The organism is Lentzea sp. NPDC058450, assembly GCF_042721395.1.
Lineage (GTDB): Bacteria > Actinomycetota > Actinomycetes > Mycobacteriales > Pseudonocardiaceae > Lentzea.
Map to the genome: position 1 here is coordinate 55,701 of NZ_JBHXLO010000016.1, position 55,792 is coordinate 111,492.

Sequence of the window (55,792 nt, forward strand, 5' to 3'; positions counted from 1 at the left end):
CCGCCGCGTCGTTCCTCGGCATCGCGGGCGCCATCGCGTTGAACGGCTACGACGGCTTCCTCTACTCCATCGGCTTCCTGGTGGCGTGGCTCGTCGCGTTGCTGCTGGTCGCGGAGCTGCTGCGGAACACCGGCAAGTACACGATGGGCGACGTGCTCAGCTTCCGGATGCGTCAGCGTCCGGTCCGCGCGGCCGCCGCCACGTCGACGATGGCGGTCTCGTTCTTCTACCTGCTGGCCCAGATGGCCGGTGCGGGCGGCCTCGTCGCCCTGCTGCTCGGCATCACCGGCAGCGGTGGCCAGGCCCTGGTCATCGCCGTGGTCGGCGCCCTGATGATCGCCTACGTCCTCATCGGCGGCATGAAGGGCACCACCTGGGTGCAGATCATCAAGGCGGTCCTGCTGATCGCCGGTGCGGGCATCATGACCGTCTGGGTGCTCGGCAAGTACGGCTTCAACCTCTCGGCCCTGCTCGGTGCGGCGGTCGACGCCGCCCCGAAGGCGGGCGAGAAGCTCCTCGGCCCGGGCCTGCAGTACGGCGCGACCGGCACCAGCAGGCTGGACTTCCTGTCGCTGGCCCTCGCGCTGGTCCTCGGCACCGCGGGTCTGCCGCACATCCTGATGCGCTTCTACACCGTGCCGACGGCGAAGGAAGCCCGTCGCTCGGTCGTGTGGGCGATCTGGCTGATCGGCATCTTCTACCTGTTCACCCTGGTCTTGGGCTACGGCGCCGGCGCGCTCGTCGGCCCGGACAAGATCAACGCGGCTCCCGGCAAGGCCAACTCGGCCGCCCCGCTGCTCGCGCTGGAACTGGGTGGCCCGATCCTGCTGGGCCTCATCGCGGCGGTCGCCTTCGCGACGATCCTCGCGGTCGTGGCCGGCCTGACGATCACGGCGTCGGCGTCGTTCGCCCACGACATCTACGCCAACGTGATCAAGAAGGGCAACGGCGACGAGAGCAAGACCGACGAGGTGAAGGTCGCCCGCATCACCGCGATCGTCATCGGTCTCGTGTCCATCGGTGGCGGCATCATCGCCAACGGCCAGAACGTCGCGTTCCTCGTGGCACTGGCGTTCGCGGTCGCGGCCTCGGCGAACCTGCCGACGATCCTCTACTCGCTGTTCTGGAAGAGGTTCAACACCTCGGGCGCGTTGTGGAGCATCTACGGCGGTCTGATCGTGACGATCACCCTGATCATCTTGTCGCCCGCCGTCTCCGGCAAGCCGACCTCGATGTTCAAGAACGCCGACTTCGACCTGTTCCCGCTGTCGAACCCCGGCATCGTCTCGATCCCGGTCGCGTTCCTGCTCGGCTACGTCGGCACGATCCTCTCGAAGGACAAGGCCGACCCCGCCAAGCAGGCCGAGATGGAGGTCCGCTCCCTCACCGGTGCGGGCGCCGAGAAGGCCATCGCGCACTAGTTCGCGTTCGACGAGAACGGGCCGTCCCTCACCAGGGGCGGCCCGTTCTCGCATGTGCAACCCTGCGCGCGCTGTTCGCGTATTGCACGCGACGCAGCAAGAGCTTGGGGGACCGGAGTGCGACGAGACGAAGAGTTCTCGGAGTTCTTCCAGAACAGATTCGACTGGGCGAGGCGCACGGCGTACGCGTTGTGCGGTGACTGGTCGGAAGCGGAAGAGCTCGCACAGAACGCGTTCGTGAAGGCGTATGCGAAATGGCCGAGTGTGCGGCGGGAAAGCGCGGAGGCCTACGTGCGGACGATCCTCACCCGCCTGTTCCTGGACACCAAGCGACGGGTGCGCGGACGTGAGCACCCGGTCGCCGAGGTGCCCGAACACGGTGTCAGCGGCGGTTTCAGCGAGCACGACTCCGCACTGCACCGGGCGTTGCAGCAGGTGCCGCCCAGGCAACGGGCGGTGCTCGTGCTGCGGTACGTGCACGACCTGTCCATCGAGCAGACGGCCGCCGAGCTGGGCTGCTCGGAGGGCAACGTGAAGAGCCAGTCAGCAAGGGGGTTGTCGGCGCTCCGCGAGGCGTACGGCCGCCCGGTCGAATCGGAGAGTGCCTCATGAGGATCCAGGACGAGCTGCGCGGAGCTCTCGACGTGCCCGCGCCACCGACGGTCACCACGCTCGAGGACGTGATCAAGCGCGGCAAGCGCCAGGTCGCCGTTCGCAGGGCAGGGATCGCCGGAAGTGTGCTGGCCGTCGTCGCGGTGATCGCGGCGGGCGTGCTGATCTGGCCGTTCGGGACGGCCGGCAGGTCCGACCCGGTGAACTGGGCCCGTGCGACCGTGGCGCCGGGACACGTGCCGGACCCGCCGCGGGACAGCAGGGCCTGCCGCGACAACCCGAACCCGCCGCCGCCCATCCTCACCCCCGGCGGCGAGTCGCTGGACCGCAAGCAGACCGATGCGTGGCTGGACCTGACGCACTCGATCCTGCCGAACGAGAGGCTCGACACGACGCCCGTCGGGTACGACGACGTCCGCGTGTTCACGATCAACATCGGTGACTACAGCGCCGTGCGGTTCACCAGGGTGCGGTTCGACGGCCTCAGCCCGTCCGCCGCGGCCGATCGGGCGCTGTGGGCGTCCGGTGCGTGCACACTGCCTCGCCGCGCCACCAACGCCGACGGCACCGTGTTCCAGCTCTACGACGGCGCCCCGACCGGGCAGGCCCTCTACGTCTTCCGCGCCGACGGCCGTTCGTTGCGGATGGAGCAGGTCAGCGTCTCGTCGGTGGCGGGGTCGCTGCCGTTGTCCGAGGCGGACTTCGTGAAGCTCGGGGCCGCCGTCGCGGAGGTGCTCTGAGGGTGGACCCGTGCCGGAGGTTCACGTCCGTGCAACCTCCGGCATGGGAACATCTACGGCGTGACTGTTCCAAGCGTGGGTATCGCCGACGTTCCCGCTGAGCTGCCCGAGGGCGCCGTCCTGCTGGACGTGCGCGAGATGGACGAGTGGGAGGCCGGCCACGCTCCCGGCGCCGTGCACGTCCCCATGAGCGAGATCGGCGCCCGCCTCGAAGAGGTGCCGAACGACGTGCAGCTCTACGTCGTGTGCCGCGCCGGAGGCCGTTCCGCCCGCGTGACCCAGTACCTCAACGAGAACGGCTGGGAGGCCGTCAACGTCGAGGGCGGCATGCAGCACTGGGAGGCCGCCGGCCGTCCGCTCGAAGGCGGCACCGACGGCGCGGAACCCCAGGTCATCTGATCGTGCAGCCGCTGCAGCCGATGCGCGTGGACTGGGTGGCGACGCCGCCACCCGGTGCGTACCCGCAGCCGTCGCGCCGGTCGCAGCGGCGGTCCTACGGCGGTCCGCCGAACTACCCGGTCCCGCCGCGCTGGGGTTTCCCGCTGCTCGCGTGGCGCTGGCCGACCGCGGTGCCGGGCGCCGCGGAGACGGCGAACTCCGTCGACAACGTCCGGCGGCTGGGCAGGCTCGCGCAGAACACGTTGTTCGTGCTGGCCGTCATCGCCGTGTGGGCGGCGGGCTCCGAGATCTGGCGCTACGTGCTGGTCGCGCAGAGCCGTTTCGGCGCGTTGTCGCCCGGTGTCGTCAACACCTCGGACGCGATGGTGATCTCGTCCGGGCTGCTCTACTGGATCGTCGGGGTGTTCGCGCAGATCCCCGTCCTGCTGTGGGTGTGGCGCGCGCGGAACGTGGCCGCCGACCTGGCGGGCTACGGGCCGTCCCGCTCCGGCGTCGTCGCCCTGCTGCTGATGTACGTGCCGTTCGTGAACCTCGTCGTGCCCGGCTCGGTGCTCGCGGAGCTCGAACACGCCGTCGCCCGCCGGCCTGCCGACGAACGCCCGCGCCCGTCGAAGGTGCTGCGCTGGTGGTGGGGCCTCTGGGTCGCCGCCGGTCTGCTCTTCTGGATCACGCTGCTGTGGCGGCTGCGGGACAGCACCCAGGCCCTCGCCGACGGCGTCCTGCTGCACGCGCTCTCCGACCTGGTGCTCGCCGCCGTCGCCGTGGCGTCCCTGCTGGTGATCCGCCGCATCACGACGTTGCTGCTGCCGGTCGACGCCGCGTCCGTCCGGCTGATGCGCGTGGTCGAGGTCAAGGACGCCCCCGAGCCACCGCTGCGCGCCGTCCGCGCCTCCGGCTCGCCCCGCTGAGTTCAACCGACGTTCGCCCGCGCGGCCCTTCCGAGGCCCTCCGCGCACTGCCAGGTTGGGTAGATGCGGACACTCATCGGGGCACTGGTGATCGCAATGGCCACCCCGGGCGCGGCTGCCGCGCACCACCGGGACTTCGACCTCCAGGCACACCGCGGCGGCATCGGCCTGACCGTCGAGAGCACGCTCAAGGCGTTCGGCAAGGCCCTGGAACTGGGCGTGACCACCCTCGAACTGGACCTCCAGATCACCCGCGACGGCCGTGAGGTCATCACCCACGACCGCAAGACCAACCCGTCGAAGTGCCTCGACACCGTGCCTGCCTTTCCCGGCGACCCGGAGTTCCCGTACGCCGGCAAGTACGTGAAGGACCTGACGTTCGCCCAGGTCAGAACGCTGGACTGCGGCAGCACCCGCTGGTCCCAGTACCCCGACCAGGAACTCTCGCCGGGCGCCCGCATGCCCACCCTCGCCGAGCTCTTCGACCTGGCCCGCCGGCACCGGGCCTGGGGCATCCGCTTCAACATCGAAACGAAGGTGGAAGCCGCCGCCCCGCACGAGACGGCCCCACGCGAACAGTTCGTCCGCCGAGCCGTCCAGGAGATCCGCCGCTCGGGCTTCCTGCACAACGTGACCATCCAGTCTTTCGACTGGGCCACCCTGATGCTGATGCGCCGCACCGAACCGCGCCTTCCTTTGGTAGCCCTGACGCAGCCGGAGATGCTCCGCCCGGGCTCCCCGTGGACAGGAGGCCTGGAACTGGCCGACTTCGACGGCAGCGTCGCGCGGATGGCGAAGAGCTTCGGCGCCTCCGCCTTGTCACCGGTGCACGGCAACCCGCAGAACGGCAAGGTGGGCGACCCGGACTACGTCCCGTTCACGACCCGCGCTCTCGTGGCTGACGCACACCGGCACGGCCTCAAGGTGATCCCGTGGACCACCAACGACCCGGCCACGATGAACAAGCTGATCGACGACGGCGTGGACGGCATCATCACCGACTACCCGGACCGCTTGCGCGATCTGATGAGGGAACGCGGCTTCAAGCTCCCGAAGCGCTATCCGAAGCGTTAGTCGTTCCCGAGCGGCAGCGAGTGCAGCCCGCGGATCACGAACTCCGCCCGCCGGTTCGGCTCCTCCGCCAGCACGACCCCGGGCAGCTTCCGGTGCAACGACGACAAAGCCGCCTCCACCTCGATCCGGGCCAACGGCGCACCCAGGCAGTAGTGGATCCCCATCCCGAACCCGAGATGCGGGTTCTTCTCCCGCCCGACGTCCAACGAGTCGGGCTGCGAGAACACCAACGGATCGCGGGCCGCGGCACCCAGCAAAGCCGCGATCTTCTGACCAGGCTCGATCACGTGGCCGGCGATCTCCACCCGCTCAGTGGCCGTGCGCTCGAAGAGCTGCAACGGCGAGTCGAAACGAATGAGCTCCTCGACAGCCGTGGGCATCAGCGCAGGCGAAAGCCGCTCCCACTGCGACCGGTGCTGCATCAGCGCGTACACGCCGTTCCCGATGACGTTGACCGTCGCCTCGTGCCCAGCCATCAACAACAACACCGCGGTGGCGACCAGTTCGTCCTCGGTCAACCGAGCCCCGTCGGTGTCGGTGACGGCGACCAGGTCCGAGACGAGGTCCGCGCCCGGAGACACCCGGCGCAGCGCGACCAGTTCGCGCAGGTACGCGACGAACTCGGTGGCCGCCCGCTCGGCAAGAGCCTGCTGGTCGGCGGGCAGGCCGTACTCGTACATCTTCACGATGGCGTTCGACCACGGCTGGAGCAGGTGGCGGTCCTCGCCGGGGACGCCCAGCAGTTCGGCGATCACCTCGACCGGCAGCGGTGCGGCCACGTGGGCGAGGAGGTCGGCCTGGCCCTGGTCCTTGATCTTGGCGGCCAGGTCGTCGACGAGCTTGTCGGCCAGGTCGGCCACCCACGGGCGGAGCCGTTCCACGTGGCCTCGCCCGAAGGCGGCGGCCACCAGGCGGCGCAGGCGGGTGTGGGTCGGCGGCTCGTTCTCCAGCAGGGAGTTGCGGTGCAGGAGGTTGAACGACATGAACTGCTCGACCGGCTTCACGTCCGACCAGATGCGGCCCAGCGAGCGGTGCCGCAGGACTGCGGTGCAGGCCGCGTGCGAGACGGCGACGGCCACGTCCATCTGCTCGTGGTGATGCACCTCACCGGCTTCGCGCAGGGCGGCGAAGGCCGGGTACGGGTCTGCGATGAACGCGGGATCGCGCTGGTCGAACGTCACAAGGCGGGACGGTAAGTCGCGATCGGCGTTTCGTCCACGTCCATTTGATTGATGACTCAAATTGTTGCGGAGACCGTATCGTTCGGGGCGTGCAGCAGCCTGCCGTCGTCGCGCACCGCGGTGCGTCCACAGACCGTCCTGAGCACACCATCGGCGCGTACGAACTCGCGCTCAAGGAAGGTGCAGACGGGCTCGAATGCGACATCCGCCTGTCCAAGGACGGCGAGATCGTGTGTGTGCACGACCGCACGCTCACGAGGACGTCCAACGGTCGTGGCACCGTGAGCGCACTCACACTCGAAGAGCTGAAGAGGTACGACTACGGCAGCTGGCACCGCCACGGTCAACCAGCCGAGCTGCTGCTGCTCGACCAGCTGCTGGAACTCGTCAAGGGCACCAACGTGCAGCTCTTCGTCGAGACCAAGCACCCGGTCCGCTACCGCAACGAGGTCGAGCGCAAGCTGGTCCAGACGCTCAAGCGGCACGACCTCGACGCCCAGATCGTCATGATGTCGTTCTCGCCGACGGCCGTGAAGGCGTTCCGCGAGCAGGCGCCCGACGTCCGCACGGTGCTGCTGCTCGACCGCCTGGGCCGGTACAGATCAGGCGCGCTGCCGCCGTTCGCCGACTACACCGGGCCCGGTGTGCACCTGCTGCGCAACGACCCGGAGTACGTCGATCGGGCCAGGCGCGCGGGCCACGAGACGTACGTGTGGACGGTGGACAACGCCGAGGACGTCGCCCTGTGTCGTGACCTGGGTGTCCGCTACCTCGCGACGAACGCCCCGGCGAACACCCGCCGCCTGCTGACGGCTAACTTGACCACCTAGCAAAGCCTGAGCACGAGGAGGGCCAAGGTGGCCAAGCGGACCGCGGTCAAGGACGCACCGAAGGACGGGATCAACCCCAAGCAGCCCTGCCCGTGCGGGTCCGGCAAGCGCTACAAGGCCTGCCACGGCGCGCCCGGCGGCGCGACCGACGTGATCGTGTCCCGGCCGTTCGAGGGCCTCGCCGCCGAGTGCGAGCTGATCGCGCTGCGCGAGTTCGTGCCGTCGGCCGTGGTGAAGCTGCCGGTCAAGGACGGCCGCGAGGTCACGCTCGCCACCGTGCTGCCGATGGCCGCCGCCGGTCTCATCCGCGGCGACGACGTGCCGTTCGTGGGTCTTCAGGTGCAGACGCGCTCCGGCGACATCAGCCGCGACCTCGCGCGCGCCGTGCAGTGGGCGCAGGACGCGAAGACCGGTGACGTGCTGCCGGTCGTCGGTCCCGACAACGGCGAGAACCCCGGTCGCCTGCAGGACCTGCTGGACGTCGACGCCGACATCACGCCCGTGCTGCACACCGACTTCATCTGGTGGATGCCGGAGGGCACCGAGCCGACCGGTGACGTCGCGTTGTCGCTGGAGCGCGCGAACGCCGCGATCCTGCCGACCGAGCGCCTCGACGCCCCCGGCGTGAAGGCCGCCTACTGGGTCGACGCGGGCGACAAGGCACACCTGCGCTGGGTCCGTCCGGAGCCCGAGGAGAAGCTGCTGTCCGCGATGGCCCGCCTGGCCGCGCGCGGTGAGCTCGACCTCGGCGAGGGCTCGCGCTACGCCGGTTCGTTCCGCGCGCACGGCCTGCTCGTGCCGGTGTGGGACCTCGACCGCGAGATGCACGCCCGCGAGTGGGCCGAGCCGGCGGAGGCGCTGGGCAAGCGCCTGCTGGAGGCACTCGCGTCCGACGAGCAGCTGTCCGACGCCGAGCGCCGCGCCCGCGAGGGCCTGCGGGGACGCCAGATCACCCTGCGCTAGTCCACAGGGTTGTCCACATAGTTGTGCACAGGGAGCTGTGGATAAGTGCTGCTGCACATCATCACGACGGCCGGCTGGGCCGCTGCCCAGTCGGCCGGGGTCATCACGCCCGCCGAAGGTGACGAGTTCGTGCACTGCTCCGACCGGGGCGTCGTGCACGTGTCGGCCGGCAAGTTCTTCCACGGGCAGAGCGGCCTGCTGCTGCTCGTCATCGACCCGAAGCTGGTCGAGGTGCCGGTCAGGTGGGAACCGGTGCCGGACTCGCCGCTGTGGTTCCCGCACGTCTACGGCCCGATCCTGGTCACCGCGGTGACCGAGGTCCACGACTTCCCGAGCGAGCAGGACGGTTCGTTCGTACTGCCGGAAGCCGTTGCTGTTCTGTGATTAAGTAGGGCAACCGTCCGGTACCCCCGAGCGTGAACTCCCCGACGCAGGTTTCGCTGCTTCTGGGGGAGGGGGTGTGCCGTGACGGCAGTGCTGGGTGTGGAGTTGGCCGCCGAACGCGGCGGGGGAAGAGCGGAAACCTTGGGGGATTTCGCTGAGTTCGTGCGCATTTCCATGCCCGGACTCCTTCGTTACGGGCATGCGCTGACGGGGAACCCGCACGACTCGGCCGACCTCGTCCAGGCGGTGCTGGAGAAGGTCGGTTCCCGCTGGGTCGCGGTGCAGCGCAAGGGCGACGACCCGCTCGCGTACGTGCGCCGGGCGATGGCCAACACCCACATCAGCATCTGGCGCCGGCGCAGGCGGGAAAGCCTCGTGGCGGACTTCCCGGACGTCGGGGCCGTCGCGCCCGAGTTGAGCCGGCTGGAGAACGAACCCCTCTGGCAGGCACTGCGCGCACTTCCACCGCGGCAACGTGCCGTGATCGTGCTGCGTTACTACGAGAACCTGTCCGAAGCCGAGATCGCGGACGCGCTCGGCATCTCCTGCGGGACGGTCAAGAGTCAGAGCAGCAAGGCGATGGCGAGTCTTCGAACACGCCTGGGAAAGGACTGATCCGTGGACGACCTCGACGACGAGCTGAGGAAGCTCTTCAGCGATGATCGGCTGGACGTCCACTCCACGCCGATCGCGACAGAGGCGGTGGTGGCCGGAGCCAACCGCCGCAGGCGCCGCCGCACCGCCGTCACCGGCACGTTCGCCGTGGTGGCCGTGGTGGGAGCGATTGCCGGTGTGGTGCAACTGAACGCGCTGCAGCACGAAGACACGGTCGGCGCTCTGCTGACGACGGCGTCCACGACCGCCTCCACGACCCCGCCGCCGGTGTACGTCAGCACGTACACCTCGACGGCGACCGTGACGGTCCCGGTGCCCCCGAGCGGCAACGGCTCCGCCAACCCGGACACGCCTGGAAGCGCGAGCACCCCGAAGTCGAGCAACAAGCCGAACACGTCGACGCCGCCCACGGCGGAAGCGCAGCCGGGCCGCTACGGGACGCTCGCGCTGGGGATGTCCGAAGCGGACGCGCTGGCGACCGGATCGCTGCTCCAGGCCGGCACCGCCCCCGACGGCCGGTGCAAGACCTACGCGACCAAGTCGAACTCGGCTGACGACGCGGTGGTCATCTCGCCGGACCGGGGCATCGTGCGGATCACGCTGCCGGACTTCGCGAAGACGCCCAAGAACGTCGGCCAGGGATCGAAGGTGGCGGACGTGAAGACCGCCTACGCCAACGCGGTGCAGTCCGGCACCACGGTGACCGCGAAGATGGCGGCGACGCCGCCCTGGTCGTACGTGTTCGAAACCGACGGAACCGCGGTGACGCAGGTGAACATGCGCCTCGACGCCAACGACTGCGCTTCTGTCTGACCATCAGACCTGCCGAGGTTTCCGCTGTTCCTGGGGGTGCAGCGGAAACCTCGGCATCCGTTTTCCGGCACAGTTGAACAGCGGTCGCCGTGACTTTTCCGTGACGAATAACTTCGCAACCACCTGGTGCTGCCGACGTCTTATGGGTGTCTCGAAAGCAAGCAGTTCCATGGGGGGAACGAAATGAAGAACGCGCTCAAGATCGCAATTGTCACCGGAATCGCCGTGGCCGGAATTGCCGCCTGCACGTCGAGCCCGACGCCGGACGCCGCCCCGGTGACTCCGCTGCCGTCCGCCACGATCGCGCCGCCCACCTCCGTCGTGACCGCAATCGTGACCAGCACCGTCACCAACCAGCCGGAGCCGAACTCGGTTACGCAGGTGGTGGACAACCGCATCGGCTACGGCGCGCTCAAGCTCGGCATGACGGCGGACGAAGCGGTCGCCGCGGGCCTGACCGGCCTCGACTGGGGACAGGACACCTGCACCATTGCGGAGAACGTCGCAATCTCCAAGAAGTACGGAATCGAGCGGATCACGTTGCCCGCTGAAGCCAAGACCTCCAAGGGAATCGGTGTGGGTTCGACCGTCGGGGAGATGAAGCGCGCCTACCCGAACGCCAAGGAATTTCGTGCCGGCTTCTCGGTGGAGTTGACCGACACCGCTCACTACGTGTTCGGGACTTACGGAACCAACACTGACGACACCAAGATCGTCGAGATCAAGCTCGGATACAGCCTGGTCGACTGCGCAATGGCCTACCTGTAAACAAACAGCATCCTGGGGGAGAAAGAAATGAACCGCTCGATCGCAGCAATCACCGTTCTCGCCGGTCTGGGCCTGGCCGCGTGCACGTCCACGCCGGCGCCGGACAACGCGCCGACCACCACGACCTCCGCCACGGCGCCGTCAGCCGCCGTCAAGACCGAGGTCGTCACCGAGACCGTCACGAAGCCCGTCGCGCAGCCGCCGCCGGCCAAGCCCGTGATCGGCTCGTTCGGCTACGGCCCGCTGAAGCTCGGCATGACCCTCCAACAGGCGATGGACACCAAGCTCATCGGCCCCAACCGCCTCCCGTCAGAGGGCTGCACGTCCCACCAGATCCTGGGCACCGACCAGTGGGTGTACGTGTCTCCGACGGTCGGTGTCGCCACGATCCCGTTCACCGCGGCCATGACGGCGGACGGCGCGGGTGTCGGCGCGACCGAGGCGAAGCTCAAGGAGGAGTACACGAACCTGGAGCCCGCCGGTCCGAACTACACCTACAAGGCCAAGGCCGACGGGAACCCGAACGCGACGTTTGTCTTCACGGTCCAGGAAGGGAAGGTCACCGTCGCGTACATCTCCGTCGCCAACCAGGAGTGCCACAACTAGTCGAAAAAATCTCGGGGGACGGTGTCGAGATCCGCGTTTCGGCTCCGTCCCCGCGGTGAAAGTGACCAGGATGGGTCGCAACAGCACCGAGGGAGACACCCGAGATGGCCAAGTACCTGCTGCTCAAGCACTACCGCGGCGCGCCTGAGCCGATCAACAACGTCTCGATGGACCAGTGGTCGCAGGAAGAGATCTCCGCGCACATCAAGTACATGAACGACTTCGCGGACAAGCTCAAGGAGACCGGCGAGTTCGTCGACGGCCAGGCGCTCGAGCAGACCGGCACCTGGGTCCGCTACGACGGCGAGGGCCGCCCGCCGGTCACCGACGGACCGTTCGCGGAGACGAAGGACCTCATCGCGGGCTGGATGATCCTCGACACCGACACCTACGAGCGGGCGCTCGAGCTCGCCGGGGAGCTGTCGGCGGCTCCGGGCAAGGACGGCAAGCCGATCCACGAGTGGCTGGAGATCCGGCCGCTCTACGGCAACGCCCCGACGATCACGGAGTGACGGGTGGACGAGGCACTGCTCAGGAGCCTCACGCCGGCCGTGCTCGGCATCCTCGTGCGTCGCGGAGCGGACTTCGCGGCGGCCGAGGACGCCCTGCAGGACGCGCTGGTGGAGGCCGTCCGCGTGTGGCCGGACGACCCGCCGCGCGACCCGAAGGGCTGGCTCGTCACGGCGGCGTGGCGGAAGTTCCTCGACGCGACCAGGGCGGACACCGCGCGGCGGCGCCGTGAGGACGTCGTCACCGCCGAACCTGAGCAGGGCCCGTCCTCCGACACCGACGACACGCTCCAGCTCTACTTCCTGTGCGCGCACCCGTCGCTCACGGCGTCGTCGGCCGTCGCGCTGACGTTGCGGGCCGTCGGCGGGCTGACCACGAAGCAGATCGCCCAGGCCTACCTGGTGCCCGAGGCGACGATGGCCCAGCGCATCAGCCGGGCCAAGAAGACCGTCGGCGACGTGCGGTTCGACCAGCCCGGCGACGTCGCGACCGTGCTGCGCGTCCTCTACCTCGTGTTCAACGAGGGCTACTCCGGCGACGTCGACCTGGCGGCGGAGGCCATCCGGCTCACCCGCAGGCTCGCCACCGAGATCGACCACCCCGAGGTAGCCGGACTGCTCGCGCTCATGCTCCTGCACCACGCCCGCCGCGCGTCGCGCACGCGGGACGGCAACCTCGTGCCGCTCGCCGAGCAGGACCGTTCCCGGTGGGACACGCGGCTCATCGCGGAGGGCGTCGAGATCCTCCAGGCGGCGCTCGCGCGGGACCGGCTGGGCGAGTTCCAGGCGCAGGCGGCGATCGCGGCACTGCACGCGGACGCGCCCGTGGCCGAGGAGACCGACTGGGTGCAGATCGTCGAGTGGTACGACGAACTGCTCGCCATCACCGGCAGTCCCGTCGTGCGGCTCAACCGCGCGGTGGCCGTGGGCGAGGCGGACGGGCCGCGCGCCGGGCTGAAAGCGTTGGCGGAACTGGACGAGTCATTGCCCCGCTACTCGGCCGTGGCCGCTTACCTCCACGAACGGGACGGGGACCTCCGAACGGCCGCGCGCCTCTACGTCGAGGCCGCCGGGAAAGCGTCGAACATCGCCGAACGCGATTACCTCACCCGCCAGGCGGCCCGGCTCAACAACTGAAAAGGCCCGCCACCCGAATGGGTTAGGCGGGCCTTTGTGATCAGGCACTCAATCGTGCGGAAGGATTAAGTCAGAGTGCTCCGCCTGCGGCACTGGGGGCACCCGAGTCGGCGCCTTCGTCACCCACGTGCTCGCGGGTCAGGAACGTCTCGACGTAGAACATGTTGCCGTCGGCGCGGTCCATGATCGTGAGCAGCGTCTTCATCGAGGAGACCTCCTCGACCTGCTCCTTCAGGAACCACTGCAGGAACTGCTCGCCGATGTAGTCGCCCTCCTCGCGGGCGGCCCTGGCGAGCGCGACGATCTGGTCGGTGACCTGCTGCTCCTGGGCGAGGGCCAGCGAGACGAGGTCGCGCGGCGCCTTGAACTCGTTGATCGGCGTCTCGACGCCGGGCACGGTGATCGCGATGTCGTTGTCCATCAGGAACTGCACGATCATCATCGCGTGGTTGCGCTCTTCGAGAGCCTGCTTGTAGAAGTGCGACGCGAGGCGGGGGAGGTCCTCGTTGTCGAACCACACGGCGAGAGCGATGTACTGCTGCGAAGCGGAGAACTCGTTGCCGACCTGAGCCTGCAGGAGCTCGTGGAACTTCGACTTCTTCGTCAGGATCTTCTTCACGTTCGAGGCCATGAGGAGTACGTTAACCCAAATCGGAGATCATCGCATTCCAGGAAAAGCTAACCTTTGTTTGGAAAGGTGAACCAAACAAAGGTTAGGCGTTCCTAACGATCACACCAATGGCGCGCGGTCGATCGGGCACGACATGCAGCGGGGCCCGCCGCGGCCGGAGCCCAGTTCGGAACCGGCGATCCGCAGCACCTCGACGCCCTGGTCCTCCAGGCGCGCGTTCGTCTCCACGTTGCGTTCGTACGCCACGACGAGACCAGGCGCCACGGCGAGGGTGTTGTTGCCGTCGTCCCACTGCTCGCGTTCGGCCGTGACGACGTCGAGGCCCGTGTCGATGACCCGCAGCCGTTCGATGCCCATCGCCTCGGCCGCCGCCTCCAGGAACGGCACGGGGCCGTCCACGCGCACGCCGCCGTCGCCGTCGGACCGCAACGGGTAGGCGGTGAGGGAGTCGCTGATCGCCGGGTACATCACCACGGCGTCGCGGTCGACCATCGTGCAGACGGTGTCGAGGTGCATGGTGGCGCGTTCCTGGGCGATCGGCACCGCCAGCACCGTGTGCGCGAGCCCGTCCGCCAGGGCCGAACGCGCGAACGACTCGGCGCCCGCCGGGGTGGTGCGCTCGCCGACGCCGATCGCGATCACGCCGGGCGCGAGCAGCAGCACGTCGCCGCCCTCCAACGGCGCCGAGTGCGCGCCGTACGCGCGGCCCGTGCGGCGGAACCGCGGGTGGTAGGCGTAGATCAGGTCCGTCAGCGTCGTCTCGCGGTCGCGCGCGGGCAGCGCCAGCGACGTGATGGCCACGCGGTCGCCGACCCACACCGACGAGTCGCGGGTGAAGAGCAGGTTCGGCAGCGGGTCGACGGCGAAGTCGATCGGCAGGTGCATCTTGCGCACCAGCGACGCGCCCTCGGCGGCCGGCAACTCCTCGAACGTCATGCCGGTCATCAGCACCTGCGCGAGCTGCGGCGCGGGCAACGAGGTGAGGTGGCTGCGCAGCGCGTCGGCCAGGTCGATGCCGAGGCGGCGCTCGTTGACGGCGCTGTGGATGCCGGCGATGCGCGCGCGGTTGTCCTCCAGCGCCTGCACCAGCACGTCGGCCAGCAGCAGGACCTCGACGCCCTTCGAGGTCAGCGTCGCGGCGAACGCGTCGTGCTCCTCCTGGGCCCGCCCGACCCACGGCACGCCGTCGAACAGCAGCTGGTCGTTGTTGCGGGGCGTGAGCCGCTTGAGCTCGTTGCCCGGCCGGTGCAGCAGCACCGTGCGCAACGGGCCGACCTCGCTGTCCACGCGGGGCGCGGCGTCCGGGAGTGCTTCCGTCTCAGCGATCGTGTGCGCAGTCACCGGTCGAGCGTAACCCTGAACAGCACAAATCGCCGCTCACGGGCCTGGATTGGCAACGAATCGCATGGAATGTTGCCGCTGACCATCGAAACGTTAGGGCAACCAGCTGACTTTGCCTCGAAGTATTGTGTAACCGACGAACGCCACGACGTCGAGGATCGTGTGAGCGATCACCAACGGCCACAAGCGCTTCGTCCGTTGCCAGTAGTACCCGAACACCAGGCCCATCACGACGTTGCCGACGAACCCGCCGAAGCCCTGGTAGAGGTGGTACGACCCGCGCAGCACAGCCGCCGCGACCAGCGCCGTGTACTGCCGCCAGCCCAACTGGTTCAGCCGCGTGATCAGGTACCCGACGACGAGCACCTCCTCCGCCCAGGCGTTGCCGGCGGCGGCGAGGATCAACGCGACGCTCATCCACCACTGGTTGTCCAAAGTGGACGGCTGGACGGCGAGGTTGAGCCCCAGCGCCCACGCGGCGAAGTACAACCCCAGCCCGGGGATGCCGATGACCGCCGCGAGCCCCAGCGCGCCGAGCGAGTCGGCGAGCTTGCGCGTCCCGTCGAGTCCGATGACCCGCAGCTTGATCCCCGTGCGCCACAACAGGTACAGGCCGATGCCGCCCCACGCGGCCAGCTGCAGCACCCCCAGCAGCTGTGCCACCAGGTCGAGCAGGTCGGCCCGCGCCTGCGGGACGTTGATCGCGACGGACTGCTGGTTGAGCGGCGTCGGCTGGAGCAGGCTGTCGATCAGCCGCACCAGGCTGCGCAGCCCGGACAGCCCGAGCGTCATGCTGAAGACGATCAGCAGCTCGATCTGGTACCCGCGCTTCTCGGCGTCGGGGATCACCGCAGGTTCGATCACCTGCGCGAGGCTACCGCTGGGAGAGGAACGGGCAGCCCATCAACCGCCGCAGCTCGGCGGCGAGTTCCTGCGGCGTGCTGACCGGCTTCGAGAACGCGATCCGCACGTCGTGGTCGTCGCACTCGGCCTCGACCCGCAGCCGCAACCCGAACCGGTCGAGCCCGAGCGGCCGCACGTGCCCCGCCTGCAACTCCTCCGGCAGGTGCCGCGCGAGCTGCCCGACGACGTCCCGGTGTGCCGCCTCCAGGTGCCGCAGCCAGTGGTCCTCGTTGCGGCAGAACGGATCCGGCTGCGCGCTCGCGAACTGCTCCGGCCTGATCGACGAGGTCCCCTCGGCGTCCGCGATCACCATCGACGCCGGTGTGAGCCTCAGCACGGAAGCCCCGTGCCCGGCGTCCAGCAGCCGGTGATCGGGCCGCACGTCGGCCACGGCGAGGATCTCGTCCCGAGCCTCCTTGCCGTCCAGCGCGGTGACCCACCCGGTGAGCCACAGCAACCCGCGCACGGGCTCGCGCAACGGCACGGGTGCCTGGTCGGCGATCTCCAGCATCGCCGTCACCTCGGACCGCGGCGTCTGCCACAACTGCCCGACCAGCGGATGTTCGTCCGGCAGCAACAGGATCGTGGTGCCGCACGGGTGCACGTGGTGGAACAACGGGCTGGTGCGCGACCCGGACTGAGGAAGCAGCGCGGCGGCCCCGTGGCGCTCCGCGATCGTGCGGGCGCGCTCTGCGGCGTGCGGCGCCGGCGGGCGCTTGGTCTGGGTGTCGGTCACCGCTCCACCTCCTCGGAAGGTTAGGCAAGCCTAACTTAGCTTCGCTCATCAAGGGAAGCATCACCTGTACCTTGGTCAGGTGGTCGTGCCCAACAAGCCGTCCACCGAGGTGACGGCGCTCGACGATCGGTGGACCCGGCACTGCGTCGCCCGGGCGAGCCGCCGTGCCCTGGTGTGGACGGTGGTCGCGGGTGCGGCCTTCGGACTCCAGTTCCTGCTGGTACTGGTGTGGTCGTGGTCTTCACCGGTGGCCCTGGTGCTGCTCTTCTTCGCCGCGGCCGTGCTGTGGGTGGTGACACGCCGTCGTCCGGTGCGTTTACCGGAAGGCGAACCGTGGCATTTCGCCCATGTGCAGTGGGAAGGAGGGCGTCTGGTCGTGTTGAGCTCACCACCGCTTTTGCTGACCCTGCGCGTGGGGCCTCTCGTGCGTGGACGGATCGCGCGCCATCGGCGCGTGTGGTTCGTGCCGCCGGACGCGTCGGGGAACACCGTCGTCACGTTCCGCGGGGTGCCGCAGCTGATTCCGGCGCGTGTGCGCAGATGATCCTGGAGACCTGGAGCGACACCTGTCTCGCGCGGGCGGATCGCCGCGCCGTCGGCTACATCTTCTTCGCGCTCGCCGTGCTCGGCGGAGTGCTCTTCCTCGGCTGGCTCTGGCTGATCGTGTTGTCGGTGCCGGTGGTGATCGAGCTCGCGGCACCGGGGATCAAGCACTTCGTCACGCGCCGGGGCACGATCGCGTTGATCGAGCAGTTCCCGTGGCGCCCGGTGTCGGCGAGCTTCGTGCCCGGCCGGCGGATCGGGCGCTCGGCGTACCTGAAGGTCGACGGGTCGGAGAAGAACCTGCGGCTGCCGGAGCTCCCCGAACGGGCGCGGGTGCTGGTGCGGCACACCGGACGCGTGTGGATCGCCGGACCTGACGAACGCGGGCGCGTGGCCGTGATGACGCGTGGCCTGGCGTTCCTGACGCGCGGCCGGGTCGTGGAGCGCTAACGGCCCGTGGCGATGCCCTCGGCCTCGGCCCACTGCGTGAGGTCGTCCTTGCGCAGCGCGGCCGCCAGCAGTTCGGGGAACTTGTCGGGCGTGCAGGCGAACGCGGGTGCGCCCAGCGCGTGCAGCTTCGCGGCCAGTTCGTGGTCGTACGACGGGGTGCCGGAGTCGCTGAGCGCCAGCAGGTTCACGACCGAGACACCACTCGCGACCAGCTCGCGGACCCGGCGCTGGAGCTCGGTCTCCGACCCGCCCTCGTAGAGGTCGCTGATGATCACGACGACCGTGTCGGTCGGCCTGCGCACCTGCGTCTGCGCGTAGGCGACCGCGCGGTTGATGTCCGTGCCGCCGCCGAGCTGGGCGCTGAACAGCAGGTCCACCGGGTCGCTCAGCTGGTCGGTCAGGTCGGCGACCTCGGTGTCGAAGACGACGAGCTTCGTCGAGATCGACCGGATGCTCGCCAGCGCGGAGCCCAGCACCGCCGCGTGCACCAGGGACTCCGCCATCGACCCCGACTGGTCGACCAGCAGGATCACGTCCCGCATCGCCGCCGTCCGGCTGCGCCTGCGGTGGCCGATCAGGTCCTCGACGATCACGGTCTTGTGCCGCGGCTGGTAGTTCTTGAGGTTCGCGCGGATCGTCGTCGCCCAGTCGACGTCCGGCAGCTGCGGCCGGTGCGTGCGCTTCGAGCGGTCGACGGCACCGCGGACGGCCTCGACCAGCCGGTCCTTCAACCGTCGTTCGATGTCCTCGACCACCTTCTGCACCACGGCTTTCGCGGTGTCGCGGGTGCGGGCGGGGATCGCGCGGCTGAGCTGCAGCAACGTGCTGACGAGGTTCACGTCCGGCTCGACCGACTGCAGCAGCTCGGGTTCGAGCAGCAGCTGCTTCAGGCCCAGCTTCTCGACGGCGTCGCGTTGCATGACCTGGACGACGGACGTGGGGAAGTACTTGCGGACGTCACCGAGCCACCTGTGCAACTGCGGCGAGCTGGCGCCGAGTCCGGCACCGCGGTCACCACCGCCGCCGTACAGGCCCGTGAGCGCGCCGTCACGCCGTTGGTCGTCCTCACCGAGGTCGGACACGTCCTCAGCGCTCGGCCCCAGCAGCAAACGCCAGCGCCGCAGCCGTTCGTCGCTCATTTGAGTGCTGCCGCCACTTCTTCGGCCGCACGCACGACGTGAGGGCCGACGACGTCCGCGTCGAGCTTCTCCAGCGCCACGACACCAACGGACGCCCTGAGACCAGGCACGCCACGCACCGGCGCCGCGACGCCGTACGCGTTCGGTTGCAGCTCACCGGCCGACACGACCCACAGCTCGGACGGCTGCGAGATGGCCTTGCCGGCGGCCCCGCGGTGCACCGGGTGGCGCGAGCCGACCCGGTACGCCACGTGGAAAGCCGTCCACGACGGTTCGACGACGGCGACGGCCTGCGCCTCGCTGCCGTCCGCGACCGTCAGGTGTGCGGTGGCGCCGACCTTCTCGGCGAGCTCGCGCAGCGCCGGGTTCGCCGCCATCCGCAGCTGGGGGAGGACGTTGGAGGCGAGCCGCAGCACGCCCAGGCCGAGTCGCACCTTCGAGCCCTCGCGGCGCACGAGACCGCGCGCCTGCAACGGCACGAGCAACCGGTAGACCGCGGCCCTGGACGCGCCGATGGCCGTGGCGAGCTCCGAGATCGACGGTGCCTCGGACTCCGCCTCAGCGACCGCCTGGAGCAGCGCCAGACCCCGTTCCAGGGTCAGCGAGCTCTCCTTCGTCGCTCCGACCATCACGCACTCCGAACTGTTCCCACCACCTCGGCGAGACCGACCACGGAGCCGCCTTCACCGGGAGCGGTCGCGGTCAGCTTGACCGTGTCGCCGTCCTCCAGGAAGGACCTCGTGGAGCCGTCGTCGAGCTTGAACGGTTCCTTGCCACCCCAGCTGAGTTCGAGGAACGAGCCGCGCTCGTCCTTCTCCGGTCCCGAGACCGTGCCGGAGGCGAACAGATCACCTGGGCGCACCGTAGCGCCGTTCACCGTCATGTGCGCCAGCTGTTGCACAAACGACCACGACATTTCCCGGAACGGAGGCCGCGCGACGATCGTGTCGTTGAGCTCCACCGTGATCGTGATGTCCAGGCCCCAGGGCTGGTCGCACGTCAGGTAGTCGTGCAGCTTGTTCGGCAGCGGCGGCGTGGGCACGCGTGCAACTGAGAACGCCTCCAGCGGCGTGATCCACGCGCCGATGGACGTCGCGAACGACTTGGCGAGGAACGGGCCGAGCGGCTGGTACTCCCACGCCTGGATGTCGCGCGCGGACCAGTCGTTCACCAGCGCGACGCCGAAGACGTGCTCGGCGGCCCGGCTGGTGGACACGTTGGCCGCCTTCGGGCCACCGCAGACGAACCCGACCTCGGCCTCGATGTCGAGGCGTTCGGACGGACCGAACTTCGGGCCCTCGCTGCCGCGCTTCTGGCCGTTCGGACGGACGATCTCGGTGCCGGAGACGTACACCGTGCCCGCGCGGCCGTGGTAGCCGATCGGGAGGTGCGTCCAGTTCGGCGTGAGCGCGTCGCCGTCGGGGCGGAACATCTTGCCGACGTTCTCCGCGTGGTGCCTCGAGCTGTAGAAGTCCACGTAGTCGCCGACCGTGAACGGCAGCTTGGCCGTCTCGATCCCGACGAGCTCGGCACCCTTGGGGGCGGAGCTCGACGTGACGATCTCGCGCAGCTTGGCCCGCAGCACGCTCCAGACCGGCCTGCCGGCGGCCAGCAGCGGGTCCAGGGAGTCGCCCTGGACGTACTCGCTGCACTTGCCCAGCGCGAGGCTCTTGAGGAGCAACGCCCGGTCGCCGACGCGGACGGCCACGCCCCCGTCGACGACGCCGTAGGGCAGGGTCTGCGGTCCGAACGGCTGGTCCTCGGTGAAGTTCGGGTCGCTGATCCAGCTCACAGCAGTCCAAGCCCCTCGAGGTCGGCGACAGGTTCGGCGAGCGAGCACGAGCCGTAGCTCGCGAACACACCGCGGACGGCGTGCGCGGCCTGGTCGCTCAGCGCCTTCGCCTCGGCGGTGAGAGCCTCGGCGTCGGTGCTCGCGAGCGCCTCGCGGACGTCGCGGCCACTGAGGCTGCGAGCGGTGGCCACGAGGAGGTTCAGGAAACCGTGGTGCGTGAAGCCCTGCTCGTCGGTGTAGCGGACGGCCTTGTGCAGGCCCGCCGTCGCCTTGAACGCGACGCCGCCACCGCTGACGACGGACAGGAAGTCACCGACCTCCTCGACGCTCGGGAAGTTCTCCTGGGAGAGACCACCGCAGCGCAGCTTGGGCCAGCTGCCGTGCTCGATGACCCGGCGGACGCCGTCGAGCCACTCGGCACCGCCGCGGCGGGGTTCGACGACGCGGATGACGTCCTCGGGCACGAACTCGGACACGCGCTCGAGCCACACCTCGTCCACATCGGACGGTGCGGGCATCTCGACCATGCGCAGAGCCAGGAGCTCGCTTCGGCTCTCGACGATGGACACGGCCTTCGGCACGCCGCCGAGGCCGGTGTCGATCACGAGGCTCAGAGCGATCGGTTTGGCCGGCTTCACCTTGATCAGCTCGGTGATCAGCTCGGCAAGACGGGAGGCGGGACAGAGGAAGAGACCCATGACGCCGGACCACTCGCCGACGCGTCCGTCGAGGTGACCGCGCACCGCGTCGGGCATCGACGCGTTCCCCGGAGGGAACAGCGCGGCATCGTCCACAAGCCTCGCGAGCAGGGGCGGAGTACCGCGCGGACCGGGCGCACGGAGTTCGACAGCGCTTGACACGGCTGACACGCTAGCTGGGTATCGGTAAGTGAACAAAGATGTCCGATAATCGAACGCCCTCGGAGAGGTCATGGCTTACTACCGCCAGGTCGGGGAGATCCCCCGAAAGCGCCACACCCAGTTCCGCAAACCGGACGGTGGGCTCTACGCGGAAGAGCTCATGGGGGTCGAGGGGTTCTCGGCCGATTCGGCCCTGCTCTACCACCGCCACCTGCCGACGGCGATCGTCAACGCGGAGACCGTGAAGGACGAGCGGGGTTCTGTGGCGCCGAACCTGCCGCTGAAGCCGCGGGCGTTCAAGACGCAGGACCTGACCTGGGCTTCCGACGAGGTCGACGCCGTGACCGGCCGTCGCAAGCTGTTCGGGAACCCGGACGTGACCATTGCTTTCGTGGTCGCCTCCGTGCCCTCTCCGTTGTACCGCAACGCTTTCGGTGACGAACTGCTGTACGTGCAGAGCGGTTCGGGTGTCATCGAGACGATCTACGGGCCGTTGGAGGTGGGGGACGGCGACTACGTCGTGATCCCGACCTCGTGCACGTACCGGGTGGTGCCGGCGTCGCCGATGTCGATCCTCGTGATGGAGGCGACCGGACACGTCGGTCCGCCTCGTAGGTACCTGTCGAAAGCCGGACAGTTCCTGGAGCACTCGCCTTACTGCGAGCGCGACATCCGGGGGCCGCTTGAGCCGTTGGTGGTCGAGGGCGAGGACGTCGACGTGCTCGTGCGGCACCGCGCGGGCCTGACGCGCTTCACCTACGCGAACCACCCGTTCGACGTAGTCGGGTGGGACGGCCACCTGTACCCGTGGGTCTTCAACATCCGCGACTTCGAACCGATCACCGGCCGCGTGCACCAGCCGCCGCCCGTGCACCAGACGTTCGAGGGACCGAACTTCGTCGTGTGCTCGTTCGTGCCGCGCAAGGTGGACTACCACCCGTTGTCCGTGCCGGTGCCGTACAACCACGCGAACGTCGACTCGGACGAGTTGATGTTCTACGTGGGCGGCAACTACGAGGCGCGCAAGGGCTCCGGCATCGGCGTCGGGTCTCTTTCTCTGCACCCGTCCGGCTGCACGCACGGGCCGCAGCCGGGAGCGGTGGAAGCGTCGCTGGGCGTGGACTACTTCGACGAGACGGCGGTCATGGTCGACACCTTCCGGCCGCTCGAGTTGGGCGAGGCAGCGGAAGCCTGCGAGGACCCCGGTTACGCGTGGACGTGGGCCCGTCGCGGTCCGGCCTGATTTTCTGTCGGAGGTCCTCGCTACTTTGGTCTGGTGAGGACACGAGCCGTTCCGATGCGCTGGCAGGGCCTGGGCAAGGCCCTGCCGGTGCTGTGGGGCCTCTACGCGGGCTCCGGCTCGACGCCGTACCGCGTGTGCGTGGACCTGGCGGCGGGCTCGGCCAAGTGCACCTGCCCGTCCCGCAAGTTCCCCTGCAAGCACGCCATCAGCCTGCAGGAACTCGACCTGCCCGACTCCTCGCCGCCCGAGTGGGTGGAGGAGTGGACGTCTCGTCGCGCCGCCCGTGAGCTGGACTCGTCGCCGGAAGCCGTCGCCCGCCGCCTGCGTGCCCGCGAGAAGACGGCGGCCAACCGCGCACTGGCGATGTCGTCCGGCATCGACGGGCTGCGCGACTGGCTGCTGGACGTGGCGTCGGCCGGCATCGCGTCCCTGCCCGGCCGCCCGGCCTCGTGGTGGCAGGCGTTCACCGCGCGCATGATCGACGCCCAGGTGCCCGGCATCGCCGCGGCGGTCACGGAGATCCAGGAGATCGTCTTCCGCTCGGGCCCGCGCTGGACCTCCGACGTGGCCGACCGCCTCGGCGGCCTGCACCTGCTGTGCTTCGTGCAGCCGCGCACCCGCCTGGGCGTGACGATCCCGGAGGAGACGGTCCGCGCCACCCCCGGCGTGACCGACAGCTGGGTGGCGTTGCTGCGCATGGAGACCGACGACGGCCGCGTCCGCACGGTCCGCCAGTGGTGCTGGGGCCGTACGTCGGAGCGCTGGGTCGTGGCGATCAGGCACTCCGCGGTGGGCGCCCCGGTCCCGCTGCTGCCACACGGCCTGGAGTCCACGGCCCTGGTCCACTCCTACCCGGCGTCCGACCGCGTGGCGGTGGGGGAGCTGACGGAGTCAGTCGCCCCCGCCCACGTGCCGGCGCCCGTGTCGTGGCGCACGTCGCTGGCCTCACTGGAACCGATGCTGCTCGCCGACCCGTGGCAACGCCTGTTCCCGCTGGGATGTGCCGCCGTCCGGCTGCACGGCTCGTCCCTGGTCGACGGGTCGGGGCACGGGCTGCCGGTCCGCGACGACACGGGGCTGGACATGGCCTTGGCGTTGACGGGCGGCGTCCCGTTCGACGCCTGGGGCCTGTGGGACGGCCACGCCCTGAGGCTCGGCGCGGTGTCGATCGACGGCGTGCTGGAGGTGGTGGCGTGACCGCCCCGACCGCGCACCGCGCACTAACCGCGCCGCGCCGACCCACCGAGTCCATCCGCATGCCCCGCTCCGCCGCATCCTTGAGCCCGCACGCTCCGACGCGCCTCGCACCCCTCGTGCCGCCTGCCGCACCCCACCTCGCGTCGCCGACCGCGTCCCACCCCGCGCCGCTGGCCCCGACGCGCCCCGCACCCTTCGCGTCGCCTGCCGCGCCCCGCCTCGCGTCGCTGGCCTCGCCCCGACCCGCACCCCTTGGGTCGCCTGCCGCACCCCACCTCGCGTCGCCGACCGCGTCTCACCCCGCGCCGCTGGCCCCGTCCCAGCCCGCACCCCTCGCGTCGCCGACCGCGCCCCGCCTCGCGTCGCCGCCCCAGCCCCACCCCGCGCCCCTCCCGTCCGGCTCCTCCCACACCCCGGAGGTGGCGGCGTGAAGGACGAGTGGTCGAAGACCGTTCAGGACCTCCTCATCGGCACCACCCGCGGCGGAGGCGACCCCACCACCCTGCTGGCCGACTGCGCCGCCCTCGGTGTGGCCGCGTTCGGTGCCACGCTGCCCCAGGAGGCCGCAGCCGAGCCGGTGCCCCTCGCCCCACCCGAACCCGCCGCCCGCCCCCGCCCGGCCGCCAGAGCGGTCCTGGAGGCGATCATGAGCCTGGACGACGAGGTGCTGCTGACGGAGTGGTGCGCGCTCGCCAAGGCCAACGACGTCGTGGCCGAGCACCGCATGCTCCCGTCCCTGCTCGCGATCGGCACGGCCCGCCCAGGCCTGCGCGCCGCCGTCGTCGAGGTCCTCGGCACGCGCGGTCGCTGGTTGGCGGGCACCCGTCCCGGCTGGTCGTGGGCGAGTGGTGCGGCACCGCTGGTGGACGAGGTGCCGCTGGAGGAGATCCTCGACCTGCCCAGCGCCCAACGGGTCCGGGCGTTGCGCCGCAAGCGCAAGGCCGACCCGCTGCAGGTGGGGGCGTTCATCGCGCGGGAGTTCGCCGAGTCGCGGCGCTCCTCCGACCGGCAGGTGCTGATCAGCGCCCTGGAGACCGGTCTGGGGCCGCAGGACGAACGCCTGCTGGAGGTGGCGCTCGACGACAAGTCGGCCGCCGTCCACGACGAGGCGCTCCGGCTCCTGCGCAGGGTGAAGCCCACCCGCCTGCAGGCCCGCGCGGCCCACCGCCTGCGGCACGGGCTGAGGCTCACCGCCGACGGCCTGGACGTGCGGCCCGAGGAGCTCTGGACCGTCCCGCCCGAGGAGCCCGAACTGCGCGACCTCATGCGGGACGGCTCGGAGAAGGGCGTGGCCGGACGGATCCGGGCCGCGGCGGCGAGCGTGCCGCCGTCGTACTGGACTTCGACCCTCAAAGCCGACGACGAGAAGGCGGCGAACATCCTGCGGAAGGGGCCGTGGGCCGGGCCGCTGCTCAGAGGTGTCGCCGACCAGCTGGCCGCCGCGAAGGACCCGAGGCCGTGGGCCGTGGCCGCAGCAGAGACGCTGACCGGCATGGAGCAGCTCGAGATGCTGGCCGCGCTGCCCGCCAAGGTCGCCGAGCAGGCCGTCGTGGCCGTGTCGAAGAACTGGCACTACGACCTCCTCGACCACGCGTGCGCGCAGCTGCCGGCGCCGTGGTCGCCGGAGACGACCCGCGCGTTGCTGCACCGCTACGCCGCCCTGCCCGATCCCCGGTGGCGTGCCGGACGGCCGCCCGCCGTGCTGCTGGCGCGGGGTGACGCCGACCTGCTCGGCGCCAGCTGGGAGGCTCTGACCCGTCGCTGGCCGGAGAACTCGCTGGAGCTCGAGGTGCTCCGGCTCCGCATCCGCCTGCGTGAATCGTTCGCTCCACCGCCCCAGGAGGCCCAGTGACCGCCGTGCTCAGGCCGACGGCCGAACAGCAGTACGCCGCCGAGCTGGAGGCCGTCGCTGCCCAGGACGACCGGCAGCGGCCGCCCAACTGGCGGCTGTCGCCCCAGGCCGTGGTCACCTACGTGCTGGGCGGCACGCTGCCCGACGGCACGGTGATCACGCCGAAGTACGTGGGCGCGCGCAGGCTGGTGGAGGTCGCGGTCGGCACCCTGGTGACGGACCGCGCGCTGCTGCTCGTCGGGGTGCCGGGCACGGCCAAGTCGTGGCTGTCCGAACACCTGGCCGCGGCGATCAGCGGCGACTCGACGCTGGTCGTGCAGGGCACGGCCGGCACGAGCGAGGACCAGGTCCGCTACGGCTGGAACTACGCCCGCCTGATCGCCGAGGGCCCGAGCGAGAACGCGCTGGTGCCGAGCCCGGTGCTGCGCGGCATGCAGAGCGGCGCGATCGTGCGGGTCGAAGAGCTGACCCGCATGCCGTCCGAGGTGCAGGACTCGTTCATCACGGTGCTGAGCGAGAAGTCGCTGCCGGTGCCGGAGCTGAACACGCAGGTCCAGGCCGTGCCGGGGTTCACCGTGATCGCCACGGCCAACGACCGCGACCGGGGCGTCAACCAGATGTCGTCGGCGCTCGCGCGGCGCTTCAACACCGTCGTGCTGCCGCCGCCCGCGACCGAGGACGCCGAGGTCGAGATCGTCATCACCCGAGCCCAGCAGCTCGGCAAGGCGCTCCAGCTGCCCGCCGAACCGCCCGCGCTCGACGAGGTGCGCCGGGTCGTGCGGATCTTCCGCGAGCTGCGCAACGGTTCCACCGTGGACGGTCGCACGCAGCTGAAGAAGCCGAGCGGCAGCCTGTCCACGGCGGAGGCGATCTCGGTCATCGCGAACGGCATGGCGCTCGCCGGCCACTTCGGCGACGGCACCCTGGGCGCCGACGAGCTCGCCAGCGGCCTGATCGGTTCGGTGATCAAGGACCGCGTGTCGGACGCGACGGTCTGGCAGGAGTACCTGGAGACGGTGCTGAAGGAGCGCTCCGAGTGGCGCGACCTCTACCGCGCCTGCCTGGACGCCAGCGGTGACTGAGCCTGACTCCGGCCCGATCCTGCTCGGCATCCGGCACCACGGCCCCGGCTCGGCCCGGATGGTCACGCGCGCGCTGGAGCAGACCCGCCCGTCCCTGATCCTGATCGAGGGCCCGCCGGAAGCCGACGCGCTGCTGGAACACGTCCACGCCCTCACCCCGCCCGTCGCGATCCTGCTGCACGACGAGGCCGAGCCGGAGAACGCGGCGTTCTGGCCGTTCGCCGAGTTCTCGCCGGAGTGGCAGGCCCTGCGCTACGCGGCCGAGAACGGCGTCCAGGCGCGCTTCTTCGACCTGCCGGCCGCGGCGTCGATCGGCGACGACGGCCCGAGCGGAGCCGTGGACCCGATCGGCCTGCTGGCCGAGGCCGCGGGCTTCGACGACCCGGAACGCTGGTGGGAGGACGTGGTCGAGCACAGCGCGTCCGATCCGCTCGACCTGGCCGGCGCCATCGCCGAGGCCATGGTCGCCGTGCGCGCGGAGTTCGAACACGAGGTCGGCGAACGCACCCTGCGCCGCGAAGCCTTCATGCGTCAGACGATCCGCAAGTCCCGCAAGGAGACCGACGGCCCGATCGCCGTCGTCTGCGGCGCCTGGCACGTCCCGGCCCTGCTCACCAAACCCACGGTCGCCTCCGACACCGCCCTGCTGAAGGGCCTGCGCCGCCGCAAGATCTCCGGCACCTGGGTCCCGTGGAGCCACGGCCAGCTCGCCGCCGCGTCGGGCTACGGCGCCGGCATCGACTCCCCTGGCTGGTACGCCCACCTCTGGCAGCACCAGCAGGACGTCGTCCCGCGCTGGTTCGCCAAGGCCGCCGCCGTCCTGCGCGAAGAAGACCTCCCGGCTTCCACCGCAAGCGCCGTGGAAGCCGTCCGCCTGGCCGAAACCCTTGCGGCGCTGAGGGAACGCCCGTCCGCGGGCCTGAGCGAAGTCAACGAGGCCGCCCTCGCCGTCCTCTGCGGAGGCGAGGAGATCCACCTCCGGCTGGTCCACCGCAAACTGGTCGTGGGCGAACGCCTCGGCGAGGTGGGCGACGCCGTCCCGCGTTCCCCGCTCGCCGCAGATCTCCAACGCCTGCAACGAAAACTCCGCCTCCCCGCGGACGTCCAGCCCAAGCAGCTCAAGCTGGACCTCCGCAAGGACACCGACCGGGAACGCTCCAAACTCCTGCAACGCCTGGACGTTCTCGGCGTCCCGTGGGGCAAGCCGGACCGTTCCAACTCCCTCGGCACCTTCGCCGAGGTCTGGCAACTCCGCTGGGACCCGGTCTTCGCCGTCTCCGTCGCCGTGGCGGCCCGCCACGGCACGACCGTCCACACGGCAGCGGAGAACGTCCTGACCCAGTCGGCGAAGGACGCCCAGCGCGTGGCCGACGCGGCGGCCACCCTCACCAAGTCGGTCGGCTGCGAACTCCCCGCGGCCGTTGCCGAGTCCCGCAAGGCCCTCGACCGCTGCGCGGCCCTCGCCACCGACGCCCTCGAACTGCTGGCCGCCCTCCCGGACCTGGCCAGGACGGTCCGCTACGGCTCGGTCCGAGGCACCGACCCGGAACTCCTGCGAGTGGCCCTGCACGGCCTGCTGACCCGAGGCGCCGTGGGCCTCCCGCTGGCCTGCCGCAACGTGGACGACGAAACGGCGGAACACGCCCTCCAGATCGTCGACGGCGCCCACGAGGCAACGCGCCTGGCAGCCGACGAGGACCACCAGAAGACCTGGTGGCGAGCCCTCCACACCCTGGTCAAGGCAGAGGCCCACGGCCTCCCGACGGGCAGAGCCACCCGCCTGCTCTGGGAAGCGGGCGAACTCACCAGCGACGACGTTGCCACCCGCCTGCACCGCAACGTCGCCACAGCGTTCGTGGCGGGCTTCCTGCGCGGCTCGGCCACCCTGCTCGCCGCAGACCCGCGCCTGTTCGGCCTGATCGACGAGTGGCTCAGCGGCCTGCGAGGCGACGCCTTCGACGACGCCCTGCCCCTGCTCCGCCGAGCCATCACCGACTTCACCCCGGCCGAACGCCGCCTCCTCGGCGAACGGGTGGTGGCGGGCGAGACCCCGCAACCGACGTCCGACGACGAGTGGGACCTGGCCATCGCCGAACGCCTCGCCGCCCACGTCCGCAGCCTGATGGCAGGAGTTTCGCGCCCGTTGGATGCGCCGACCCCAGAGGCGTGACCGCACCCGAAGAGGGCCTGACCGCGCCCGACGAAGAGCGCCTCGAGGAGTCGCAACACCTCATCGACGAGGCCAAGAAGATCGCCCACGACCTGCGTGAAGAGGTCCCGGACACCTCACCGGAGCCTCCGGCAGAAAGCTAGAGCGACCAGGGCGGCGTGATGGTCTGGCCGTCCGCCAGCGTGCCCTGGATCCCGACCGACGTGGCCACCAGCACCCGCGCCGGCCCGCCCGTCAACGCCAGCTCCGTGTCGGCCGGCACCACGATCGCGTCCCCGGCCGACGCCGTCTGCCCCTGGATCGTCACCGACCCGGACAGCACGTAGAACACCTCCTCGCGAGACGCCCGGTGCGGCGTCCCATCTCCGCCTTCAGGCACGTCGACCGTCCACAACGCGATCTCCGAACTCCCGCGCGACGGCACGGCCAGCGACCGGAACTCGAACCCGCCGAACGAGTGCGCAGCGGCGGAATCCCCCGTGATCAGCACGGCAACAACCTCCAAAGTAGTCAACTAAGTTGTCCAACCTTAGAATAAGGTCAACCAGGTTGTCTACCCAGGAGAAGCAGATGGAACCGGTGCCGATGCTGCTGGCGATGACCTACCGCGCCCTGGGCGACCAGTTCCACGACCGTCTGGCCCAGATCGGCCTGGAACCGCTCCGCCCGGCCCACGGCTACGTCTTCCGCTTCCTGAAGCGGAAACGAGCCACAACCGTCGACATCGGACACCACCTCGGCGTCACCAAGCAGGCCGCCGCGAAGATCGTCAACGAGCTGGACGAGTGGGGCTACGTCCTCAGGGAGCCGCACCCCACCGACAAGCGCGCCCAGTACGTCACCCTGACCACCAAGGGCCGCGACTACCTGAAGCTCGCCGACAACCTCTGGTCGGACCTCGAAGGAGAGATGGCCACAGCGATCGGCGAGGACACCCTCGCCACCATCAAGCAGGGCCTCGCCGCGTACCTCGAACGCGTCCACGGCGAGGACCAGCCGGGCCTGCGACCGGTCTGGTAAATCAGAACACCTGCGTCAGCGCGATCACGCCGAACACCGCGAAGACCACCCCGGCCACCCGCTGGATCCAGTGCGTCGGCAGCCGCCCGGCCAGCTTCCGCCCGACCAGGACCGCCAGCCCGGCCACCGCGACCAGCGCGAGCCAGGCTCCGAGCCCGACGGCGATCGGTTCGCCGTAGCGAGCGGTGATGCCGGCGGTGGCGAGCTGTGAGGCGTCGCCCCACTCGGCCGCGAACAGCACGCCGAACGAGGTCAGGGCCGCCCGCCAGAACGGCACGGCGGTGCGTGTTCCCGCCTCGTCCGCGGAGTCTTCCTCCTTCGAGAACCCCTCCTTGAGCAGCAGGAACGCGCCCACCAGGAACAGCAGGGCCACGACACCGGCCACGAGCCGGTCGGGGAGCAGGGTGATGGCGGTGCCGAAGGCGGCGCCCACGACGGTCTGCACGGCGAAGGCGGCGACCACGCCGACGAACACCGGCCAACCCCGGTAGCGCGTGGTCAGCACCAGGGTGGCGACCATGGTCTTGTCAGGCAGCTCGACGAGGAACACCACCGCGAAGGCGGTGATGAACGCGAGCAATGAAGTGGCCACGAGGTCCTCCACGTCCGAATACGAACCCGGACGGAGGCGCAACAGACCCCGACCGGGCATGCTGCAACCCGGCCGGAGGTCTCGTTCGCCCGATCAAGATCGGGTGTGGGACCGGATCCACTCGAAGGCGGATCAGTATGTCGATCACCACGCCACCGGCAACGAACACCGGTAGGAACTACTCCCCTCTGGCGCACACATCGTAACCGACGCATGTCACCCACACGGCGTGACTTCGCGCACGGGACCTTGGTCCCGAGAGGGAACGGGACCGTCGTACCTGATGAGGCCCATGATCCACATTTACGCTCAGAAACGTGGACGTACTCGAACTCGCACGGTGGCAGTTCGGCATCACCACCGTCTACCACTTCCTCATGGTGCCGCTGACGATCGGACTTTCGATCCTGGTCGCCGGTATGCAGACGGCTTGGGTGCGCACGGGCAACGAGCGCTACTACAAGATGACGAAGTTCTGGGGGAAGCTCCTCCTGATCAACTTCGCCATGGGTGTCGTGACGGGCATCGTGCAGGAGTTCCAGTTCGGCATGGCCTGGAGCGCCTACAGCCGGTTCGTCGGGGACGTGTTCGGGGCGCCGCTCGCGATGGAGGGGATCGTCGCCTTCTTCGTCGAGTCGACGTTCCTCGGGCTGTGGATCTTCGGCTGGGACAGGCTGCCCAAGAAGGTCCACCTCGCGTGCGCCTGGGCGTTCAGCCTCGCCACGGTGGCCAGCGCCTACTTCATCCTCGCCGCCAACTCGTGGATGCAGCACCCGGTGGGCATCGAGATGCACGACGGACGGCCGCGGCTCACCTCGATCTGGGCCGTGCTGACCAACAACACGGTGCTCGCCGCCTTCCCGCACACCATCGCGGGCGCGTTCGCGGTGGTCGCCGCGTTCCTCGTGGGCATCGCCGCGTGGCACCTCTGGCGCAGGTCGGAGGAGGAACGCGTCTGGCGCAGCTCGCTCAAGCTCGGCACGTGGGTCGGCGTGGTCGCGTTCGCTGCGCTCAGCATCAGCGGTGACCTCCAGGGCAAGCTGATGTTCGAGCAGCAGCCGATGAAGATGGCCGCCGCGGAAGCCTTGTGCCACACCGAACAACCGGCGAGCTTCAGCGTCTTCGCGATCGGCGACCTCAGCAGGCCCGACTGCGAGAACGTCAAGAGCATCACCGTGCCCGCGTTGCTGAGCTTCTTGGCGCACAACGACTTCAGCAGCGAGGTCAAGGGCATCCAAGATCTTGTGCCGATGTACCAGGAGAAGTACGGCGAGTTCTACCCCGTCGACGAACGGCTGGGCGAGCTCAGCGGCAAGCCGATCGACTACGTGCCCGCGCTTCCCGTGACGTACTGGGGTTTCCGCCTCATGATCGGGTTCGGCGGCATCTCGGCCGGCCTCGGAGTGTTCATGCTCTGGTTGACCCGAAAGAACCGGACGCCCACCGGCTGGTGGTTCCCGGCACTCGGTCTCGCCGGCATCGTGACTCCCTTCCTGGCCAACAGCGCGGGCTGGATCTTCACGGAGATGGGACGCCAGCCGTTCGTGGTCGCCCCGAACCCGACGGGCGTGGACGGGGTCTGGATGTTCACCGCGCAGGCGGTCAGCCAGGTCTCGCCCGCCGAGATCCTGACCTCGCTCATCGCGCTCACCACGGTCTACACGGTGCTGGCGGTCGTGGAGTTCTACCTGATCCGCAAGTACGTCCGGGGCGGGATACCCGGCGTGCTGCCGCAGAAGACCGACGACGGCGCCCTGGCGTTCGCGTACTAGGGGAGAGGCGACGTGGAAACGCTCTGGTTCGTCATCATCGCCGTGCTGTGGCTCGGCTACCTGTTCCTCGAAGGTTTCGACTTCGGCGTGGGCATGCTGCTGCCGGTTCTCGGGCGCAGCAACGAAGAACGCCGGGTCATGATCAACACCATCGGGCCGGTCTGGGACGGCAACGAGGTGTGGCTCATCGTCGCGATCGGTGCCACGTTCGCGGCCTTCCCCGGCTGGTATGCGGCGCTGCTCAGCGCCGCGTACCTGCCACTAACGTTGTTCCTCGTCGCACTGATCGGCCGTGGGGTCGCGTTCGACTACCGCGGCAAGGTCGACAACCCGCGCTGGCGCAAGGCTTGGGACTACACGATCGTCATCGGTTCGTGGATCGCCACGCTCTGCGTCGGCCTGCTGATCTCGACGACGGTGCTGGGCCTGCCGATCGACGCCAACGGTGACCGCGTCGGCTCGCCGTTCGCCGCGATCCGGCTGGAGACAGTCGTTGGGGCGCTTGCGTTCGCGGGCTACGCGCTGGTGCACGGCGCGGTGTTCACGGCACTCAAGACCGAGGGCGAGATCCGCGAACGTGCGCGCCGCGTCGCGTTGATGATGTCGCCGGTCGTGCTGCTCCCGCTGGTCGCGTTGCTCGCGATCGTCGCGGGGCTGTGGACGGCGATCGTCGTGGTGATCCTCGGACTGGCGATGTGGCGGCTCGCGGTGGACCGCGACGGGCAGTCGTTCGCGTTGATGGGACTGGCGATCGCGGCCAGTGTCGCGTTGCTGTTCGGCTCGCTCTACCCGAACGTCCTGCCGTCGACGCTCAACGACGCGTGGTCGCTCACGGTCGCGAACACCGCGTCGAGCCCTTACACGCTGCAGGTGATCACGTGGGTCGCCGGCTTCGGCACGCCCGCTGTGCTGGTCTACCAGGGCTGGACGTACTGGGTGTTCCGCAAGCGGATCGGCGTCCAGCACATCCCGGCAGGACACTGAGATGAAGCGAGGCCCGCTGGGAGCTCTGCCCCAGCTCTCCCGGAACGCCAGGCGCGCCCTCGTCGGGGTGGGCGCGCTGGCGTTCCTCAACGCCCTGGCGCTCGTCGCGCAGGCCGTCGCGCTGGCGTCGGTGATCACGACCCGCGAAGGCCTGCCGCTGCTGGCCGTGGCGATCCTGGCGCGTGCCGGGCTGTCGTGGGCGACCGAGTCGGCTGCTGCTCGTGCCGCCGCCGGGGCCAAGGAGGAGCTGCGGACCCAGCTGCTCGCCAAGTCGTTCGAACGCGGCCCCGGCTGGATCGCCGACCGCGGCACGGCCGAGCTGTCGGTGCTCGCGACCAAGGGTCTGGACGCGCTCGACGCCTACTTCACCCGCTACCTCCCCGCGCTGGTCACGGCCGTGATCGTGCCGCCGCTGGCGGGCGCGTGGATCCTCTTCACGGACTGGCCGTCGGCCGTGCTGATCGCGGTCACCGTGCCGCTGATCCCGGTCTTCGCCGCGTTGATCGGCTGGTACACCGAGAAGCGCGTCCACAAGGCCGCCGACGTCACCGAGCTGCTGTCCGCGCAGCTCCTCGAACTGCTCCGCGCGCTGCCGGTGCTGACGGTCTTCGGCCGGGCCAAGCAGCAGGCGGGCGCGGTCCGGCAGATCGGCGAGCAGCACCGCAAGGCCACGATGGGCACGCTCCGGATCGCGTTCCTCAGCGCGTTGGTGCTGGAGATCGCGGCGTCGCTGAGCGTCGCGCTGATCGCGGTCGGCGTCGGCATCCGGCTGGTGCACGGCGACATGACGCTGATGACCGCGCTGGTCGTGCTGATCCTGGCGCCCGAGTGCTACCTGCCGTTGCGCGCGGCCGGAGCGGCGCACCACGCCAGCGAGGACGGCCTCGAAGCGGTCCGGCGCGTGGCCGAGGTCGTGGAGCACGAGGGTTCGGGGCGGCCGCGGCTGCCCGGCGGGTCGGTCCACGTCGACAGCCTGCGCGTGCTGCGGCGCGACGGGTTCGCCCCGGACGGCATCAGCTTCGACGTCCGCCAGGGGGAGATCCACCGGCTCGAAGGCGCGAGCGGCAAGGGCAAGTCGACGACGTTCCAGGTGCTCCTGGGCTTCCTGGAACCCACCGACGGCAGCGTGTTCGTCGCCGGCGACATCGCGTACGTGCCGCAGAAGCCCGCGTTCGCCGCCGCCACACCCCGCGCCGAGCTGGAGCTCACGGTGCCGGGCGCCGAGGACGTCGAGCAGGTCGCGGACGAGGTCGCGGCCGTTCACCTGCTCGACCGCCGGATCACCGACCTCTCGACCGGGGAACGCCAACGCGTCGCCGTAGCGCGCGCTCTGCTGAGGGTGCGTCACGGCGCGACGGTGCTGCTCCTCGACGAACCGACCGCGCACCTCGACCCGGTGACAAGTCGCAAAGTCGACAAAGCGATCAAGAGAGCAAGCGCCACGGCGGCCGTCGTGCTCGCCTCGCACCGGGAGAAGGAGGCGGCCGAGGACGAGACGGTCGCCAGGGTCGTCACCGAGGAGACCGCGCCCGAACGGCCGAAGCGGCTGCCCGTGCCGTGGAAGGGCGCCGGCCTGGGCGTGCTCGCGGCGATGGCGGGCATCGCGTTGACCGCGCTGGCCGCCCACCTGATCGCCCGCGCCGCCGAGATGCCGCCGATCCTGACCCTGTCGGTGCTGGTCGTGGGCGTGCGGACGTTCGCGCTGAGCAAGGGCGTGTTGCGGTACATCGAGCGGTTGGTGACGCACGACGAGACGTTCCGGCTCGCGAACAACCTGCGCGCCGAGCTGTGGTTGCGGCTCGTGCGCACCCAACGACGTGATGGCCTGCAACGGCTGGTGGACGACACGGACACCGTTCGCGACCTCATCCCGCGTGTTCTGGTGCCCCCGATCGTCGCCATCGGGGCGGGGATCGCGACCACGATCCTGTTCGCGTTCATCGACCCCAGGGCCGCGCTCGTGCTGGGCGCGCTCCTGCTCGCGGCAGGGCTCGCCGCCCCGGCCGTCGCCGTCTGGACCGAGCGGCGGGCCAGCACGAAGCTCGCCAGGGGTCGCCGCCAGATCGCCACGGACACGATCAACGCGTTGACCGCCGCGCCGGACCTGATCGCGCACGACGCCCACCACCGGCTGCTGGCCCGCCTGCACGCCGACGACGTCGACCTCGCCGCGCAGACGCGCAGGCAAGCGTTTGGCACGGGCGCGGCCACGGCGATCGTCCTGCTCGCGACAGGTGCGGCGGCCCTGCTCTGCGCGTTGACCGGCAACCCGGTGCTGGGGCTCGTCCCACTGGCTCTGGCCGAACCGCTGGCCGCGCTGCCGCTGGCCGCCCAGCAGCGCAGGGCGTTGCGAGAGGCTTCGGCGCGGCTCCAGTTCGACGCGCCCGAACGACCCGAGGTCGCGAGGGGCAAGCGGATCCGGCTGGAGAACGTCGACGTCCGCTGGCCCGGCGCGACCGAGCCGACGTTGCGCGACCTGCACCTCAACGTCGAGCCCGGCACGCACGTGGCGATCGTCGGGCCGTCGGGCAGCGGCAAGTCGACGCTGTTCGCGCTGCTCCTGGGCTTCCTCCCGCCGGAACGGGGGATCGTGGAGCTGCCGCGCGCCACCTGGTGCCCGCAGGAACCGATGCTGGTCAGCACGACCGTGCGGGAGAACCTGAGGATGTCGGGGCAGCACGACGACGAGGCGTTGCGGCAGGCGTTGCGCGACGCGTGCCTGCCGGACTGGGCGGACCGGCTCGACACCGTGATCAGGCCTGACCAGGTCTCGGGCGGCGAGGCGCAACGGCTGGTGCTCGCGCGGGCGTTGCTGCACGACGCCGACGTGGTGCTGCTCGACGAGCCGACCGCGCACCTGGACGAGCCCACCGCGCGCCGGCTGCTGGAGCGGCTGCGGCACGACGGCAGGACAGTCCTGCACATCACGCACCGCCCGGACGAGGCGGCGAGGGCGGACCTGGTGCTGGACCTCGGCACGCCCGCATACCGTTGAGAGCCATGGACCCCTCTCTGGCGCGGCGCGTGCTCGTCGCGTCCACCGAGATCACGTCGGCGGCGCTGGAAGACCCGGAGAACGTGCTGCGGCTCGTGGTGGAGGCGGCCGCGGAGATCGCGGACGCCGACCTCGGCCTCGCCATGCTCGCCACGGACGAGGACGACGGCACGCTGACCGTCGAGGCGTCGTCCGCCGAACCGGTCGTGGCCACGCTGAGCCCGCGCAGTGCTGCTGCGAAGGCCGCACGCACGGGCGTGCCGGTGATGGCGGACGACGTCACGAGCGACCCGCGCACGGCGCCGTACGTGCCGCACGCGCTGCGGACGTACGGACCGTTCGCCGTGGCGCCGTTCGGCACCTCGGACCGGAAAATCGGCGCTCTGGCCGTGTACCGGCGCCGGGACAAGGCGCCGTTCACGCAGGAGACGGTGGACGTGCTGTCGGCGTTCGCGGCGCAGGCGGGCCTCGCGGTCGTGCTGGCCGAGGGCTTCACGGCACGGCAGCGCGTCGCGGTCTACGAGGAGCGCGAACGGATCGCCCGCGACCTGCACGACGTGATCATCCAACGGCTCTACGGCGCCGGCGTGCAGCTCAGCCTGCTGGAACGGCGCCTCGGCAAGAAGCTCGACCACACCGACCGGGCCCGGATCAACGAGGCCGTCGACCTGGTGGACGAGACGATCGCCGAGGTCCGCGGCACCGTCCGCAAGCTGCGCAACACCGACCCGGCCGAGGGCGCCGACCTGCTTGACTCGATCAAGGCCGAGGTTCGCACCGCCGGTGAGCTGCTCGGGTTCGCGCCCCGCCTGCACGTGGCGGGCGACCTGGCGAACGTGCCGCAACGCCACGCCGACGACGCGCGCGCTGCGTTGCGTGAGGCGCTGTCGAACGTCGTGCGCCACTCAGGCGCCACGAACCTCCAGATCGACGTACGGCGCGATGAGAAGCATCTGCTGCTGCGCGTCGCCGACAACGGATGCGGCATCCCGTCCGGTGTGACTCAGCGCGGATTGCGGCACCTCGCCGAACGGGCGAAGTCCGCGAGTGGCGATTTCCGCGTCGTGAGTTCGCCGAACGGGACGACGCTCACCTGGTCCGTCCCCGTTTAGCCACCCATGCGGCGGCTTGCGTCCGCCGTTCCATGCCGAGTTTGGACAGAACCGACGTCACGTAGTTCTTCACCGTCTTCTCGGCGAGGAACAGACGTTCACCGATTTGGCGGTTCGTGAGGCCCTCACCGATGAGTTCCAACACGCGCTGTTCCTGGTCGGTGAGTCCGATCGGGGATGGATTGCGCATCCGTTCGAGTACTCGGCTTGTGGTCGCGGGGTCCAGAAGGGACCGTCCAGCCGCGACCTCGCGCACGGCCGTGACGACGTCCTGACCCCTGACCTGTTTGAGCAGATACCCAGAAGCACCAGCCATGATCGCGCCGACGAGCGCCTCCTCGTCGTCGAACGCGGTCAGGACGAGGCACCGGATGCCGAGGTCCCGCAGCGACCGGCAGAGGTCGACACCACTGCCGTCCGGCAGTTGCACGTCGACGACCGCCACGTCAGGTGGGGTCTTTTGAGCCCGTGTCACCGCCTCGCCGACGGATCCGGCCTCGGCAATGACCGAGATGTCCGCCTCGTCGTCCAACATCTCGCGCAGTCCTCTGCGCACTACTTCGTGATCGTCAACCAACAAAACGCGCACTGGCACGAATCCACCGTACGTCGAATGGCTGTTCCTGACAGTGACTCGTATTGGCACAGTTCTTGTCATGGCAGAAGGCTCGGTAAGGCCGATCGAGGAAGCGGATCGCATAGTTGTCGCGCGATTGGTCCTGGAGCTGTGGGGCGCGCACACCTCGGTCGCGCACGGCGAGGTGTTCTTCCCCGCGAGTCTGCCGGGCTTCCTCGTGGAGAAGCAGGGTCACGTGCTGGGTCTGCTGACCTACGCGGTGGCGAACCACCAGCTGGAGATCGTCACGGTCGACGCGCTCCGGCGGGGCCGCGGCGTCGGCACCGCGCTGGTCGACGCCGCGGTCCGTCAAGCACGCACGCTCGGATGCAACCGGGTGCGGCTGACGACCACCAACGACAACCTGGACGCGATCCGATTCTACCAGCGGCGCGGGTTCAAGCTCGCGGCGCTGAGACCGGACGCGGTCCGCGAGGCGCGCAAGCTCAAGCCGGAGATACCGGCTGTGGGGGAGTTCGGCATCCCCATCACGGACGAGGTCGACCTCGAACGATGGGTCGCGCCACGGCAGTAGTCCACAACTGTCCACAACTCTGTCCACAGGGTTGTGCACAGGTCCTGTGGACGGTCAGACGTGCAGCGGGTTGAACGCTTCGTCCCACGCGGCGGCGACCTGGTGCGCGCACGTGGACGGTGCGACGCCGCCGACCCCGGTGCCGAGGCCCGGCATCGCGATCGTCCGGACGGCGTCGCGCACCGGCGTGCCGTCCTCCAGGCGTCCGGTGAGCCACAGCATCAGCACGGCGCGCGCGGCGAGGTACGGGTGGACGGTGTCGACCGGCAGCCGTTCGCCGGGCCGGCGCATGGTCGGGGCGCTGATGAGCCACGCGGGTTCCGTCTCGCCCGTCGCCACGATCTGCGCCTCGCCCACCGGGAGCTCACCGCCGTGCAGCGCGAGGACGGCGCTGCGGACGTTGTTCTCCACCAAGGGGAACGCGGTGGCGTAGACGGCGTCGATGCCGCCGCGCATCCAGCCCTGCGAGTTGGCGGGGCTCACGATGGCCTGCGCGTGGATGTCCAGCACGGACCCGCGATGCACCCGCACCCCGGTGCGTCCGTCCGCGACGGCGAGCCAGGCGTTCGCCATCGGTTCGTCGACCGCGCACAACACGAGTTCTGGCGCTAGAGCGGGCACGCCCCAAGCATTCCAGTTCGAACGGTCCTGACGGAACCCAGGTTTGGCGCCTGACACAGGCGTGATTCGCGACTCGTCGGTCGCACTACGCTGACTCGGTGCCTCGCATTGCGTACTTCGGACCACAGGGGACCTTCACCGAGCAGGCCGCCATGCGGTTCGAGGGTGAGCTCGTCCCCGTCGAGACCATCCCGCTGGCGTTCGCCGCACTGCGTTCCGGCGACACCGACTTCGCGTGCGTGCCGATCGAGAACTCGGTCGAGGGCGCCGTCCCCGCCACCCTGGACGCCCTCGTGCGCGACGAACCGGTCGTGGCCGTCGCCGAGACCGTCCTGGACGTCCGCTTCAGCGTCCTGGTCCGGCCGGGCACCACCGAGATCGCCACCGTCGCCTCGCACCCGCACGCCCTCGCCCAGGTCCGCGAGTGGATCGCCGCCGAGCTGCCTTCGGCGACGTCCATCGCCACCTCGTCCACCGCGGCGGCAGCGGCGGCCGTGGAACGAGGCGAGTTCGACGCCGCCGTCTCCGCCCCGGTCGCGGTGAACCACTACAAGCTCGACGAGTACGCCACCGACGTCCTGGACGTGCCGGACGCCCGCACCCGCTTCCTGCTGCTGCGCCGGCCGGGCGCACTGCCTGAGCCGACCGGCGCAGACCGCACGAGCGTCGTCGTGACCACCCCGAACCGCGTCGGCGTCCTGTCCGAGCTGCTCACCGAGCTGGCGCTGCGTGGCATCAATCTCACCGGCCTCGAATCCCGCCCCCAGAAGGGCAAACTGGGGACGTACCGCTTCTACATCGACGTCGAGGGGCACATCGCAGAGCCGAGGATCGGTGACGCGCTGGCCGCGCTGCACCGACACTCGCGCGAGATCCGGTTCCTCGGGTCCTTCCCGAAGGCCGACCACGAGCCCGTCGAGGCTCACAACGCCGAGTTCGCCGCAGCCGCCTCCTGGGTCGATGCTGTCAGAAAGGGCGAGCGCGGGTGAGGTTGCTGCTGGTCAGGCACGGTGAGACGGCGTCGAACATCGAACGCAGGCTGGACACGGCCATGCCAGGCCCGCCCCTCACCGAACTGGGGCAGAAACAGGCCCGCGAACTGGCCGACGCCCTCGCCGGCGAGTCTCTGGTCGCCGTCTACGCGAGCATCGGCCTGCGCGCCCAGCAGACCGCCGCACCGACCGCCGAACGCTTCGGCCTGCCCGTCCAGGTCCTGGAGGGCATCGAGGAGATCCAGGTCGGCTCGCTGGAGGGCCGCAACGACGTCGAGGCGTACCAGACCTACCTCGAGACCGTGATCCAGTGGGCCGAGGGCTCGCTGGACGTCGCGTTCCCCGGCGGCGGCGAGTCCGGGCAGCAGGTGCTGGACCGGTTCCTCGGGGCCATCGCCTCGATCCGGGCCGAGGGCACCGTCATGGTCGTGACGCACGGCGGTGCCGGCCGCATGGGCGCGCTGGCGCTGGCGTCGAACGTGCCGGTGGAGCTGGCGGAGAACCTGCTGCCGAACACCGGGGTCGTGGTGCTGGAGACCGAGGGCGACACCTGGGCGTGCCGCTCGTGGGCGGGCGTCGAGATCTGAGGGGTCACCCGCGCGGGGGAGGCTAGGTGCTCGCGGTCCAGTCGACGTAGCTCTCGTAGACCACGTCGTCGAAGGTGACCGTGAAGGTGTGACCTCTGTCAGGCGCGCCGGCGGTCGAAACCGGGTCCCTCTCGATGTCCACGCGGATCGGTGCCCGCACCTCACCCGGCGCGACGTATGTCTCGGCGCGGCAGGTCGCCGTCAGGTCGGAGACCCGGCAGGACCACCCGTCCCCGTCGGCGTCGACGAGAACGGCCTCCGGCATGGCCTGTACTGCGAACGCGAACCTGACGGTCGGCCGGGGCAGCGTCTGCTCACCCGCGTTGCGGAAGTACGCGTTCAAGGTCACCGGCGCACCGGACCACCCCAGCCGGCGCGGGCCGGCTTGGTTCGGCTCCGCGAATCTCGGCTCGACGGAGCCCAGCTCCACCTGGAACCACTCCCACGGCGGCTGTCTCTCCACCGCGGGCGGATCGGACACCGTCGAACCACCGGCGAACAGCACGAGCAAGAACGCCCCCAGCACTCTCCCCATGCGCCCGAAGCTACCCGGCGGCGGTGAAGGCGGATCAGCCCCAGCCCAGCTCGTGCAGCTTCGCGTCGTCCACCCCGAAGTGGTGCGCGACCTCGTGCAGCACGGTCACCACGACCTCCTCCACCACGTCCTCCTCGGTCTGGCAGATGTCGAGGATCGCCTCGCGGTAGATGAAGATGTGGTCGGGCAGCGTCCCGCCGTAGTCGGAGTTGCGCTCGGTCAGCGCGATGCCCTGGTAGAGCCCGAGCAGCGACGGCTCCTCGGCGTTGCGGTCCTCGACCAGCACCACCACGTTGTTCATGGCGTGCATGAAGTCCTCGGGCAGCAGGTCCAGCGCTTCTTCGACCAGCTCCTCGAAGCGGGCCCGGGTCATCTCGACGGTCATCGGTTCTCTGTGCTCGACGGGGGTGCGTTGGAGGACGGCTTGTCGGGCTTGCCGGAGTCGGAGGGCTTGCCGGACTCGGAGGACGGGGACCCGTTGCTCTCGGAGTGCAGCGGGGCGCCGGTCGGCTCGTCCTGGGCCTTGACCGACGTGGTCTGCGGCGGGTTCGCGGTGGTCAGCGGCGCGCCGTTGGGGTTGCGGACGGTGCCTTCCCAGGCGACGAGGTTGTTGCCCTGGGGCGGGGCGCCGATCTTGCAGTTGGCCTTGCGGGAGCCGACGGCCCAGCTCTCCTCGGCGCGCGTGTCCCAGGTGATCAGCAGGTTCCTGGCCTTCAGGTCGGCGCCGCCGGTGTACTCGGCCGCGATGGCCGCGCACTTCTCGGACATGATCGGGTCCTGGGCCTCGGGCGTGACGAACGGGCCCTCGGGGTGCTGGACGACGCCGACGATCTCGAACGCGTGCGGCTTGGCGCACTCGATCGGGTCACCGACCGTGTTGTTCTCGCCGAGCGCCACGCAGACGCCTGGGTCGTAGACGTTCGACTGGTCCTGCGTCTTCGCGCTGCCGAAGGACGGCAGGGCCGCGCCGGACGGGGCCGTGACCTGCACACCGCACCTGAGCTGCCGGTATCCGCTCTTCCAGCGGGTCTCGTCCGGGTTCAGGGTGCTGACGCCGTACTTGCCCTTCGGGTCGAGCTTGCCCGCCATGTACGTCGTGGAGGCCTGCGCGCAGTTGTCCTGCGCGATCTTCTCCCAGGCCTCGCCGTTCGGGAACGGCGCTTCCTTCGGGTACGCGGCCGTGATGTCGGCCGTGCCGGTCACCTCGAACTTGTGCGCGGCGGCGCAGTCGACCTTCTGCGCGTCCGAGAGGTCCGGTTTCTCCCAGTTGAGGCATTCGCCCGTGACGGCCTGGTAGGCCGCGTTGACCAGCTCGCGTTTCACGCTGAGCGGGCCTCCTGCCAGCACAGACGTGAACGCGGACAACATCAGCAAGCCGAACGCGCCCACGAAAGCGCCGACCATCACAACCCGCGTGTCGCGGATGTGACCAGATCGACTCAACCAACCGGCGCTCGGAGACATCTCATCCATGATGCCCGTGCCGTGTGAGACCGGTGTGCGCCGGGTTGGGTCGAGTGTTGCTATTAGGACACTCGTCACTCAATTGGGCGTGTTGGCGGAGTCTCACTAGGTACCTTGCCCGCGGGAGTGGTGATGACTGACAACAACCTGCCAGGACCTGGCCAGCCGACGCCCGAGCAGGGGCCGCCGTCGGGACAGCCCGGCCAGCCTCAACAGCCGCAGCAGCCGCCGCCGTACCAACCGGCACCGGCGCCGAACAAGCCTGCCCAGGGTCCGCCGACCAAGGGCAAGATGCGCCAGCAGCAGGCCGGCGTGACCAAGCCGCGCCAGGCCACGGTCGCCGAGCAACGCGCTCGCGCCGCCGCCCAGAAGGCGCAGCAGGAGCGGTTCGCCGCCGAGTCCGCCGCCTTCGAGAAGAAGCGCAAGAAGCGCAAGCGCCTGCTCATCGGCGGTGGCGTCACCGTCGGCGTGGTCGCGCTGGTCGCGATCTGGTACGCGGCCGCCAGCCCGAAGAACGTCACCGCGCAGTGCACCGACTCGAACAACGTGATCGTCGACGACGACTACTGCGACGAGTCGTACTACCGCAGCCACGGCGGGTACACGAGCGGCGGCTTCATCTACATCGGCGGCTCGTCCTACCGCTACAACTACGGCGGCACGGGCTCGGTCGGCCAGAAGGCGGTCGGCGGCAGCTACACCGTCCCGAAGGGTGCGAACGTCAGCACCAAGTCGGGCACGTCGGTCCAGCGCGGCGGCTTCGGCATCAGCAGCGGATCGTCGAGCAGCGGAGGCTGAGCACACTTGCGCAGGGAAGCTTCACATCCGCGGCCGGACTGGCAGCGGACGGTCTCCGACCAGGGCCTGGTGTTCGGCCTGCCCGCGAAGTACGCGAACGGCGCCGACCGTCCCTACTGGGACGAGTCGGTGCACTACGTGTTCGAGATGAGCGAGATCCTCTCGCTCGAAGCCGACGTCGAGCTGCTCCACTCCATGTGCCTCGACGCGGTGGACAACGTCGTGCTCACCGAGCGGTACCGCGACTTCGGCATCCCCGAGTGGGTGTGGCCGCACATCGCCGAGTCGTGGCGCCGCCGCGACCCGCACCTCTACGGCCGCTTCGACCTGCGCTACGACGGCTCGGGCCCGGCGAAGATGCTGGAGTACAACGCGGACACCCCCACGTCGTTGCTGGAGGCCGCGTACATCCAGTGGTACTGGAAGGAAGAGGTCTTCCCGGACGACGACCAGTGGAACTCGCTGCACGAGCGGCTGGTCGAACGCTGGACGGAGATCGGGGCCAAGCTGCCCTCCGGCGAGCTGCACTTCAGCTGGTCGGGCGCCGACCCGTCCGGTGAGGACCACCTGACGACCGCGTGCCTGCAGGAGACCGCGGCCGAGGCGGGGCTCAACACCGTCGGCATCGCGATCGAGGACGTCGGCTGGGACTCGCTGCTCAACCGGTTCGTCGACCTCGAAGAGGCCCCGATGAGCACGCTCTTCAAGCTCTACCCGTGGGAGTGGGTGGTCGAGGAGCAGTTCGGCCGCCACGCCGTCGAGACGCTGCCCAGCACGCTGTTCATCGAGCCGCTGTGGAAGATGCTGCTCTCCAACAAGGCGCTGCTCGCGATCCTGTGGGAGATGTACCCGGGCCACCCCAACCTGCTCCCCGCGTACCTCAACGACCCCGGCATGCTCACCGAGTACGTGCGCAAGCCGCTGCTCGGCCGCGAGGGGTCGAACATCCAGATCGTCGCCCCGGGCTACGAGACGCAGACCGGTGGCGTGTACGGCAAAGAAGGCTTCGTGTACCAGCTGTTCGATCCGCTTCCGGAGTTCGACGGCTACCGCCCCGCGTTGGGTGCCTGGGTCGTCGGCGACACGTCGGCAGGCCTCGGCATCCGGGAAACGGTCGGTCTGGTGACCGACGACGGCGCGGCGTTCGTGCCGCATCGAATTGTTGAGTAAGACTCCGAAAGGGAACGGGAAATGGACTACACGCTCGCGTTGGACCCCGGCTTCGGCTCGGCCATCGGCCGGGGCATCGGCGCGATCGCGCTGTACGCCGTCGTCGGTCTGGTCCTCATGGTGTTCGGCTTCTACGCGATCGACTGGACGACGCCGGGCAAGCTGTCGCTCCTGGTCCGCAACGGTGCCCCGAACGCCGTGATCGTCACCGCCTCGGGTCTCGTCTCGATGGCGTTCATCGTCGTCGTCGCGATGCTCAACGCCGTCGGCAAGCTCGACGAGGGCCTGCTCACCGCGTTGATCTACGGCGTCGTCGGGATCATCGTGCAGGTGGCGGCCGTCCGGTTGCTGGAGTGGGTGACCAAGCTGGACATCGGCTCGATCATCGAGTCGGACGAGTTCGCCCCGGCCTCCGTCGTCGTCGCCGCGGCCCACGTCGCCCTCGGCCTCGTGGTGGCGTTCGCCATCTACTAGGCACGCGCCTTCCGAAGGACCCGGTGCCCCCGTGGCGCCGGGTCCTTTCGCGTTGACCGTCCCGCGTTCCGCATATCCGGATGAAACGGGGAACGGATGGCGACTACCCTTTCCCAGGTGATTGACCTCAAGGTGTTGCGCGAGAACCCGGAGATCGTGCGCGCGTCGCAGCGTGCCCGTGGCGAGGACGAGGCCGTCGTGGACAGCCTGCTGTCCGCGGACGAGCGCCGGCGTTCCGCCATCTCCCGCGCCGACACCCTGCGCGCCGAGCAGAAGGTGCTGGGCAAGGAGGTCGGCAAGGCGAAGGGCGACGACCGCACCGCGTTGCTCGTCAAGGCGAAGGACCTGGCCGCCGAGGTCAAGGCCGCCGAGGCCGAGCAGCACGCCACCGCCGACGAGGTCAACGAGCTGCTGGCCAAGATCCCGAACCTGGTCCACCCGGACGCGCCCGTGGGCGGCGAGGACGACTTCGTGGTCGTCAAGACCGTCGGTACGCCGCGCGAGTTCGACTTCGAGCCGCAGGACCACCTCGACCTGGGCACGAAGCTCGGCGCCATCGACATGGAGCGGGGCGCGAAGGTCGGCGGCAGCCGCTTCTACTTCCTCAAGGGCGTGGGCGCGCAGCTCGAGCTCGCGCTGCTCAACATGGCGGCGGCGCAGGCCACGGCCAACGGCTTCGAGCTCATGATCACGCCGACGCTGGTCCGGCCGGAGATCATGGCGGGCACCGGCTTCCTCGGTGCGCACTCGAGCGAGATCTACCACCTGCCGAACGACGACCTGTACCTCGTGGGCACGTCGGAGGTGCCGCTCGCCGGCTACCACGCCGACGAGATCCTCGACGGCGAACGCCGGTACGCGGGCTGGTCGTCGTGCTACCGGCGCGAGGCGGGCTCGTACGGCAAGGACACCCGCGGCATCATCCGCGTCCACCAGTTCAACAAGGTGGAGATGTTCTCGTACGTGAAGCCCGAGGACGCCGAGGCGGAGCACGCCCGGCTGCTCGGGTGGGAAGAGGAGATGCTCGCCAAGATCGAGGTCCCGTACCGGGTCATCGACACGGCGACGGGCGACCTCGGCACGTCCGCGCACCGCAAGTTCGACTGCGAGGCGTGGGTCCCGACCCAGCAGAAGTACCGCGAGCTCACCTCGACGTCGAACTGCACGACGTTCCAGGCGCGCCGCCTCAACGTCCGCTACCGCGACGAGAACGGCAAGTCGCAGATCGCGGCCACGTTGAACGGCACCCTGGCGACGACGCGGTGGATCGTCGCGATCCTCGAGAACCACCAGCAGGCCGACGGCTCCGTGGTGGTGCCCGAGGCGATGCGGCCGTTCATGGGCGGTCTCGAAGTTCTGAAGTAAAACTTTTCCAAAAGCTGTATTTCCGGAGGCCTGGCGGCGTCTTCAGTGCAGAACACCACATGGGGGTGTGGTGTCCACAAGCATTGGGGGAGTCATGTCTTTCGAAGCAGCTGTCGGCGAAGTCGACATCACGCCGGTCAACCCGCCCTACCCGAGTCTGTGGATGGGCGGGTACGGCTGGTCTCCGCGCGGCAACCACGGCGCGGTGGCCCGCCGGTTACGCGCTCAGTGCCTGGTGCTCTGGGACGGTGGCGTGCCGAAGGTCCTGCTGCGAGCGGACCTCGTCAGCATCCCGAGGGACGTCAACCAGCAGATCAGGAACACCCTCGTCGGCGAAGGCCTGGTCGCGGCCGAGAACCTGATGCTGCTGGCGAGCCACACGCACTCGGGCCCGTTGTTCGGGGACACCCGGCCGAGCCCGCAGGTGATGATGGGGCTGACCCAGGCCGACGTCGACGCGGTCAACGGCACCACGTCGATGATCACCGACCTGATGGTCCAGCTGGTCAGGGACACGATCGCCGAGCAGCGGACCGCCGTCACGCTGGCCTACGCCGAGGGCCAGGCCAAGATCGGCTACAACCGGGTCGTCGCCAACGGCGCCGTGCTGGACACCGTGCCGGTCCTGCGCCTCAAGAAGACCGGCGGCGGCCTGTTCGCGGTCGTCTTCGGGGCGGCCTGCCACCCCGTCTCGCGCGGCAACGACGACGTGTTCGACGGCGAGTTCCCGGAGGTCGCGGCCGAGCTGGTCGAGACCGCGCTGGGCGTGCCCGCGCTGTTCGTCCAGGGCGCGTGCGGTGACCAGGAGGCGAACGACCCGCACAGCCCGGCCACGACCGAGCAGCTCGGCACCGCTCTCGGCCAGGAGGTCCTCGACGTGCTGGCCGGCCCCGGCTTCAGCACCGTCACGGGCCCGGTCGCGACGGCGTTGACCGAGGTCAGCCTGCCGTTCCACGCCGACACCACCGACCCCGCCGTGCGGGCGGCGGTGCTGCACAAGTACGAGCTCCGCCGCCGGGTGCTCCCCAAGACGGACCCGAACCGCCGGCACGCCGACATGATGGTGAAGCTGATCAACGCGGGCACCGTGCCCACGTCGATCCCGATGCCGATCCAGCGCTGGCGGTTCGGCGGCCTGAGCATCCTCGCCCTCGCCCACGAGCCGTTGTCGACCTACCACGTGCGGCTGCGCGCGGCGTTCGCCGGAAAGCTCTGGGTCATGGGGTACGCCAACGAGTGCGAGGGCTACGTCGCGGACAACGACACCCTGCGTTCGGGCGGCAACCTGCACTTCGGCTACGAGGCGGGGTGGAACGCGAACGACCCCACCATCGCCGCCGAGGGCAGCTTCTGCATCTCCTACGCGTGGCCCGGCCCGCTGAAGTTCAGCGACACGCCGACCCCGGCCGCGGGGACCACTGAGCGCATCGTGATGGACGCGAGCCTGGGCTTGCTCAGCTCGTAGCCGGTCAGGCCCTGTTCTGCCCGTGAAGTAGAGTGGCCTACCGGCCCCGTCGGGTGGAAGTGCCCTGGTGACGTGGGTTACACCTCAATTCACGGGCAGGACAGGGAACAGTGGCGAACCGCATTCACGAGACCGCGATCATCGGCAAGGACGTCGAGATCGGCGACGACAACGTGATCGGGCCGTACACGGTCATCGCCGGGCCCGCCCGGATCGGTGACGGCAACTTCATCGGCCCGCACGTCAGCATCGGCGGGCCCGCCGAGTACCTGAGCGCACCGCACCTGGCCGGCTGGGACGGCGAGAACGACGGCCCCGGCGTGGTGATCGGCGACCGCAACCGCATCCGCGAGTTCGTCACGATCAACCAGGGCGCCAAGGACGCGACCCGGCTCGGCAACGACAACTACGTGATGGGCCGCGCCCACATCGCGCACGACTGCGTCGTCGACAACAGCGTCGTGATCACGAGCGCCGTGCAGATCGCCGGCCACTGCCACGTGTGGAGCGGCTCCAACATCGGCCTGGGCACCGTCGTGCACCAGGGCACGCAGATCGGCCCCGGCGCGATGATCGGCCTCGGCTCGGCCATCCGCAAGGAGGTCGGTGCGTTCACCATCACCCTGGGCAACCCGGCCCGCACGACCGGCGTCAACGTCATCGGCCTGTCGCGCCGCGGCTGCGACGAGGCCGCGATCGCCGCTCTCACCGGTTTCCTCACCGGCAAGGAGGCGGAGGTTCCCGCCGGCCTGCCGGAGGAGCTCACCGCGCTGCTCAAGGCGTGGACCGAGCGTTCGAACGAGCACTGAGACCCAGACCTCGAAGAGAGAACGAGAAAAACGATGGCCCTGAACGACCGTCTTCGCGGTGTCTTCGTGGACGCCCTCCAGCTCGACGACTCCGTGGACGTCGAGAACCTGAAGTACCGCGACATCGACGAGTGGGACTCGGTCGGCCACATGGCGCTCGTCGCCGCCATCGAGGACGAGTTCGACGTCCAGTTCGAGACCGAGCAGGTCATCGACATGAGCAGCTTCAAGGTCGCCGTCGACATGCTCAAGGGCTTCGGCGCTGGTGAGTGACTTCGCCGGCAAGGTAGCGGTCGTCACCGGCGGCACCCGCGGCATCGGGTTCGCGACGGCCGCGCTGCTGGCCGAGGCGGGCGCGACGGTCGTCATCACCGGCCGCGACCGGGAGACGGCCGAGAAGCGCGCCGCCGAGCTCGGTGACCGCGTGCACGGCGTGGCGCTCGACGTCGCCGACTCCGCCGCCGTCAAGACCGTCTTCAAGGACGCCGCGAAGGAACACGGGCGCATCGACGTGCTCGTGGCCAGCGCGGGCGTGCTCGAGGGCGGTCTCATCGGCATGCTCACCGACGACCACGTCAACAGGACGCTGACCACGAACGTCGCCGGCACGATCAACTCCGTGCAGGCGGCCGCGCGGGCCATGATGCGCAAGCGCACCGGCTCGATCGTGCTGATCGGCTCGATCGTCGGCGAGCGCGGCAACGCCGGTCAGATGGTCTACGCGGCGTCCAAGGCGGCGCTGGTCGCGGCCGCGAAGTCCGCGGCGAAGGAACTCGGCAGGCACGGGATCAGGGTCAACGCGGTCGCGCCCGGCGTGATCCAGACGGACCTGATCTCGGAGCAGTCCGACGAGGTGCTGGAGCGGGTGAAGGGCGACACCGCCCTCGGCCGGCTCGGCACCGCGGAAGAAGTGGCCAAGGTGATCCGATTCCTGGCGAGTGACGACGCTTCGTTCGTCACCGGTCAGGTGCTCGGGATCGACGGAGGTTTGGTGCTGTGACGCTGCTGCACGCTCAGGCTCGCCTGCGTGACGCCGCGACCGGTGAGCTGCTCGGCGGTGCCGAGCTCGCCGGTCGCGTGTCCGAGGCGGCGAAGGAACTCGCCGATCTGCCGTCCGGGGTGCTGTTCCTCCGGGTCGGCCTGGACCTGACGAGCGTGCTGCGGTACCTGGGTGCGTTCGAGGCGGGCCGCGCCGTCGCGCTGCTCGACCCGGCGCAGGACCGCGAGGTGCTGGACGGGCTCGTCGCCCGGTTCCGCCCCGCGGCCGTGCTGGGCATCGAGGACGAGCCCGCGCCGGGCTACTCGGCGGACTGGGTGCGTGAGGACGCGGACGGCGTCGCACCGCACCCCGACCTGGCCGTGATGCTCCCGACCAGCGGTTCCACCGGCAACCCGAAGTTCGTGCGGCTGTCCCGCTCGGCGATCCTCGCGAACGCCGACGCGATCGCCGAGGTGCTCGGCATCGACGAGAACGAGGTCGCGCCGACCAGCCTGCCGCTGCACTACAGCTACGGCATGTCCGTGCTCAACAGCCACCTGCGCCAGGGCGCGACGGTGCTGCTGGAGGGCTCCGGCGTCGTGGCGCGGCCGTTCTGGGACGCGGTCACGCAGTACGGCGTGACGTCGCTCGCCGGCGTGCCGTACCACTACGAGATGCTGCGCCGGCTGCGGTTCGACCCGGCGAAGTACCCGACGCTGCGCACCCTGACCCAGGCGGGCGGCAAGCTCCGCAGCGACCTGATCAGCGAGTTCAACGACAAGATGCGCGCCGTCGGCGGGCAGATGTTCGTGATGTACGGCCAGACCGAGGCCGCGCCGCGGATGGCCACCGTGCCGGCCGAGCGCCTGGCCGAGAAGGTCGGTTCCGCCGGTCCCGCGCTGCCCGGTGGCACGTTCGCGATCCGCGACGAGGCCGGGAACGAAATCGCCGAGTCCGGTGTTGCCGGTGAGGTGGTGTACCGCGGTCCCAACGTGATGATGGGCTACGCCGAGTCCGAAGCCGAGCTCGCGCTCGGTGACGAGACCGGCGGCGTGCTCGTCACCGGCGACCTCGGATACCTCGACGAGGACGGGTTCCTCCACATCACCGGCCGGCTCAAGCGGATCGGCAAGGTGTTCGGCAACCGGGTCAACCTGGACGACCTGGAGCAGATCGTGAAGGGCTTCGGCGCGGCCGCCGCCGTGCCCGCGGGCGACAAGGTCGTCGTCTTCCTCGACAGGGCCGAGAAGGACACCTGCAAGCAGGCCGCGAAGTTGTTGTCCGAGACGCTGCACCTGCACGTCACGGGCTTCGACGTGCGGCCGGCGGAGGGTTTCCCGCAACTGCCCAGCGGCAAGATCGACTACCGGTCACTGGAGGCACAGGTATGAGCGTCTTCGGGCGCAACCAGGCCGAGCGCGAGACCGCGCTGCTGGCCGAACTGACCGAACTGACCGAGCACCACCGCGCGCACTCCGAGCAGTACGACCGCATCCTGTCGTCGCTCGGCATCAAGTCGGGCGAGCAGTTCGGCTCGCTGAACGACCTGCCGTGGCTGCCGGTGCGCATGTTCAAGACGCACGAGCTGAAGTCCGTTCCGGACTCCGAGGTCTTCAAGGTCCTCACCTCGTCCGGCACGACCGGCGGTGGCGCGTCGCGGATCTACCTCGACAAGGACGCCGCCGCGGTGCAGACGCGCCAGCTCGGCGCGACCCTGCAGGAGGTCCTGGGCGGCAAGCGGCTGCCGATGCTGATGGTCGACACCATCGGCATCATCAAGAACCGCCGCTCGTTCTCCGCCCGCGGCGCCGGTGTGCTGGGCATGGCCACGTTCGGCCGCAGCCACGTCTACGCGTTGGACGAGAACGACCAGCCGGACGTCGAGGCGGTCAAGGAGTTCCTCGCCAAGCACGGCAACGAGCCGTTCCTGATCTTCGGCTTCACCTTCATGGTGTGGCAGTACCTCTACGAGGTCGCGCGCGAGCACAAGCTCGACCTGTCGAACGGGATTCTCATCCACTCCGGTGGCTGGAAGAAGCTCATCGACATCGCGGTCGACAACGCGGAGTTCCGCAAGCGCTTCGCCGAGGACACCGGTCTGACCCAGATCTACAACTACTACGGGATGATCGAGCAGATCGGCACGGTCTTCCTGGAAGGCCGCTCCGGCAACTCGCTCTACTGCCCGGACTTCGCGGACGTCATCATCCGCAACCCGGAGACCTGGGAAGAGCAGCCCGTCGGCACGCCCGGCGTCATCGAGGTCGTCTCGACGCTGCCGCGCAGCTACCCGGGCCACGTGCTGCTGACCGAGGACCTCGGTGTGGTGCACGGCATCGACGACGGCGACTGGCCGGGCAAGCGGTTCTCCGTGCTCGGCAGGCTCCCGCGCGCCGAGGCCCGCGGCTGTTCGGACACCTTCTCTGGAGCTGTTGCCTCATGAAGCGCCGTTTCCCGGCAGGCCCTGACGTCTCCTCGGTCGACGAGCTCCTCGCGAGCATCTCGGGCGAGCCCACCGACGGCCGCCTGAAGGTCGGCGACGAGCGGGTCGTGGACTTCCTGGTGAAGTTCGCCCGCAAGCTGCTCGCCCCGCAGATGGCCCGCCGCTACCCGGAACTGGCCTCGCTCGGCTTCTTCCTGCGCCGCGGTGAGATCGCGAAGGTGCTGCGCCGGCTCGAGACCCCCGAGGGCGTGCTGCGCTTCGGCCGCGGCCTCGTCTTCCACATCCCGCCCGCCAACGTCGACACGATCTTCGTGTACTCGTGGGCGCTGTCGGCGCTGGCCGGCAACAGCAACGTCGTGCGCATCTCGCCGCGGTCGGCCGGTGCGGCGGAGGCCGTCGTCGACGCGCTGAACGAGGCGCTGAAGGACGCGCACCCCGCCATCGCGCAGACCCAGGTCATGGTCACCTACGACCGCGACGACAAGGTGACCGCCGCGTTGTCCGCGGCGTGCGACCTGCGCGTCGTGTGGGGTGGCGACCGTGCCGTCAACGAGGTGCGCAAGCTGCCGTTGGCGCCGCACGCGCGCGACGTCACGTTCCCGGACCGCGCCTCGTTCGCGCTGATCTCGGTGGACGGCTGGACGAAGGCCACGCCGGAGCAGAAGCGCGAGGTGGCCGTCGGTTTCTACAACGACTCGTACTGGTTCGACCAGGCCGCCTGCTCGTCGCCGCGCGCGTTGTTCTGGGTCGGTGACGAGGTCGCGGGCCAGCAGGCGCGGACCGAGTTCCGGGCCGAGCTGAGCGCCGTGCTCGACGCCAAGAACCACGTCGTCGAACCGGCGATGGCCGTGCAGAAGCGGGTGTCGGCCTACGGTGTCGCCGCGGACGGCCACGCGAAGTCGATCTCGTTCGACGGCAACGCGGTGGCCACCCTCGAGCTCACGGCGGCGGCGGACGTGCCGCGCGAGTGGCTGGGCGCGGGCACCTTCCCGTTCGCCACGCTGCCGACGCTGTCCGCGCTGGTGCCCATGGTGCAGCGCAAGGACCAGACGCTGTCGGTGTTCGGCTTCTCGCAGGAGGAGCTGACCGCGCTGGCGCACGAGCTGTCCGGCCGCGGCATCGACCGCATCGTGCCGTTCGGCAACGCGCTGACGTTCTCCGACCACTGGGACGGCTTCGACCTGCCGGCGGAGTTCACCCGCCTGGTGACCGTCAAAGCCTGATCCACCAAGCACAAAACGCTCGGCTGGGAAGTCCCGGCCGAGCGTTTTGCTTTCTCCCCCAGACGCAGCCGCAACGTTCTTCCCCCCAGAAGTTCGCGCCGTTCCGGCTGACAACACAAATACTGCGGGGAGCGCCTAGAAACGATCTACAAGGTTTCTGCAAACGGGTCTGCAGGGTGTGCGGACACGCTCTGACCTGCTCAGACGAGCGTTGCGAGCGTTTCGTCCGCGAGGTGGCGGCCGATCTCCAGCGCGCTGGTCGCGGCCGGCGACGGCGCGTTCAGCACGTGCACCTGGCGCGGGGCCGACTCGATCAGGAAGTCGTCGACCAACGAGCCGTCCGGCAGCATCGCCTGCGCGCGGACGCCCGCCTCGGCGCGCACGATGTCGGTCTCCTCGATCGCCGGCACCAGCCGGGCCAGGCTCGCCGCGAAACGCTTGCGGGAGAACGACCTCAGCACCTCGTCGAGGCCGGTCCTGCCGAACTTGCGGGCCAGCCTCCACGTGCCGGGGAAGCGCAGCACGTCGGCGATGTCGCGCGGGGAGATCTGGCTCCAGCGGTAACCCTCGCGGCGCAACGCCAGCACCGCGTTCGGGCCCGCGTGCACGGAACCGTCGAGCATCCGGGTCAGGTGGACGCCCAGGAACGGCAGCGCGGGGTCCGGCACCGGGTAGATCAGGCCGCGCACCAGCTCACGCCGTTCCGGCCGCAGCTCGTGGTACTCGCCGCGGAACGGGACGATCGTCGCTTTCGGACGCAGCCCGGCAAGCCTTGCCACGCGGTCGCTCTGCAGGCCCGCGCAGTTCACCAGCGCGTCGGCGCGGACGATGCCCTGCGGCGTCGCCACCGCGACACCCGAACCGTCGGACCGGATGGCGAGGACGGGGGAGTTGAGGCGGAGGTCGGCGCCGGCGAGCAGCTTCACGAGCACTCGGCAGACGGCCGGGAAGTCGATGATCGCCGTCGACTCGACGCGCAGGGCGGAGACGGCGGACACCTCGGGTTCGTACTCGCGAACCTCGGCGGGGGAGATCAGCCTGGCCGGCACGCCGTTGGCCTCGGCGCGGTCGGCCAGCGTCTGCAACCGGGGCAGTTCGTCGGTCGAGGTCGCGACGACCAGCTTGCCGCAGACGTCGACGGGAACGCCGTGCTCCTTGGCGAAGGCCACCATGGAAGCGTTGCCCGCCACGGACATCCGGGCCTTGAGCGAACCGGGCTTGTAGTACAGACCGGCGTGCACGACGTTGCTGTTGTGCCCGGTCTGGTGCGCGGCCCACTGGGACTCCTTCTCCAGCGCGGTCACGTCGTGACCGCGCTGGAGGAGTTCGTGGGCGGCGGAGAGTCCGAGGATCCCTCCGCCGATCACGACGACGTGACTCACGTCAGGCCTTGCCCGCGACGCTCTTGAGGATGTCGAGGTTGGCCTCGCAGATCTTCGGCATGTCGAAGTTGTCGAAGACCCACTGACGACCGGCCTCGCCGATCTTCTTGGCGACGCCCTCGTCCTCGATCAGCCGGTTGATCTGCTCCGCCAGCCCGGAGTGGTCGCCCGGCTTGGTGAGCAGCGACTCCGTGCCGTTGGTGATCACGGCGTTCGGGAAGTAGTCGGCCCGCTCGGCCATGACCGTCGGGACGCCCGCCGCCATCGCCTCGAGCGACGCGATGCCGATGCCGAAGCCCTGCAGGTCGTGGACCTCCATGTCGGAGCCCGCGAGCAGACCGGGGATCTCCGCCTTCGGCAGCGTGCCGGTGCAGACCAGCGCGTGGTCGACGCCCAGTTCCTTGGCGATGTCCATGAACTGCGTGTTGTACAGACCGCCGATGACCAGGACCTTGGTGTCCGGGTGCTTGCGGAGCACCTCGGGCAGCGCCTTGACCAGGTTGATCCGGTCGCGGACCGGGATCACGTGGCCGAGCGACGAGATGACCGGGCCGTTCCCGAGCTCCGGGAACCGCTCGCGCATCTTCGCGCTCTCGGTGGCGTGGTCGAGGTCGTGGAAGCGGTCGAGCTCGACACCGACGGCGAGCTTCTCGATCCGCTCGTCCGGGGTCTTGTACCTCTTCTTGATGTACTCGTAGAAGATCGTGTCGATCGCGACGAGCTTCGTCGGCTTGTTGTACGACATGACCGGCTTGACGACGAACGCGTCGAGCATCCGGAAGACCGCGTGGATCGGCTTCATCGGGCTCTGCAGGCGGGTGTGCAGCGTCAGGACCGACGGCACCTTCCGCTTGCGCGCCCACAGACCGCTCTGCCAGGTCAGGTCGAAGAACTGGCCGTGCTGGTGGACGACGTCCGGCTTGAAGCCGTCCAGCAGCTTGAAGACCTTCTTGCGGTTGC

The 55,792-nt window shown here is 69.7% G+C and carries 60 protein-coding genes (2 of these 60 only partly in view); 42 read left to right on the forward strand and 18 right to left on the reverse strand.

Annotated elements, in window-relative coordinates; all coding sequences use genetic code 11:
* The 6 genes from ACFWNN_RS24455 to ACFWNN_RS24480 all read left to right on the forward strand — a co-directional run.
* Window positions 1-1,421, forward strand: partial view of a cation acetate symporter gene (locus ACFWNN_RS24455; protein ID WP_382442242.1) — the 3' portion only. 175 nt of this gene lie to the left of the window's left edge; 1,421 of the gene's 1,596 nt are visible here — the last part of the coding sequence; the start codon falls outside the window, past its left edge; the stop codon is at window positions 1,419-1,421.
* A 117-nt stretch (window positions 1,422-1,538) separates the two neighbouring features.
* The gene (locus tag ACFWNN_RS24460; protein WP_382442243.1) at window positions 1,539-2,033 is read left to right on the forward strand and encodes a SigE family RNA polymerase sigma factor; all 495 of its coding nucleotides are present in this window, start codon (window positions 1,539-1,541) and stop codon (window positions 2,031-2,033) included.
* Window positions 2,030-2,773, forward strand: a complete 744-nt coding sequence (locus ACFWNN_RS24465; RefSeq protein WP_382442244.1) for a hypothetical protein — start codon at window positions 2,030-2,032, stop codon at window positions 2,771-2,773. Before ACFWNN_RS24460 ends, ACFWNN_RS24465 begins: the two co-directional genes overlap by 4 nt.
* A gap of 60 nt (window positions 2,774-2,833) precedes the next feature.
* Window positions 2,834-3,172 carry a rhodanese-like domain-containing protein gene (locus tag ACFWNN_RS24470; RefSeq protein WP_382442245.1) on the forward strand — a complete coding sequence of 113 codons (339 nt, stop codon included), beginning with the start codon at window positions 2,834-2,836 and terminating at the stop codon, window positions 3,170-3,172.
* 2 nt (window positions 3,173-3,174) lie between these two features.
* Window positions 3,175-4,080, forward strand: coding sequence for a DUF4328 domain-containing protein (locus tag ACFWNN_RS24475; RefSeq protein WP_382442246.1), 906 nt, complete (start codon window positions 3,175-3,177; stop codon window positions 4,078-4,080).
* A 63-nt stretch (window positions 4,081-4,143) separates the two neighbouring features.
* On the forward strand, window positions 4,144-5,154 hold the full coding sequence (locus tag ACFWNN_RS24480; RefSeq protein WP_382442247.1) for a glycerophosphodiester phosphodiesterase: 1,011 nt from the start codon (window positions 4,144-4,146) through the stop codon (window positions 5,152-5,154).
* Here ACFWNN_RS24480 and ACFWNN_RS24485 read toward each other — a convergent pair.
* The gene (locus ACFWNN_RS24485) at window positions 5,151-6,335 is read right to left on the reverse strand and encodes a cytochrome P450 (RefSeq protein WP_382442248.1); all 1,185 of its coding nucleotides are present in this window, start codon (window positions 6,333-6,335) and stop codon (window positions 5,151-5,153) included. The genes ACFWNN_RS24480 and ACFWNN_RS24485 overlap by 4 nt on opposite strands.
* An 89-nt stretch (window positions 6,336-6,424) precedes the next feature.
* Between ACFWNN_RS24485 and ACFWNN_RS24490 the strand changes: the two genes are divergently transcribed.
* The 9 genes from ACFWNN_RS24490 to ACFWNN_RS24530 all read left to right on the forward strand — a co-directional run bounded on the left by ACFWNN_RS24490 (window position 6,425) and on the right by ACFWNN_RS24530 (window position 12,960).
* The gene (locus ACFWNN_RS24490; protein WP_382442249.1) at window positions 6,425-7,165 is read left to right on the forward strand and encodes a glycerophosphodiester phosphodiesterase family protein; all 741 of its coding nucleotides are present in this window, start codon (window positions 6,425-6,427) and stop codon (window positions 7,163-7,165) included.
* A gap of 27 nt (window positions 7,166-7,192) precedes the next feature.
* Entirely contained in the window at window positions 7,193-8,128 is a 936-nt protein-coding gene (locus ACFWNN_RS24495) for a DUF5926 family protein (RefSeq protein WP_382442250.1), read from the forward strand.
* 45 nt (window positions 8,129-8,173) lie between these two features.
* Complete coding sequence (locus tag ACFWNN_RS24500) at window positions 8,174-8,512, forward strand: DUF952 domain-containing protein (protein WP_382442251.1); 339 nt, start codon at window positions 8,174-8,176, stop codon at window positions 8,510-8,512.
* Window positions 8,513-8,602: 90 nt separating this feature from the next.
* On the forward strand, window positions 8,603-9,127 hold the full coding sequence (locus ACFWNN_RS24505; RefSeq protein ID WP_382442371.1) for a SigE family RNA polymerase sigma factor: 525 nt from the start codon (window positions 8,603-8,605) through the stop codon (window positions 9,125-9,127).
* Window positions 9,128-9,130: 3 nt separating this feature from the next.
* Complete coding sequence (locus ACFWNN_RS24510) at window positions 9,131-9,940, forward strand: hypothetical protein (RefSeq protein ID WP_382442252.1); 810 nt, start codon at window positions 9,131-9,133, stop codon at window positions 9,938-9,940.
* 183 nt (window positions 9,941-10,123) lie between these two features.
* Window positions 10,124-10,708 (forward strand): hypothetical protein, encoded by a 585-nt coding sequence (locus ACFWNN_RS24515; RefSeq protein WP_382442253.1) that lies wholly within the window; start codon window positions 10,124-10,126, stop codon window positions 10,706-10,708.
* A gap of 27 nt (window positions 10,709-10,735) precedes the next feature.
* Window positions 10,736-11,314 (forward strand): hypothetical protein, encoded by a 579-nt coding sequence (locus ACFWNN_RS24520; protein ID WP_382442254.1) that lies wholly within the window; start codon window positions 10,736-10,738, stop codon window positions 11,312-11,314.
* A 104-nt stretch (window positions 11,315-11,418) separates the two neighbouring features.
* On the forward strand, window positions 11,419-11,826 hold the full coding sequence (locus tag ACFWNN_RS24525; RefSeq protein ID WP_382442255.1) for a YciI family protein: 408 nt from the start codon (window positions 11,419-11,421) through the stop codon (window positions 11,824-11,826).
* A gap of 3 nt (window positions 11,827-11,829) precedes the next feature.
* The gene (locus ACFWNN_RS24530; RefSeq protein WP_382442256.1) at window positions 11,830-12,960 is read left to right on the forward strand and encodes an RNA polymerase sigma factor; all 1,131 of its coding nucleotides are present in this window, start codon (window positions 11,830-11,832) and stop codon (window positions 12,958-12,960) included.
* Between the two features lie 70 nt (window positions 12,961-13,030).
* On the opposite strand, the gene ACFWNN_RS24535 is transcribed toward ACFWNN_RS24530, so the two are convergent.
* From ACFWNN_RS24535 to ACFWNN_RS24550, 4 genes are all read right to left on the reverse strand, one after another.
* Complete coding sequence (locus ACFWNN_RS24535; protein WP_382442257.1) at window positions 13,031-13,591, reverse strand: ferritin; 561 nt, start codon at window positions 13,589-13,591, stop codon at window positions 13,031-13,033.
* Window positions 13,592-13,690: 99 nt separating this feature from the next.
* The gene (locus tag ACFWNN_RS24540; RefSeq protein WP_382442372.1) at window positions 13,691-14,878 is read right to left on the reverse strand and encodes an arginine deiminase; all 1,188 of its coding nucleotides are present in this window, start codon (window positions 14,876-14,878) and stop codon (window positions 13,691-13,693) included.
* 147 nt (window positions 14,879-15,025) lie between these two features.
* Window positions 15,026-15,724 carry a CPBP family intramembrane glutamic endopeptidase gene (locus ACFWNN_RS24545; RefSeq protein WP_382442373.1) on the reverse strand — a complete coding sequence of 233 codons (699 nt, stop codon included), beginning with the start codon at window positions 15,722-15,724 and terminating at the stop codon, window positions 15,026-15,028.
* Window positions 15,725-15,806: 82 nt separating this feature from the next.
* Window positions 15,807-16,571 (reverse strand): DUF2470 domain-containing protein, encoded by a 765-nt coding sequence (locus ACFWNN_RS24550; protein ID WP_382442258.1) that lies wholly within the window; start codon window positions 16,569-16,571, stop codon window positions 15,807-15,809.
* Between the two features lie 79 nt (window positions 16,572-16,650).
* Here ACFWNN_RS24550 and ACFWNN_RS24555 point away from each other — a divergent pair, with 79 nt between their 5' ends.
* Together ACFWNN_RS24555 and ACFWNN_RS24560 are read left to right on the forward strand one after the other, a co-directional pair.
* Window positions 16,651-17,115 carry a hypothetical protein gene (locus tag ACFWNN_RS24555; RefSeq protein WP_382442259.1) on the forward strand — a complete coding sequence of 155 codons (465 nt, stop codon included), beginning with the start codon at window positions 16,651-16,653 and terminating at the stop codon, window positions 17,113-17,115.
* Window positions 17,112-17,564, forward strand: a complete 453-nt coding sequence (locus ACFWNN_RS24560) for a hypothetical protein (RefSeq protein WP_382442260.1) — start codon at window positions 17,112-17,114, stop codon at window positions 17,562-17,564. The genes ACFWNN_RS24555 and ACFWNN_RS24560 overlap by 4 nt, the downstream gene beginning before the upstream one ends.
* Here ACFWNN_RS24560 and ACFWNN_RS24565 read toward each other — a convergent pair.
* From ACFWNN_RS24565 to ACFWNN_RS24580, 4 genes are read right to left on the reverse strand one after another with little or no spacing between them, the layout of a single operon-like run.
* The gene (locus ACFWNN_RS24565) at window positions 17,561-18,703 is read right to left on the reverse strand and encodes a VWA domain-containing protein (RefSeq protein ID WP_382442261.1); all 1,143 of its coding nucleotides are present in this window, start codon (window positions 18,701-18,703) and stop codon (window positions 17,561-17,563) included. The two genes, ACFWNN_RS24560 and ACFWNN_RS24565, sit on opposite strands and share 4 nt — an antisense overlap.
* Entirely contained in the window at window positions 18,700-19,332 is a 633-nt protein-coding gene (locus tag ACFWNN_RS24570; RefSeq protein ID WP_382442262.1) for an IclR family transcriptional regulator, read from the reverse strand. The genes ACFWNN_RS24565 and ACFWNN_RS24570 overlap by 4 nt, the downstream gene beginning before the upstream one ends.
* A complete protein-coding gene (locus ACFWNN_RS24575) occupies window positions 19,332-20,495 on the reverse strand; it encodes a fumarylacetoacetate hydrolase family protein (protein ID WP_382442263.1) in 1,164 nt (387 codons plus the stop codon). The genes ACFWNN_RS24570 and ACFWNN_RS24575 overlap by 1 nt, the downstream gene beginning before the upstream one ends.
* Window positions 20,492-21,355 carry a hypothetical protein gene (locus ACFWNN_RS24580; protein ID WP_382442264.1) on the reverse strand — a complete coding sequence of 288 codons (864 nt, stop codon included), beginning with the start codon at window positions 21,353-21,355 and terminating at the stop codon, window positions 20,492-20,494. The genes ACFWNN_RS24575 and ACFWNN_RS24580 overlap by 4 nt, the downstream gene beginning before the upstream one ends.
* A gap of 70 nt (window positions 21,356-21,425) precedes the next feature.
* On the opposite strand from ACFWNN_RS24580, the gene ACFWNN_RS24585 reads away from it, so the two are divergent.
* From ACFWNN_RS24585 to ACFWNN_RS24610, 6 genes are all read left to right on the forward strand, one after another.
* Window positions 21,426-22,598, forward strand: coding sequence for a homogentisate 1,2-dioxygenase (locus ACFWNN_RS24585; protein ID WP_382442265.1), 1,173 nt, complete (start codon window positions 21,426-21,428; stop codon window positions 22,596-22,598).
* Window positions 22,599-22,631: 33 nt separating this feature from the next.
* Window positions 22,632-23,795, forward strand: a complete 1,164-nt coding sequence (locus ACFWNN_RS24590; protein WP_382442266.1) for an SWIM zinc finger family protein — start codon at window positions 22,632-22,634, stop codon at window positions 23,793-23,795.
* A 427-nt stretch (window positions 23,796-24,222) separates the two neighbouring features.
* Window positions 24,223-25,647 (forward strand): DUF5691 domain-containing protein, encoded by a 1,425-nt coding sequence (locus tag ACFWNN_RS24595; RefSeq protein WP_382442267.1) that lies wholly within the window; start codon window positions 24,223-24,225, stop codon window positions 25,645-25,647.
* Window positions 25,644-26,729: an AAA family ATPase gene (locus tag ACFWNN_RS24600; protein WP_285636137.1), complete on the forward strand. Its 1,086-nt coding sequence runs from the start codon at window positions 25,644-25,646 to the stop codon at window positions 26,727-26,729. Before ACFWNN_RS24595 ends, ACFWNN_RS24600 begins: the two co-directional genes overlap by 4 nt.
* Window positions 26,722-28,899: a DUF5682 family protein gene (locus tag ACFWNN_RS24605; RefSeq protein WP_382442268.1), complete on the forward strand. Its 2,178-nt coding sequence runs from the start codon at window positions 26,722-26,724 to the stop codon at window positions 28,897-28,899. The genes ACFWNN_RS24600 and ACFWNN_RS24605 overlap by 8 nt, the downstream gene beginning before the upstream one ends.
* Entirely contained in the window at window positions 28,896-29,042 is a 147-nt protein-coding gene (locus tag ACFWNN_RS24610) for a hypothetical protein (protein ID WP_382442269.1), read from the forward strand. The genes ACFWNN_RS24605 and ACFWNN_RS24610 overlap by 4 nt, the downstream gene beginning before the upstream one ends.
* On the opposite strand, the gene ACFWNN_RS24615 is transcribed toward ACFWNN_RS24610, so the two are convergent.
* A complete protein-coding gene (locus ACFWNN_RS24615) occupies window positions 29,039-29,413 on the reverse strand; it encodes a cupin domain-containing protein (protein WP_382442270.1) in 375 nt (124 codons plus the stop codon). The two genes, ACFWNN_RS24610 and ACFWNN_RS24615, sit on opposite strands and share 4 nt — an antisense overlap.
* A 35-nt stretch (window positions 29,414-29,448) precedes the next feature.
* Here ACFWNN_RS24615 and ACFWNN_RS24620 point away from each other — a divergent pair, with 35 nt between their 5' ends.
* Window positions 29,449-29,919 (forward strand): MarR family winged helix-turn-helix transcriptional regulator, encoded by a 471-nt coding sequence (locus tag ACFWNN_RS24620; protein WP_382442271.1) that lies wholly within the window; start codon window positions 29,449-29,451, stop codon window positions 29,917-29,919.
* A gap of 1 nt (window position 29,920) precedes the next feature.
* Here ACFWNN_RS24620 and ACFWNN_RS24625 read toward each other — a convergent pair whose 3' ends face one another.
* Window positions 29,921-30,499, reverse strand: coding sequence for a TMEM165/GDT1 family protein (locus ACFWNN_RS24625; protein WP_382442374.1), 579 nt, complete (start codon window positions 30,497-30,499; stop codon window positions 29,921-29,923).
* A gap of 329 nt (window positions 30,500-30,828) precedes the next feature.
* Between ACFWNN_RS24625 and ACFWNN_RS24630 the strand changes: the two genes are divergently transcribed.
* Genes ACFWNN_RS24630 through ACFWNN_RS24645 form a run of 4 tightly spaced genes read left to right on the forward strand, consistent with a single transcriptional unit; the run spans window position 30,829 to window position 37,374 of the window.
* Entirely contained in the window at window positions 30,829-32,283 is a 1,455-nt protein-coding gene (locus ACFWNN_RS24630) for a cytochrome ubiquinol oxidase subunit I (protein ID WP_382442272.1), read from the forward strand.
* Between the two features lie 12 nt (window positions 32,284-32,295).
* Window positions 32,296-33,267: a cytochrome d ubiquinol oxidase subunit II gene (gene cydB / locus ACFWNN_RS24635; protein ID WP_382442273.1), complete on the forward strand. Its 972-nt coding sequence runs from the start codon at window positions 32,296-32,298 to the stop codon at window positions 33,265-33,267.
* A gap of 1 nt (window position 33,268) precedes the next feature.
* Complete coding sequence (gene cydD / locus ACFWNN_RS24640; RefSeq protein WP_382442274.1) at window positions 33,269-36,262, forward strand: thiol reductant ABC exporter subunit CydD; 2,994 nt, start codon at window positions 33,269-33,271, stop codon at window positions 36,260-36,262.
* Between the two features lie 5 nt (window positions 36,263-36,267).
* Complete coding sequence (locus ACFWNN_RS24645) at window positions 36,268-37,374, forward strand: GAF domain-containing sensor histidine kinase (RefSeq protein ID WP_382442275.1); 1,107 nt, start codon at window positions 36,268-36,270, stop codon at window positions 37,372-37,374.
* On the opposite strand, the gene ACFWNN_RS24650 is transcribed toward ACFWNN_RS24645, so the two are convergent.
* Window positions 37,352-37,969 (reverse strand): response regulator, encoded by a 618-nt coding sequence (locus ACFWNN_RS24650; protein ID WP_382442375.1) that lies wholly within the window; start codon window positions 37,967-37,969, stop codon window positions 37,352-37,354. The genes ACFWNN_RS24645 and ACFWNN_RS24650 overlap by 23 nt on opposite strands.
* A 61-nt stretch (window positions 37,970-38,030) precedes the next feature.
* On the opposite strand from ACFWNN_RS24650, the gene ACFWNN_RS24655 reads away from it, so the two are divergent.
* Entirely contained in the window at window positions 38,031-38,525 is a 495-nt protein-coding gene (locus ACFWNN_RS24655) for a GNAT family N-acetyltransferase (RefSeq protein WP_382442276.1), read from the forward strand.
* Between the two features lie 54 nt (window positions 38,526-38,579).
* On the opposite strand, the gene ACFWNN_RS24660 is transcribed toward ACFWNN_RS24655, so the two are convergent.
* A complete protein-coding gene (locus ACFWNN_RS24660; RefSeq protein ID WP_382442376.1) occupies window positions 38,580-39,098 on the reverse strand; it encodes a macro domain-containing protein in 519 nt (172 codons plus the stop codon).
* Between the two features lie 146 nt (window positions 39,099-39,244).
* On the opposite strand from ACFWNN_RS24660, the gene pheA reads away from it, so the two are divergent.
* Together pheA and ACFWNN_RS24670 are read left to right on the forward strand one after the other, a co-directional pair.
* Entirely contained in the window at window positions 39,245-40,135 is an 891-nt protein-coding gene (gene pheA / locus ACFWNN_RS24665) for a prephenate dehydratase (protein WP_382442277.1), read from the forward strand.
* Window positions 40,132-40,725, forward strand: coding sequence for a histidine phosphatase family protein (locus tag ACFWNN_RS24670; protein WP_382442278.1), 594 nt, complete (start codon window positions 40,132-40,134; stop codon window positions 40,723-40,725). Before pheA ends, ACFWNN_RS24670 begins: the two co-directional genes overlap by 4 nt.
* A gap of 22 nt (window positions 40,726-40,747) precedes the next feature.
* Here ACFWNN_RS24670 and ACFWNN_RS24675 read toward each other — a convergent pair whose 3' ends face one another.
* The 3 genes from ACFWNN_RS24675 to ACFWNN_RS24685 are packed head-to-tail and all read right to left on the reverse strand — an operon-like array spanning window position 40,748 to window position 42,583.
* Window positions 40,748-41,260, reverse strand: coding sequence for a hypothetical protein (locus tag ACFWNN_RS24675; RefSeq protein ID WP_382442279.1), 513 nt, complete (start codon window positions 41,258-41,260; stop codon window positions 40,748-40,750).
* A 34-nt stretch (window positions 41,261-41,294) separates the two neighbouring features.
* On the reverse strand, window positions 41,295-41,645 hold the full coding sequence (locus ACFWNN_RS24680; RefSeq protein ID WP_382442280.1) for a metallopeptidase family protein: 351 nt from the start codon (window positions 41,643-41,645) through the stop codon (window positions 41,295-41,297).
* Window positions 41,642-42,583 carry a septum formation family protein gene (locus ACFWNN_RS24685; protein ID WP_382442281.1) on the reverse strand — a complete coding sequence of 314 codons (942 nt, stop codon included), beginning with the start codon at window positions 42,581-42,583 and terminating at the stop codon, window positions 41,642-41,644. The genes ACFWNN_RS24680 and ACFWNN_RS24685 overlap by 4 nt, the downstream gene beginning before the upstream one ends.
* A gap of 273 nt (window positions 42,584-42,856) precedes the next feature.
* On the opposite strand from ACFWNN_RS24685, the gene ACFWNN_RS24690 reads away from it, so the two are divergent.
* The 11 genes from ACFWNN_RS24690 to ACFWNN_RS24740 all read left to right on the forward strand — a co-directional run bounded on the left by ACFWNN_RS24690 (window position 42,857) and on the right by ACFWNN_RS24740 (window position 53,450).
* Window positions 42,857-43,522, forward strand: coding sequence for a hypothetical protein (locus ACFWNN_RS24690; RefSeq protein WP_382442282.1), 666 nt, complete (start codon window positions 42,857-42,859; stop codon window positions 43,520-43,522).
* Between the two features lie 6 nt (window positions 43,523-43,528).
* Entirely contained in the window at window positions 43,529-44,692 is a 1,164-nt protein-coding gene (locus ACFWNN_RS24695; RefSeq protein ID WP_382442283.1) for a glutathionylspermidine synthase family protein, read from the forward strand.
* 21 nt (window positions 44,693-44,713) lie between these two features.
* The gene (locus ACFWNN_RS24700) at window positions 44,714-45,166 is read left to right on the forward strand and encodes a DUF350 domain-containing protein (protein WP_382442284.1); all 453 of its coding nucleotides are present in this window, start codon (window positions 44,714-44,716) and stop codon (window positions 45,164-45,166) included.
* Window positions 45,167-45,283: 117 nt separating this feature from the next.
* A complete protein-coding gene (gene serS, locus ACFWNN_RS24705; RefSeq protein WP_382442285.1) occupies window positions 45,284-46,531 on the forward strand; it encodes a serine--tRNA ligase in 1,248 nt (415 codons plus the stop codon).
* A gap of 94 nt (window positions 46,532-46,625) precedes the next feature.
* Window positions 46,626-47,996: a hypothetical protein gene (locus ACFWNN_RS24710; protein WP_382442286.1), complete on the forward strand. Its 1,371-nt coding sequence runs from the start codon at window positions 46,626-46,628 to the stop codon at window positions 47,994-47,996.
* A gap of 110 nt (window positions 47,997-48,106) precedes the next feature.
* Window positions 48,107-48,805, forward strand: coding sequence for a UDP-N-acetylglucosamine acyltransferase (locus tag ACFWNN_RS24715; protein ID WP_382442287.1), 699 nt, complete (start codon window positions 48,107-48,109; stop codon window positions 48,803-48,805).
* A gap of 33 nt (window positions 48,806-48,838) precedes the next feature.
* Entirely contained in the window at window positions 48,839-49,078 is a 240-nt protein-coding gene (locus ACFWNN_RS24720) for an acyl carrier protein (RefSeq protein WP_089907749.1), read from the forward strand.
* Entirely contained in the window at window positions 49,071-49,805 is a 735-nt protein-coding gene (locus ACFWNN_RS24725) for an SDR family NAD(P)-dependent oxidoreductase (protein ID WP_382442288.1), read from the forward strand. Before ACFWNN_RS24720 ends, ACFWNN_RS24725 begins: the two co-directional genes overlap by 8 nt.
* Window positions 49,802-51,175, forward strand: a complete 1,374-nt coding sequence (locus ACFWNN_RS24730; protein WP_382442289.1) for an AMP-binding protein — start codon at window positions 49,802-49,804, stop codon at window positions 51,173-51,175. The genes ACFWNN_RS24725 and ACFWNN_RS24730 overlap by 4 nt, the downstream gene beginning before the upstream one ends.
* On the forward strand, window positions 51,172-52,227 hold the full coding sequence (locus ACFWNN_RS24735) for an acyl-protein synthetase (RefSeq protein WP_382442290.1): 1,056 nt from the start codon (window positions 51,172-51,174) through the stop codon (window positions 52,225-52,227). The genes ACFWNN_RS24730 and ACFWNN_RS24735 overlap by 4 nt, the downstream gene beginning before the upstream one ends.
* Entirely contained in the window at window positions 52,224-53,450 is a 1,227-nt protein-coding gene (locus ACFWNN_RS24740) for an acyl-CoA reductase (protein WP_382442291.1), read from the forward strand. The genes ACFWNN_RS24735 and ACFWNN_RS24740 overlap by 4 nt, the downstream gene beginning before the upstream one ends.
* 200 nt (window positions 53,451-53,650) lie before the next feature.
* Here the strand turns inward: ACFWNN_RS24740 and lhgO are convergent, their stop codons facing one another.
* Together lhgO and ACFWNN_RS24750 are read right to left on the reverse strand one after the other, a co-directional pair.
* Complete coding sequence (gene lhgO / locus ACFWNN_RS24745; RefSeq protein ID WP_382442292.1) at window positions 53,651-54,832, reverse strand: L-2-hydroxyglutarate oxidase; 1,182 nt, start codon at window positions 54,830-54,832, stop codon at window positions 53,651-53,653.
* A 1-nt stretch (window position 54,833) separates the two neighbouring features.
* Window positions 54,834-55,792 carry the 3' portion of a glycosyltransferase family 4 protein gene (locus tag ACFWNN_RS24750; RefSeq protein ID WP_382442293.1) on the reverse strand. Its footprint extends 244 nt past the window's final position, so 959 of the gene's 1,203 nt are visible here — the last part of the coding sequence; the start codon falls outside the window, past its right edge; the stop codon is at window positions 54,834-54,836.

Bases quoted from the DNA above. Each gene is read 5' to 3' on its own strand.
- ACFWNN_RS24465 (WP_382442244.1), top strand. From the start codon at position 2,030: ATGAGGATCCAGGACGAGCTGCGCGGAGCTCTCGACGTGCCCGCGCCA.
- ACFWNN_RS24480 (WP_382442247.1), top strand. From the start codon at position 4,144: ATGCGGACACTCATCGGGGCACTGGTGATCGCAATGGCCACCCCGGGC.
- ACFWNN_RS24515 (WP_382442253.1), top strand. From the start codon at position 10,124: ATGAAGAACGCGCTCAAGATCGCAATTGTCACCGGAATCGCCGTGGCC.
- ACFWNN_RS24520 (WP_382442254.1), top strand. From the start codon at position 10,736: ATGAACCGCTCGATCGCAGCAATCACCGTTCTCGCCGGTCTGGGCCTG.
- ACFWNN_RS24525 (WP_382442255.1), top strand. From the start codon at position 11,419: ATGGCCAAGTACCTGCTGCTCAAGCACTACCGCGGCGCGCCTGAGCCG.
- ACFWNN_RS24535 (WP_382442257.1), bottom strand. From the start codon at position 13,591: ATGGCCTCGAACGTGAAGAAGATCCTGACGAAGAAGTCGAAGTTCCAC.
- ACFWNN_RS24545 (WP_382442373.1), bottom strand. From the start codon at position 15,724: ATGACGCTCGGGCTGTCCGGGCTGCGCAGCCTGGTGCGGCTGATCGAC.
- ACFWNN_RS24560 (WP_382442260.1), top strand. From the start codon at position 17,112: ATGATCCTGGAGACCTGGAGCGACACCTGTCTCGCGCGGGCGGATCGC.
- ACFWNN_RS24565 (WP_382442261.1), bottom strand. From the start codon at position 18,703: ATGAGCGACGAACGGCTGCGGCGCTGGCGTTTGCTGCTGGGGCCGAGC.
- ACFWNN_RS24570 (WP_382442262.1), bottom strand. From the start codon at position 19,332: ATGGTCGGAGCGACGAAGGAGAGCTCGCTGACCCTGGAACGGGGTCTG.
- ACFWNN_RS24585 (WP_382442265.1), top strand. From the start codon at position 21,426: ATGGCTTACTACCGCCAGGTCGGGGAGATCCCCCGAAAGCGCCACACC.
- cydD (WP_382442274.1), top strand. From the start codon at position 33,269: ATGAAGCGAGGCCCGCTGGGAGCTCTGCCCCAGCTCTCCCGGAACGCC.
- ACFWNN_RS24645 (WP_382442275.1), top strand. From the start codon at position 36,268: ATGGACCCCTCTCTGGCGCGGCGCGTGCTCGTCGCGTCCACCGAGATC.
- ACFWNN_RS24655 (WP_382442276.1), top strand. From the start codon at position 38,031: ATGGCAGAAGGCTCGGTAAGGCCGATCGAGGAAGCGGATCGCATAGTT.
- ACFWNN_RS24660 (WP_382442376.1), bottom strand. From the start codon at position 39,098: ATGGCGAACGCCTGGCTCGCCGTCGCGGACGGACGCACCGGGGTGCGG.
- ACFWNN_RS24675 (WP_382442279.1), bottom strand. From the start codon at position 41,260: ATGGGGAGAGTGCTGGGGGCGTTCTTGCTCGTGCTGTTCGCCGGTGGT.
- ACFWNN_RS24680 (WP_382442280.1), bottom strand. From the start codon at position 41,645: ATGACCGTCGAGATGACCCGGGCCCGCTTCGAGGAGCTGGTCGAAGAA.
- ACFWNN_RS24690 (WP_382442282.1), top strand. From the start codon at position 42,857: ATGACTGACAACAACCTGCCAGGACCTGGCCAGCCGACGCCCGAGCAG.
- ACFWNN_RS24700 (WP_382442284.1), top strand. From the start codon at position 44,714: ATGGACTACACGCTCGCGTTGGACCCCGGCTTCGGCTCGGCCATCGGC.
- ACFWNN_RS24710 (WP_382442286.1), top strand. From the start codon at position 46,626: ATGTCTTTCGAAGCAGCTGTCGGCGAAGTCGACATCACGCCGGTCAAC.
- ACFWNN_RS24720 (WP_089907749.1), top strand. From the start codon at position 48,839: ATGGCCCTGAACGACCGTCTTCGCGGTGTCTTCGTGGACGCCCTCCAG.
- ACFWNN_RS24735 (WP_382442290.1), top strand. From the start codon at position 51,172: ATGAGCGTCTTCGGGCGCAACCAGGCCGAGCGCGAGACCGCGCTGCTG.
- ACFWNN_RS24740 (WP_382442291.1), top strand. From the start codon at position 52,224: ATGAAGCGCCGTTTCCCGGCAGGCCCTGACGTCTCCTCGGTCGACGAG.